Below are 54,472 nucleotides of genomic sequence, written 5' to 3'. Positions count from 1 at the left end.
GCAATTCAGGAAAAACCCCGCTGGCGACAGCGGGGTTTTTTCGTTTTGATGCCTGATCGACGGATTAACAGGTGTTGTAAAAATATCGTTAAACAGGCCCGTCACAGTATTTTGTTCATCTCACGTTCAGAAACCGGTTTGTGATTGGCTCATTTTAGTTCAGACTCCTCTGTGTAGAGAGGAGAGTTCGCATGATTCCAAAGGCCACATTTGTTGCGACGATATTCGCAATGTATGTTTTCACGATGTTTTTCATCGCTGCGATCCCGCAAGAGGTTGTTCAATCGGCCGGCGTGCAGATCGACGAGGTCAGTGTCGTCAAGTGACGGCCCTGCAAATCATCGCCGGATTCGGCGGTGATTGGAAATGAATGATCAGGCGCCGGATGCAGGCGGCCTGATGAGGCGGGGTGAACGCAGGATGCTCGCTTGCTCTTCGCGCGGAAGCGTCTAACTATGCCTCCGAATGACGCGGAGGATATTCCATGAAGAAACGAATCCTGTTCACAGGCGGTTCGGGCAAGGCGGGTCGCCATGCCGTGCCCTGGCTCGTCAAATCAGGTTATGAGGTCCACAACCTCGATCTCGTGCCGCTGGACAGCCCCGGCGTGACCAATCTCATCGCCGACATTACCGATAGCGGTCAGGTCTTCAACGCGCTCTCCATGCATCGCGATTTTCCCGATCTCGACGGGGGCAGGGGCGTCCAGCCCTTCGATGCCGTCGTGCATTTCGCCGCCATCCCGCGCATCCTGATCAAACCCGACAACGAGACCTTCCGCATCAACACGATGGGCACCTACAATGTCATCGAGGCGGCGGTGAAGCTCGGCATCCGGAAGATCATCGTCGCGTCGAGTGAGACGACCTACGGCGTTTGTTTTGCCGAGGGGCATCGTGACTTCCACCAGTTCCCGCTGGAGGAGGATTACGACGTCAATCCGATGGATTCCTACGGCCTTTCCAAGGTGGTCAACGAAAAGACGGCGCGCGCGTTTGCCGAGCGTTCGGGCTTCGACATTTATGCGCTGCGCATCGGCAACGTCATCGAGCCGCACGAATATGAGAAGTTTCCCACCTATTTCGCCCATCCCGAAATGCGCAAGCGCATCGCCTGGAGTTATATCGACGCCCGCGACCTCGGTCAGATCTGCCATCTCTGCATCGAGAAGGACGGCCTCGGCTACCAGGTGTTCAACGCCGCCAATGACACGGTCTCGGCCAACACGCCGTCGAAAGAGCTTGCGAAGCGATTCTTCCCGAATGTCCCCTTTACCCGCGAGATCGGCGAATATGAGGGCCTGCTTTCAAACCGCAAGATTCGCGAAGTGCTGGGCTTCAGGGAGGAGCACGACTGGCGGAAATATGTGAAGATCTAAGTGCTTGCCAGCCAAGCGATTGAAAGGGCCGGTCGCTCGCAAATGAGCAGAACGGCTTTGAAAATCGAAAATCGTGCTTGCCAATCCGCCGCCGCCGTCTTAAAGGGAGCGCCATGCATTTCGGCAGCGATTTGCGGGTCTTGGCCCGAGCGCTGAAGGAGAGGCATGAAGGGGTATAGCTCAGTTGGTAGAGCGGCGGTCTCCAAAACCGCAGGTCGGGGGTTCGAGCCCCTCTGCCCCTGCCATTTTCCTTGATGGGGACAGCGCGACTGTGCTTGCAGCCGTTCCAGCCGGGGATCGATCGGTGGCAAGTAATTTCGTTAAACTTCGGTTTCCCTCTTGTGTATTCGGAAATCGGTGTTTATTTAGGGTTCAACAGACACGCGGTGCGTGGGGCTGATAGTTTCAGCTTTACGCGCCGTAATTGCGTGGGCAGTCGATGGCATCCAAATCCAATCCGTTTGCGTTTCTGCAGCAGGTTCGCTCTGAGACGTCCAAAGTTACATGGCCGTCGCGCCGCGAGACGATGATCTCGACGGTTATGGTGCTTGTGATGGTGGTGTTCGCCGCGTTGTTTTTCTTTGCTGCTGACCAGCTGATCGGCTGGGTTCTGAGCTTCGTGCTCAATACCGGCAACTGATACGGGTGGAGATGAAAATGGCGGCACGTTGGTACATCGTCCACGCGTATTCCAATTTTGAAAAGAAGGTGGCTGAGGACATCGAGAACAAGGCTCGCCAGAAGGGGCTTGAGCATCTGTTCGAGAAGATCCTCGTGCCGACCGAAAAGGTGGTGGAAGTGCGTCGCGGCCGCAAGGTCGACAGCGAGCGCAAGTTCTTCCCGGGTTATGTCCTCGTCCGCGCCAATCTGACGGATGAAGCCTACCATCTGATCAAGAATACGCCGAAGGTCACCGGCTTCCTCGGTTCCGACAATAAGCCCGTTCCGATTCCGGATTATGAAGCCGAGCGCATTCTCGGTCAGGTCCAGGAAGGTGTGGAGCGGCCGAAGGCCTCCATCACCTTCGAGATCGGCGAGCAGGTTCGCGTTTCCGACGGCCCGTTCGCTTCGTTCAACGGCACGGTTCAGGATGTGGACGAGGAACGTTCGCGCCTGAAGGTTGAGGTGTCGATCTTCGGCCGCGCGACGCCGGTCGAGCTGGAATACGCTCAGGTCGAGAAGGTCTGATTGCAAGAGATTGGGAGCTGGCCCTTGCGGCCTGTTTCCCGCGGACCTCGTCCGCATCCGCGTGGAAGGTGAGGGGTCTTAGCCGGACCCTAATGATCCGCACCACGCAACCGCAGCCGCCGGAGAGATCCGGCATCACGGGCCGGGCGACCGGTCGTTCATGAAAGGCAGAGAGATATGGCTAAGAAAGTTGCAGGCCAGCTCAAGCTTCAGGTCAAGGCAGGATCGGCAAACCCGTCCCCGCCGATTGGTCCGGCGCTTGGTCAGCGTGGCATTAACATCATGGAATTCTGCAAGGCGTTCAATGCCGCTACGCAGGAAATGGAAAAGGGTATGCCGATTCCGGTCGTCATCACCTATTACCAGGACAAGTCCTTCACCTTCGCGATGAAGCAGCCGCCGGTCAGCTACTGGCTGAAGAAGGAAGCGAAGATCACGTCCGGTTCCAAGACCCCGGGCAAGGGCGCAAAGGCTGGTACCCTCACCAAGGCTCAGATCAAGACGATCGCCGAAGCCAAGATGAAGGATCTGAATGCAGCGGATATCGAAGGTGCAATGGCGATGATCGAGGGCTCTGCCCGCGCCATGGGCCTGGAAGTGGTGGGTTAAGATCATGGCTGGCAAGCGCACTCGCAAGATCAACGAAGGTGTTGATCCCACCAAGCTCTACGCTCTGACCCAGGCCATCGGCATGGTCAAGGAACGGGCTGTCGCCAAGTTCGACGAAACCATCGAAGTCTCGATGAACCTCGGCGTCGACCCGCGCCATGCGGACCAGATGGTTCGCGGCGTCGTCAATCTGCCGAACGGCACGGGCCGCACGGTTCGCGTCGCCGTCTTCGCTCGTGGCGCCAAGGCTGACGAAGCCAAGGCCGCTGGTGCCGATGTCGTCGGTGCCGAAGACCTCGTCGAAATCGTCCAGGGCGGCAAGATCGAATTCGATCGCTGCATCGCCACTCCCGACATGATGCCGCTCGTCGGTCGTCTCGGTAAGGTTCTCGGCCCGCGCGGCATGATGCCGAACCCGAAGGTCGGCACCGTCACCATGGATGTCGCCGGAGCCGTCAAGGCTTCCAAGGGCGGCGCTGTCGAGTTCCGCGTCGAGAAGGCTGGTATCGTCCACGCCGGTATCGGCAAGGCCTCTTTCGACGCCAAGGCTCTGGAAGAAAACATCCGCGCCTTCGCCGACGCCGTCATCAAGGCGAAGCCGGCCGGTGCCAAGGGCAACTACGTTAAGCGCGTGGCGATTTCCTCGACCATGGGCCCGGGCGTCAAGATCGAAGTCGGCTCGGTCACCGCAGCACCGACTGCATAAGTTGATTGCCGGACCGCGGTCCGGCCACTGAATTTCCGGCCCCGCAAGGGGCCGGAATATTCCGGAGAAATCCGGAATCCTGTCCGAGATTGCAGGTGGTTTTCCCTTAATCACTTTGCCTGCATGAGACGGGTAAGACCCGAATTCATGAAGTTCGCTTCTAGAAACTCGGTTCGAGCCTTGGATGCCTTGTGCCTTCTTAGCCTTGATTGGCGCGGGAGCGCGGGGGGACAGGATCCTCAAGCGTCGCTTGGGATCTCGCATGATCCCGGGAGGCAAAAGGCAACCCGGCGGGCCCGTTCTCGGTCCCGCCAACTGGAGATAGGCAGTGGAAAGAGCGGAAAAACGCGAATTCGTCACGGAACTGAACGAAGTCTTCAAGGCTTCGGGCTCGGTTGTCGTGGCCCACTATGCTGGTGCCACAGTCGCGCAGATGAACGATTTTCGTTCGAAGATGCGTGCAGCTGGCGGTACCGTCAAAGTCGCGAAGAACCGCCTGGCCAAAATTGCCCTTCAGGGTACGGAAGCGGAAGGGATGTCGAATCTCTTCAAGGGTCAGACGCTGATTGCATACAGCACCGATCCGATCACCGCTCCGAAGGTCGTCATGGATTTCGCCAAGACCAACGACAAGATCGTTGTTCTGGGCGGCGCCATGGGAACAACCACGCTCAACGCCGATGCAGTCAAGTCGCTTGCGACCCTGCCTTCGCTCGATGAGCTGCGTGCGAAGCTGCTGGGCATGATCCAGACGCCGGCTACCCGCATCGCTGGGGTTGTTGCAGCACCGGCAAGCCAGCTTGCCCGCGTGTTTGCGGCCTACGCCAAGAAGGACGAAGCCGCTTAAGGCGGTTTTTCGCTGTACAAACTCAACAGTTCGAACCGAACAAAAGGAACTAGAAAATGGCTGATCTCGCAAAGATCGTTGAAGACCTCTCCTCGCTGACCGTCCTGGAAGCCGCTGAGCTGTCCAAGATGCTTGAAGAAAAGTGGGGCGTTTCCGCCGCTGCTCCGGTAGCTGTTGCTGCCGTTGCTGGTGGTGCAGGCGGCGCAGCTGCTCCGGCTGAAGAAGAAAAGACCGAGTTCGACGTCGTCCTCACGGATGCCGGCGCCAACAAGATCAACGTCATCAAGGAAGTCCGCGCCATCACCGGCCTCGGCCTCAAGGAAGCCAAGGACCTCGTCGAAGGCGCTCCGAAGGCTGTCAAGGAAGGCGTTTCCAAGGCTGAAGCCGCTGACATCAAGAAGAAGCTCGAAGACGCCGGCGCCAAGGCCGACGTTAAGTAAGCTTGAACTGCTTTTGGGAGGTGGCATTTGCCGCCTCCCATTTGCCGTTTTTCTGAACGAATTACCCAAAAGCCGCGTCAAAACGGCTTTTGGGTAATGGGTTCTTCAAAAGGATAGTCTCGCACCGAGGGCAGCACAGCAATCCGAGCTGGGCGTTTTTGGGAGTCGGACGAGATTGAACTACCCATTGATTGACGGGGTCGACTGGCCATCGGTTCCCGTCCGTTGCAGGCCCGGGTGCAAGATTTTGAAGGAGCGACGATGGCTCAGACCCTTTCGTTCAACGGTCGCAGGCGCGTACGCAAGTTTTTTGGTAAGATCCCCGAAGTCGCAGAAATGCCGAACCTCATCGAGGTCCAGAAGGCGTCCTACGACCAGTTTCTGATGGTGGAAGAGCCGAAAGGCGGCCGGCCCGACGAGGGTCTTCAGGCCGTCTTCAAGTCGGTTTTCCCGATCACCGATTTCTCCGGCGCCTCGATGCTGGAATTCGTATCCTACGAGTTCGAGCCGCCGAAGTTCGACGTTGACGAATGCCGCCAGCGCGACCTGACCTACGCCGCGCCGCTGAAGGTGACGCTGCGCCTCATCGTGTTCGATATCGACGAGGATACCGGCGCCAAGTCGATCAAGGACATCAAGGAACAGTCGGTCTACATGGGCGACATGCCGCTCATGACCAACAACGGTACGTTCATCGTCAATGGCACCGAGCGCGTCATCGTTTCGCAGATGCACCGTTCGCCGGGCGTCTTCTTCGACCATGACAAGGGCAAGAGCCATTCTTCCGGCAAGCTGCTCTTCGCCGCCCGCGTCATTCCTTATCGCGGCTCCTGGCTCGATATCGAATTCGACGCCAAGGACATCGTCTACGCCCGCATCGACCGCCGCCGCAAGATTCCGGTGACCTCGCTGCTGATGGCGCTCGGCATGGACGGCGAGGAAATCCTCGACACCTTCTACACGAAGTCGCTCTATAAGCGCGACGGCGAAGGCTGGCGCATTCCCTTCAAGCCGGAAACGCTGAAGGGCGCCAAGGCGATCACCGAGATGGTCGACGCCGATACCGGCGAAGTCGTCGTCGAAGCCGGCAAGAAGCTGACGCCGCGCCTGCTGCGCCAGCTGTCCGACAAGGGCCTGAAGGCGCTGAAGGCCGGCGACGACGATCTCTACGGCAACTACCTTGCCGAAGACATCGTCAACTACTCGACCGGCGAAATCTACCTCGAGGCCGGCGACGAGATCGACGAGAAGACGCTCGCCATTATCCTGGCGAACGGTTTCGACGAGATCCCGGTTCTCGGCATCGACCACATCAATGTCGGCGCCTATATCCGCAACACGCTGTCGGCCGACAAGAACGAGAACCGTCAGGACGCTCTGTTCGACATCTACCGCGTCATGCGTCCGGGTGAACCGCCGACCATGGAATCGGCCGAAGCCATGTTCAACTCGCTGTTCTTCGATGCGGAGCGTTACGACCTCTCCGCCGTCGGCCGCGTCAAGATGAACATGCGTCTCGATCTGACCGTCGAAGACACCGTCCGCATCCTGCGCAAGGACGATATCCTGGCCGTGGTCAAGATGCTGGTCGAACTGCGCGACGGCAAGGGCGAGATCGACGACATCGACAACCTCGGCAACCGCCGTGTCCGCTCGGTCGGCGAGCTGATGGAGAACCAGTACCGTCTCGGCCTGCTGCGCATGGAGCGCGCGATCAAGGAACGCATGTCCTCGATCGAAATCGACACGGTCATGCCGCAGGATCTGATCAACGCCAAGCCGGCTGCCGCAGCCGTGCGCGAATTCTTCGGTTCCTCGCAGCTCTCGCAGTTCATGGACCAGGTCAACCCGCTCTCGGAAATCACCCACAAGCGCCGCCTTTCGGCTCTTGGCCCGGGCGGTCTGACCCGCGAGCGCGCCGGCTTCGAAGTCCGCGACGTGCATCCGACCCACTACGGCCGCATCTGCCCGATCGAAACGCCGGAAGGCCCGAACATCGGTCTGATCAACTCGCTTGCGACCTTTGCCCGCGTCAACAAGTACGGCTTTATCGAAAGCCCGTACCGCCGCATCGTCGACGGCAGGGTGACGAATGACGTGCTCTACCTCTCCGCCATGGAAGAGGCCAAGTACTACGTCGCCCAGGCCAACGCCGAGATGAACCCTGACGGTTCCTTCGTTGACGAATTCGTCGTCTGCCGTCATGCCGGCGAAGTTATGCTCGCGCCCCGCGACAGCATGAACCTGATGGACGTTTCGCCGAAGCAGGTCGTTTCGGTGGCTGCGGCACTCATCCCGTTCCTGGAAAACGACGACGCCAACCGCGCCCTCATGGGCTCGAACATGCAGCGTCAGGCCGTGCCTCTGCTGCGCGCCGAAGCCCCGTTCGTCGGCACCGGCATGGAGCCGGTCGTCGCCCGTGACTCGGGCGCCGCCATCGGCGCCCGCCGCGGCGGCGTAGTCGACCAGGTCGACGCGACGCGTATCGTTATCCGCGCCACCGAAGACCTCGAAGCCGGCAAGTCCGGCGTCGACATCTACCGCCTGCAGAAGTTCCAGCGTTCGAACCAGAACACCTGCGTCAACCAGCGTCCGCTGGTCACCGTCGGTGACGTCGTCAACCGCGGCGACATTCTCGCCGACGGTCCGTCGACCGATCTCGGCGACCTGGCGCTCGGCCGCAACGCGCTCGTCGCGTTCATGCCCTGGAATGGCTACAACTACGAAGACTCGATCCTGCTCTCCGAGCGCATCGTTGCCGACGACGTGTTCACCTCCATCCACATCGAAGAATTCGAAGTGATGGCGCGCGACACCAAGCTTGGTCCTGAGGAAATCACCCGCGACATTCCGAACGTTTCGGAAGAAGCGCTGAAGAACCTCGACGAAGCCGGCATCGTCTATATCGGCGCCGAAGTTCAGCCGGGCGATATCCTCGTGGGCAAGATCACGCCGAAGGGCGAAAGCCCGATGACGCCGGAAGAAAAGCTTCTGCGCGCCATCTTCGGCGAAAAGGCCTCCGACGTGCGCGACACCTCCATGCGCATGCCGCCCGGCACCTACGGCACCATCGTCGAAGTTCGCGTCTTCAACCGCCATGGCGTCGAGAAGGACGAGCGCGCGATGGCGATCGAGCGCGAAGAAATCGAACGCCTTGCCAAGGACCGCGACGACGAGCAGGCGATCCTCGACCGTAACGTCTACGGCCGTCTGATCGACATGCTGCGCGGCCAGGTCTCGATTGCCGGCCCGAAGGGCTTCAAGAAGGGCACCGAGCTTTCGAACGCTGTCGTCTCCGAATATCCCCGCTCGCAGTGGTGGATGTTCGCGGTCGAGGACGAGAAGGTCCAGAGCGAGCTCGAAGCACTCCGCGGCCAGTACGACGAATCCAAGTCGCGCCTTGAGCAGCGCTTCATGGACAAGGTCGAGAAGGTCCAGCGCGGCGATGAAATGCCTCCGGGCGTCATGAAGATGGTCAAAGTCTTCGTCGCCGTGAAGCGCAAGATCCAGCCCGGCGACAAGATGGCCGGCCGTCACGGGAACAAGGGCGTGGTCTCGCGCATTGTGCCTGTCGAGGATATGCCGTTCCTTGAAGACGGCACGCATGTCGACGTCGTTCTGAACCCGCTCGGCGTGCCTTCGCGCATGAACGTCGGCCAGATCCTGGAAACGCACCTGGGCTGGGCTTGTGCCGGCATGGGTCGCCAGATCGGCGAATTGATCGAAGCCTACAAGGCGAACGGCAACATCGAGCCGCTGCGCAAGACCATCGGCGATGTCGTGGGTGCCGGCCCGAAGGCCGAGCAGGTCCACGAATTCGACGATGAGTCGGTTCTGCGTCTTGCCGACCAGTGGAAGCGCGGCGTTTCGATTGCAACGCCTGTTTTCGACGGTGCCCACGAAGGCGACGTCAACGACATGCTGCGTCTGGCGGGGCTCAAGGACACCGGCCAGTCGACGCTCTATGACGGTCGTACCGGCGAGCAGTTCGACCGCCAGGTCACGGTGGGCTACATCTACATGCTGAAGCTCAACCACCTGGTCGACGACAAGATCCATGCCCGCTCGATCGGTCCTTACTCGCTCGTTACCCAGCAGCCGCTGGGCGGCAAGGCGCAGTTCGGCGGTCAGCGCTTCGGCGAAATGGAAGTCTGGGCGCTCGAAGCTTACGGTGCGGCCTACACGCTCCAGGAAATGCTGACGGTGAAGTCGGACGACGTCGCCGGCCGCACCAAGGTCTACGAAGCCATCGTCCGCGGAGACGACACGTTCGAAGCCGGTATTCCGGAAAGCTTCAACGTTCTCGTCAAGGAAATGCGCTCGCTGGGCCTCAGCGTCGAGCTTGAGAACACCAAGCTTGACGAAGCACAGGCAAACCAGCTGCCCGACGCGGCCGAGTAAGCATTGATAGGGCGTGCGCTGCCATGCGGCGCACGCCGGTCCCGCCGGACGCCGCATCCATGTCGGCCCGGAAGGGAAGTTTCGCCGCATCTTGCGGTTATTCTCGTTTAAGCGAGGGAGGCGGCTCCCGGGAAATTGCCGCTGACCATCGCATTTTGAGGGCGCTTTCGCCCATGAAGGAGACAGGCATGAACCAAGAGGTCATGAATCTTTTCAATCCGCAGGTGCCTGCACAGAATTTCGATTCCATTCGGATTTCGATCGCGTCTCCGGAGAAGATCCTCTCCTGGTCCTACGGTGAGATCAAGAAGCCGGAAACTATCAACTACCGCACGTTCAAGCCGGAACGCGACGGTCTGTTCTGCGCGCGCATCTTCGGGCCGATCAAGGACTACGAATGCCTGTGCGGCAAGTACAAGCGCATGAAGTACAAGGGCATCATCTGCGAAAAGTGCGGCGTCGAAGTCACGCTGTCGCGCGTTCGCCGTGAGCGCATGGGCCATATCGAGCTCGCCGCTCCCGTTGCCCATATCTGGTTCCTGAAGTCGCTGCCGAGCCGTATTTCGACGCTGCTCGACATGACGCTGAAGGATGTTGAGCGCGTCCTTTATTTCGAAAACTACATTGTCACCGAGCCGGGCCTGACGGCGCTCAAGGAGCACCAGCTCCTCTCGGAAGAAGAGTACATGCTCGCCGTCGACGAATACGGCGAAGACCAGTTCACCGCGATGATCGGCGCCGAGGCGATCTACGAGATGCTGGCCTCGATGAACCTCGAGAAGATTGCCGGTGATCTGCGCTCGGAGCTTGCCGACACGACGTCGGATCTCAAGCAGAAGAAGCTGATGAAGCGCCTGAAGATCGTCGAGAACTTCATGGAGTCGGGCAACCGTCCGGAATGGATGATCATGAAGGTCGTCCCGGTCATTCCGCCGGATCTGCGTCCGCTTGTTCCGCTCGACGGCGGCCGTTTCGCGACGTCGGATCTGAACGATCTCTATCGCCGCGTCATCAACCGTAACAACCGCCTGAAGCGCCTGATCGAGCTTCGCGCGCCGGGCATCATCATCCGCAACGAAAAGCGCATGCTGCAGGAATCGGTTGATGCGTTGTTCGACAACGGCCGCCGCGGCCGCGTCATCACCGGCGCCAACAAGCGTCCGCTGAAGTCGCTCTCCGATATGCTGAAGGGCAAGCAGGGCCGCTTCCGCCAGAACCTGCTCGGCAAGCGCGTCGACTATTCCGGCCGTTCGGTCATCGTCACCGGTCCGGAATTGAAGCTGCACCAGTGCGGCCTGCCGAAGAAGATGGCGCTCGAACTGTTCAAGCCGTTCATCTATGCCCGCCTCGACGCCAAGGGTTACTCCTCGACCGTCAAGCAGGCCAAGAAGCTGGTCGAGAAGGAAAAGCCTGAGGTCTGGGATATTCTCGACGAGGTCATCCGCGAGCATCCGGTTCTGCTGAACCGTGCGCCGACGCTGCACCGCCTGGGCATTCAGGCCTTCGAGCCCACCCTGGTCGAAGGCAAGGCGATCCAGCTGCACCCGCTCGTCTGCACGGCCTTCAACGCCGACTTCGATGGCGACCAGATGGCCGTTCACGTGCCGCTGTCGCTCGAAGCCCAGCTCGAAGCCCGCGTGCTGATGATGTCGACCAACAACATCCTGCATCCGGCCAACGGCGCGCCGATCATCGTCCCCTCGCAGGACATGGTTCTCGGCCTCTATTACCTGTCGATCCTCAACCAGAACGAGCCGGGGGAAGGCATGGCCTTCTCCGATCTCGGCGAGCTGCATCATGCCCTCGAAAGCAAGGTCGTGACGTTGCACACCAAGATCCGCGGCCGTTTCAAGTCGATCGGCGAGGATGGCAAGCCCTACTCGAAGATCTATGAGACGACGCCTGGCCGTCTGCTCATCGGCGAACTGCTGCCGAAGAACGGCAAGGTGCCCTTCGACATCTGCAACCAGGAAATGACCAAGAAGAACATCTCCAAGATGATCGACACGGTCTACCGCCATTGCGGCCAGAAGGACACGGTCATCTTCTGCGACCGCATCATGCAGCTCGGCTTCTCCCATGCCTGCCGCGCCGGCATTTCGTTCGGCAAGGACGACATGGTCATTCCGGATGCCAAGGCGAAGATCGTTGCCGACACCGAAAGCCTGGTGAAGGAATACGAGCAGCAGTACAATGACGGTCTGATCACCCAGGGCGAGAAGTACAACAAGGTTGTCGACGCCTGGGGCAAGGCCACCGAAAAGGTCGCCGAAGAGATGATGGCCCGCATTAAGGCGGTCGAATTCGATGAGAACACCGGCCGTCAGAAGCCGATGAACTCAATCTACATGATGAGCCATTCCGGCGCCCGCGGTTCTCCGAACCAGATGCGCCAGCTGGGCGGCATGCGTGGCCTGATGGCCAAGCCGTCGGGCGAAATCATCGAGACGCCGATCATCTCGAACTTCAAGGAAGGCCTGACTGTCAACGAGTACTTCAACTCGACGCACGGCGCCCGCAAGGGTCTGGCAGACACGGCGCTGAAGACCGCCAACTCCGGTTACCTGACCCGTCGTCTCGTCGACGTCGCGCAGGATTGCATCGTCACGCATGTCGATTGCGGAACCGAAACCGGTCTGACGATGACGGCGATCGTCGACGCCGGCCAGGTCGTCGCCTCGCTCGGCGCCCGTATCCTCGGCCGCACGGCGCTCGACGACATCGATCATCCGGTTACCGGCGAGCGTATCGTCGATGCCGGCAAGATGATCCTCGAGCCCGATGTCATCGAAATCGAGAAGGCCGGTATCCAGTCGATCCGGATCCGCTCGGCGCTGACCTGCGAAATCCAGACGGGTGTCTGCTCGGTCTGCTACGGCCGCGACCTCGCGCGCGGCACGCCTGTCAACATGGGCGAAGCCGTCGGCGTCATCGCCGCTCAGTCGATCGGCGAGCCGGGAACCCAGCTGACCATGCGTACCTTCCACCTTGGCGGTACGGCAACCGTGGTCGACCAGTCGTTCCTGGAAGCCTCCTACGAAGGTACGGTGCAGATCAAGAACCGCAACGTCCTGCGCAACTCCGAAGGCAGCCTCGTTGCCATGGGCCGCAACATGACCGTCCAGATCCTGGACGAGCGTGGTGTCGAGCGCTCCTCGCAGCGTGTCGCCTACGGTTCGAAGCTGCATGTCGACGAAGGCGACAAGGTCAAGCGCGGCCAGCGTCTGGCGGAGTGGGACCCTTATACCCGCCCGATGATGACGGAAGTGGCCGGTACGGTTCAGTTCGAGGATCTCGTCGACGGTCTCTCCGTTCTCGAAGCAACCGACGAATCCACCGGCATCACCAAGCGCCAGGTCATCGACTGGCGTTCGACCCCGCGCGGTTCGGACCTCAAGCCGGCGATCGTCATCAAGGACGCCAGCGGCAATGTCGCCAAGCTGGCGCGTGGCGGTGACGCTCGCTTCCTGCTCTCGGTCGACGCCATTCTGTCGGTCGAGCCGGGCACGAAGGTCTCCCAGGGTGACGTTCTCGCCCGTTCGCCGCTCGAAAGCGCCAAGACCAAGGACATCACCGGTGGTCTGCCGCGTGTTGCCGAACTGTTCGAAGCGCGCCGTCCGAAGGATCACGCCATCATCGCTGAGATCGATGGTACGATCCGCCTCGGCCGCGACTACAAGAACAAGCGTCGCGTCATCATCGAGCCGGCGGAAGACGGTGTCGAGCCTGTCGAATACCTGATCCCGAAGGGCAAGCCCTTCCACCTTCAGGACGGCGACTATATCGAAAAGGGTGACTACATCCTCGACGGTAACCCGGCTCCGCACGACATCCTGGCGATCAAGGGCGTGGAGGCACTTGCTTCCTACCTAGTCAACGAAATCCAGGAAGTCTATCGTCTGCAGGGCGTTGTCATCAACGACAAGCACATCGAGGTGATCGTCCGTCAGATGCTGCAGAAGGTGGAAATCACCGACGCCGGCGACTCGACCTATATCGTCGGCGACAACGTCGACCGGATCGAGCTCGAGGATGTCAACGACCACCTGATCGAGCAGGGCAAGAAGCCCGCCCACGGCGACCCGGTTCTGCTCGGCATCACCAAGGCGTCGCTGCAGACCCCGTCCTTCATCTCGGCCGCATCTTTCCAGGAAACGACCAAGGTGCTGACGGAAGCGGCAATCGCCGGCAAGACCGACGGCCTGCAGGGTCTGAAGGAAAACGTCATCGTCGGCCGGCTCATCCCGGCAGGTACCGGCGGCACCATGACCCAGATCCGCCGTATCGCCACCTCGCGCGACGAGCTGATCCTCGAAGAACGTCGCAAGGGCACCGGTGCAGCCGTTGCCACGCCGATGCTGCAGGACATGGCTGAAAAGGCCCCGGCCGCGGAATAACCGCGGCTGAAGTCCCGGAATTCAAGATACGAATTGAAAAACCGCCCGGAGCGATCCGGGCGGTTTCTCATTTTTCTGTGCTCTGGTCGATCCGGCGGGGAGGGGGAACTACGTGTCTGGCAGGCCCTGCAGGCGGGCGCTGCGCTCGCCCCTGCGGTTTCGCCGCCGGCCGCTCCGGTCAGTTGAACCGGATGATCGCGACCTCGCCGTCGACCGCGCCCTGATAGGCCGAGGCATGCGGCTCTTCGGCCGGAACTTCGGTCAGCATGCCAATCTGGTCGAGATCGGCCTCGATGAAACCTTCCTCGGCAAGGGCATTCAAGGCTTCGCGCACGGCTGTATCGTCGTCGGGCGCCTTCAGCATGATGTGCAGGTCGATGCCGTCGCTGGAGTCAGACTCATAGCCTTTGCCGATGATGATGAAGATCATCGGCCCGTCGAAATTGTTGTCGTTATCCGGTGTCGTAATCATCGCCTGTCCTTCGGCTTAGTGTCGATTCGATCGCTCGAATCCTGCTATGAGGGCTTAACGCCGCAATTGCTGATTCCTTAACTGCTTTTCCTGCGATGCCCAAGTTTTTATCTTGGCGCATGGCCGGGAATTCGTCTAGGAGGACGAAAACAGGGCGTCTGGCCCGCATATCAAGGCGATGCGGCGAGTTTATTTCTTAACCGGCCTTGACGGGAGAGGTGGAAACCAGTAGTACCCCGCCCATCAGATCCCATGTGAGGCTTGGCTGTTCGGGGCGACGCGCCCTGAAGTTCACCTCAAACAAGGTTCTAAACGCACGTTGAAGTCATGATGCTGCACGCATGACGCATAATTTCATGCGTCCTCTGCTCCTTGTGGTCCATCTGCGGAAGCGGATCGGGCCATATTTTGCGCATTGAACCGAAAGCATGCGTCATTGCCGGAGACGGCGCGAGTTCAAGCCCGCAAGGGTACTGAGATAAACGTAAGGGATGGTTGAATGCCTACCGTAAACCAGCTGATCCGCAAGCCTCGCCAGGCGAACGTAAAGCGTAATAAGGTTCCCGCTCTCCAGGAGAACCCGCAGAAGCGCGGCGTTTGCACGCGCGTCTACACGACGACGCCGAAGAAGCCGAACTCGGCTCTGCGTAAGGTCGCCAAGATCCGCCTGACCAACGGCTTCGAAGTCATTGGTTACATCCCCGGTGAAGGTCACAACCTTCAGGAACACTCCGTCGTGATGATCCGCGGCGGCCGCGTCAAGGACCTGCCGGGTGTCCGTTATCACATCATCCGCGGCGTCCTCGATACCCAGGGTGTCAAGAACCGCAAGCAGCGCCGCTCCAAGTATGGCGCGAAGCGTCCGAAGTAATTCGGTTTTGAATAATCCGGCGCTGCGCGAGGTCCTCCGCGTGATGAAGCGCCTTAACGGTTGAAGAGACGAAAAGTATGTCCAGACGTCATAAAGCAGAAAAGCGCGAGATCAATCCGGATCCGAAGTTCGGCGATCTCGTTGTCACCAAGTTCATGAATGCCATCATGCTCGATGGCAAGAAGTCCGTTGCTGAAAACATCGTCTATGGTGCGTTCGACGCCGTTCAGGGCAAGTCCAAGCAGGAGCCGCTTTCGGTTTTCCATTCTGCGCTCGACAATATTGCCCCGCACGTTGAAGTCCGCTCGCGCCGCGTCGGTGGTGCGACCTATCAGGTTCCGGTCGACGTTCGTCCGGAGCGCCGCCAGGCCCTCGCCATTCGCTGGCTGATCGCCGCTGCCCGCAAGCGCAACGAAACGACCATGATCGATCGTCTTTCCGGCGAACTGCTCGATGCGTCCAACAACCGCGGCTCCGCCGTCAAGAAGCGCGAAGATACGCACAAGATGGCTGACGCCAACCGTGCGTTCTCGCACTATCGCTGGTAATTCCGAACGGTATCGAAAGGCAGTCCACAATGGCTCGCGAATATAAGATCGAAGACTACCGCAATTTCGGTATCATGGCGCATATCGACGCCGGCAAGACCACGACCACCGAGCGTATCCTTTACTACACCGGCAAGTCGCACAAGATCGGCGAGGTCCACGACGGCGCAGCCACCATGGACTGGATGGAGCAGGAGCAGGAGCGCGGAATCACGATCACGTCTGCTGCCACCACGACCTTCTGGAAGGGGCGTGACGGCAAGATGCGCCGCTTCAACATCATCGACACTCCCGGCCACGTCGACTTCACCATCGAAGTCGAGCGTTCGCTGCGCGTTCTCGACGGTGCGATCGCTCTTCTCGATGCCAACGCCGGCGTAGAGCCGCAGACGGAAACCGTCTGGCGTCAGGCTGAGAAGTACAACGTTCCGCGCATGATCTTCTGCAACAAGATGGACAAGACGGGCGCTGACTTCTACCGCTCGGTCGAGATGATCAAGACCCGTCTCGGTGCGACCGCTGTCGTCATGCAGCTGCCGATCGGCGCCGAAAGCGATTTCAAGGGCGTTGTCGACCTCGTCGAGATGAACGCTCTGATCTGGCGCGATGAATCGCTCGGCGCCCAGTGGGACGTCGTCGAAATCCCGGAAGACCTGAAGGCCAAGGCTGAAGAATATCGCGAAAAGCTGATCGAGACGGTTGTCGAGATCGACGAAGCAGCGATGGAAGCCTACCTCGAAGGCAACATGCCCGACAACGACAAGATCCGCGAGCTCGTTCGCCGCGGCACGATCGACGTCAAGTTCCATCCGATGTTCTGCGGCACCGCCTTCAAGAACAAGGGCGTTCAGCCGCTGCTTGACGCCGTTGTCGACTACCTGCCGTCGCCGCTCGACATTCCGGCGATCAAGGGCATCGACTTCAAGACCGAAGCCGACATCGAGCGTCACGCAGACGACGCCGAGCCGCTTTCGATGCTGGCGTTCAAGATCATGAACGACCCCTTCGTCGGTTCGCTCACCTTCGCACGCATCTATTCCGGCAAGCTCGAAAAGGGCTCCTCGGTTCTGAACACGGTTAAGGACAAGCGCGAGCGCGTCGGCCGTATGCTGCAGATGCACTCCAACTCGCGTGAAGACATCGAAGAAGCCTTTGCAGGCGACATCGTTGCACTCGCCGGCCTGAAGGAAACCACCACTGGCGATACGCTCTGCGATCCGCTGAAGCCGGTTATCCTTGAGCGCATGGAATTCCCCGAGCCGGTCATCCAGATCGCCATCGAGCCGAAGTCCAAGGGCGACCAGGAAAAGATGGGCCTCGCGCTCAACCGCCTGGCTGCCGAAGATCCGTCCTTCCGCGTGAAGACGGATCAGGAATCCGGTCAGACGATCATTGCCGGCATGGGCGAACTGCACCTCGACATTATCGTCGACCGCATGCGCCGCGAGTTCAAGGTTGAAGCAAACGTGGGCGCGCCGCAGGTTGCTTACCGCGAAACCATCACGCGCCAGACCGAAGAAGACTACACGCACAAGAAGCAGACCGGTGGTACCGGCCAGTTCGCGCGCGTCAAGATCATCTTCGAACCGAATCCGGAAGGCGAAGATTTCAAGTTCGAGTCCAAGATCGTCGGTGGCTCGGTTCCGAAGGAATACATCCCGGGCGTTCAAAAGGGCATCGAAAGCGTTCTGTCTTCGGGTCCGCTCGCTGGCTTCCCGATGCTCGGCGTCAAGGCGACGCTCATCGACGGTGCCTTCCACGACGTCGACTCGTCGGTTCTGGCGTTCGAAATCGCATCCCGCGCCTGCTTCCGTGAAGCAGCCAAGAAGGCCGGCGCTCAGCTCCTCGAGCCGATGATGAAGGTCGAAGTCGTCACCCCGGAAGATTACGTCGGCGACGTTATCGGCGACCTTAACTCCCGCCGTGGCCAGATCCAGGGTCAGGAAAGCCGTGGCATCGCGGTCGTCATCAGCGCCAACGTTCCGCTGGCCAACATGTTCAAGTACGTAGATAACCTGCGCTCCATGTCGCAGGGCCGTGCTCAGTACACGATGACCTTCGATCACTATGCGCCGGTCCCGTCGAACGTCGCAACTGAAATCCAGGCAAAGTATTCCGGTCAGAAGTGACCGGAATACCAATTGACCGATAACAAGAATTAGATCCCCTCGGGACTAGCAAAACGGAGAGCCGAAAATGGCAAAGAGTAAGTTTGAGCGCAATAAGCCGCACGTCAACATTGGCACGATCGGCCACGTTGACCACGGCAAGACGTCTCTGACGGCAGCGATCACGAAGTACTTCGGTGAGTTCAAGGCGTACGACCAGATCGACGCGGCTCCGGAAGAGAAGGCGCGCGGCATCACCATCTCGACGGCGCACGTCGAATATGAGACGCCGAACCGCCACTACGCGCACGTCGACTGCCCCGGCCATGCCGACTACGTGAAGAACATGATCACCGGTGCTGCCCAGATGGACGGCGCGATCCTGGTGTGCTCGGCTGCTGACGGCCCGATGCCGCAGACGCGCGAACACATCCTGCTGGCCCGCCAGGTCGGCGTTCCGGCGATCGTCGTGTTCCTGAACAAGGTCGACCAGGTTGATGACGCCGAGCTGCTCGAACTGGTTGAGCTCGAAGTTCGCGAACTGCTGTCGTCCTACGACTTCCCGGGCGACGACATTCCTGTTGTCAAGGGTTCGGCGCTTGCCGCTCTTGAAGATAGCGACAAGAAGATCGGCGAAGACGCGATCCGCGAGCTGATGGCAGCGGTCGACTCCTATATCCCGACGCCCGAGCGTCCGATCGACCAGCCGTTCCTGATGCCGATCGAAGACGTGTTCTCGATCTCGGGCCGCGGCACGGTCGTGACCGGCCGCGTCGAGCGTGGCATTGTCAAGGTTGGCGAAGAAGTCGAGATCGTCGGCATCCGCCCGACCTCGAAGACGACGGTGACCGGCGTTGAAATGTTCCGCAAGCTGCTCGACCAGGGCCAGGCCGGCGACAACATCGGCGCACTGGTTCGCGGTGTGAACCGTGACGGCGTCGAGCGTGGCCAGATCCTGTGCAAGCCGGGTTCGGTCAAGCCGCACAAGAAGTTCATGGCTGAAGCCTACATCCTGACGAAGGAAGAGGGCGGCCGTCATACGCCGTTCTTCACCAACTACCGTCCGCAGTTCTACTTCCGCACGACCGACGTGACCGGCATCGTCACGCTGCCGGAAGGCACGGAAATGGTCATGCCGGGCGACAATGTCACGGTTGCCGTCGAGCTGATCGTTCCGATCGCGATGGAAGAAAAGCTGCGCTTCGCCATCCGCGAAGGCGGCCGCACCGTCGGCGCCGGTATCGTCGCCTCGATCGTCGAGTAATTCCTTCGGCCGCTCCGGTGGAGTGGCCGATTCGATGACATTATTATGAAGCAGGCGGCGCAAGCCGCTTGCTTATTACACAGAAATATCGCAAATGGCGCGCGAGCGCGATTTGCGTACTGCTTCGGATGACGAAGCGGCGACTAAAAAACCAATTAAGGTGGGCTAGAGGCCCTGAAGACTGGATAGGGTTCCGCTTCGGCACCCTCTCGATCTTTGAAACCGGTGGTCCGCCTTAGGAAGAAAGAACAACCCGTGTCTTGCCCAGAGACATGTGGGAAACAAACACAAGGATAACGTCGAATGAACGGCCAAAATATCCGCATTCGCCTGAAGGCGTTCGATCACCGGATTCTCGATGCTTCTACGCGCGAGATCGTGTCGACGGCGAAGCGCACCGGTGCAAGCGTCCGGGGCCCCGTTCCGCTTCCGACCCGCATCGAGAAGTTTACGGTCAACCGGTCCCCGCACATCGACAAGAAGAGCCGCGAACAGTTCGAGATGCGCACGCACAAGCGCCTTCTCGACATCGTAGACCCGACCCCGCAGACGGTGGACGCGCTGATGAAGCTCGATCTCGCCGCCGGTGTCGATGTTGAGATCAAGCTCTGAGCTTGCTCGAGCTGAGTTGGAAGGATTGAACCGATGCGTTCAGGTGTGATTGCACAGAAGGTGGGAATGACCCGCGTCTACAACGACGCCGGCGAGCATGTCCCGGTAACGGTACTGCGTATGGACGGCTGCCAGGTCGTTGCCACGCGCACTGTCGAAAAGAATGGCTATACCGCAGTTCAGCTTGGTGCAGGCCAGGCGAAGGTGAAGAACACGTCGAAGGCGATGCGCGGCAACTTTGCCGTCGCCAACGTCGAGCCGAAGGCCAAGCTCGCAGAATTCCGCGTCTCGGAAGACAATCTGCTCGAGATCGGCACGGAGCTCAAGGCAGGTCACTTTGCCGCCGGTCAGCTCGTCGACGTAACGGGCACGACGATCGGTAAGGGTTTTGCCGGCGCCATGAAGCGCCACGGTTTCGGCGGTCTGCGTGCCACGCACGGTGTGTCGGTCTCGCACCGCTCGCACGGTTCGACCGGCTCGCGCCAGGATCCGGGCAAGGTTTTCAAGAACAAGAAGATGGCTGGTCACATGGGCCAGACGCGCGTCACGACGCAGAACCTGGAAGTGGTTTCGACCGACGAAGATCGTGGTCTGATCCTGATCAAGGGTGCTGTTCCCGGTTCCAAGGGTGCCTGGATCATCGTGCGCGACGCCGTCAAGTCGGCCGCGAAGTAAGGGAGCCAGATCAATGGAATTGAACGTCAAGACCCTCGAGGGAAAAGACGCCGGGAAGGTTTCCCTTTCGGACGAAATTTTCGGCCTCGAGCCCCGCGAAGACATTCTCGCCCGCGTCATCCGCTGGCAGCTTGCCAAGAAGCAGCAGGGCACGCACAAGGCAAAAGGCCGCGCTGAAGTTTCGCGCACCGGCGCCAAGATGTACAAGCAGAAGGGTACGGGCCGCGCCCGTCACCATTCGGCTCGCGCTCCGCAGTTCCGCGGCGGCGGCAAGGCCCACGGTCCTGTAGTCCGCAGCCACGAGCACGACCTTCCGAAGAAGGTTCGCGCGCTTGGCCTTCGCCACGCCCTTTCGGCCAAGATCAAGGCCGATGACGTCATCGTCATCGATAACCTGGTCGCCGCCGAAGCCAAGACCAAGGCTCTCGCGTCCGTATTCGAGACGCTCGGCCTGACCAACGCCCTCTTCATCGGCGGCGCAGAGCTTGACGGCAACTTCAAGCTTGCAGCTCAGAACATCCCGAACATCGATGTTCTGCCGATCCAGGGCATCAATGTTTACGACATCGTGCGCCGCGGCAAGCTCGTGCTTTCCAAGGCTGCGGTTGAAGCGCTAGAGGAGCGATTCAAGTGACCGATCTCCGCCACTACGATGTGATCGTCTCCCCGGCGATCACCGAAAAGTCCACGCTGGTCTCCGAGAACAACCAGGTTGTTTTCAATGTCGCCAAGCAGGCGACGAAGCCGGAAATCAAGGCTGCGGTCGAGGCGCTGTTCGGCGTCAAGGTCACGGCCGTCAACACTCTGCTGCGCAAAGGCAAGACCAAGCGGTTCCGCGGTTTTGTCGGCAAGCAGAAGGACGTGAAGAAGGCTGTCGTGACGCTGGCTGAAGGCCAGACGATCGACGTCTCCACCGGTCTCTGAGGAATAAGAAAATGGCATTGAAAACATTCAATCCGACGACCCCGAGCCAGCGTCAGCTGGTCATCGTGGACCGCTCCTCGCTCTACAAGGGCAAGCCGGTCAAGGCGCTGACGGAAGGTCTGAGTAAGAGCGGCGGTCGTAACAACCTCGGCCGCATTACTGCCCGCTTCATCGGCGGCGGTCACAAGCGCAGCTACCGTCTGGTCGACTTCAAGCGTCGCAAGTTCGATGTCGAAGGCACGGTCGAGCGTATCGAATACGACCCGAACCGCACGGCTTTCATCGCGCTGGTCAGCTATGCCGACGGCGAACAGGCCTACATCATCGCCCCGCAACGTCTTGCTGCCGGCGACAAGGTCATCGCTTCGGAAAAGGCTGTCGACGTCAAGCCCGGCAACACCATGCCGCTGCAGTACATTCCGGTCGGCTCCATCATCCACAACGTGGAAATGAAGCCGGGCAAGGGCGGTCAGATCGCCCGTTCCGCCGGTTCCTACGCGCAGCTCGTCGGCCGTGACCAGGGCATGGCGATCCTTCGCCTGAACTCCGGTGAACAGCGTCTGGTCAGCGGCATCTGCCTCGCTTCGATCGGTGCCGTGTCGAACCCGGACCACGCCAACATCAACGACGGCAAGGCCGGTCGTACCGTTTGGCGCGGCAAGCGTCCGCATAACCGCGGTGTTGTCATGAACCCGGTCGACCATCCGCACGGCGGTGGTGAAGGCCGCACCTCCGGTGGTCGCCATCCGGTGACACCATGGGGCAAGCCGACCAAGGGCAAGCGCACCCGGTCGAACAAGTCGACCGACAAGATGATCATGCGCTCGCGTCATCAGCGTAAGAAGTAAGAGAGGAAGTCTCCAATGGCTCGTTCAGTATGGAAAGGTCCGTTCGTTGACGGCTATCTTCTCAAGAAGGCTGAGAAGGTTCGTGAAGGCGGACGTGCAGAAGTGATCAAGATCTGGAGCCGTCGCTCCACGATCCTGCCGCAGTTCGTCGGTCTTACCTTCGGCGTCTACAACGGCAGCAAGCATATCCCGGTCAGCGTCAATGAAGACATGGTCGGCCACAAATTCGGTGAATTCTCTCCGACCCGCACCTACTACGGTCACGGCGCGGACAAGAAGGCGAAGAGGAAGTAACAATGGGCAAGGCAAAAGCCGAACGCCGGCTGAAGGACAACGAGGCGCAAGCAGTCGCCCGCACGCTCCGCGTCAGCCCCCAGAAGCTCAACCTGGTTGCTGCGGCCATCCGCGGCAAGAAGGTCGAGCGTGCACTCGCTGAGCTGGAGTTCTCCCGCAAGCGCATCGCGGGCGCCGTCAAAAAGACGCTCGAATCCGCGATCGCCAACGCCGAGAACAACCACGATCTCGACGTCGACGCTCTCGTCGTCGCCGAGGCCTATGTCGGCAAGTCGATCGTCATGAAGCGCTTCCACGCTCGTGGCCGCGGTCGTGCGTCGCGCATCGAAAAGCCCTTCGCGCACCTGACGATCGTCGTTCGTGAAGTGCAGGCAGCAGAGGAGGCCGCATAATGGGTCAGAAAATTAATCCGATCGGTTTCCGTCTCGGCATCAACCGTACCTGGGATAGCCGCTGGTTCGCGGACAATGCCGAGTACGGCCAGCTGCTGCACGAAGATCTGAAAATGCGCAAGTTCGTCATGAGCGAACTGAAGCAGGCCGGGATCTCCAAGGTGGTCATCGAGCGTCCGCACAAGAAGTGCCGCGTCACGATCCACTCAGCCCGTCCGGGCCTGATCATCGGCCGCAAGGGCGCCGATATCGACAAGCTCCGCAAGAAGCTGTCCGATATGACCAACTCGGAAACGCACCTCAACATCGTCGAAGTGCGCAAGCCCGAAATCGACGCAACGCTGGTCGCTCAGTCGATTGCCCAGCAGCTTGAGCGCCGCGTGGCTTTCCGCCGCGCCATGAAGCGCGCCGTTCAGTCCGCGATGCGTCTTGGCGCCGAAGGCATCAAGATCACCTGCGCTGGCCGTCTCGGCGGTGCGGAAATCGCCCGTACGGAATGGTACCGTGAAGGTCGTGTGCCGCTGCACACGCTGCGCGCCGACATCGACTACGGCACGGCAGAAGCAGAAACCGCATTCGGTATCTGCGGCATCAAGGTCTGGATCTTCAAGGGCGAAATCCTTGAGCACGATCCGATGGCTTCCGAACGTCGCGCGCTGGAAGGCGACGCACAGGGTCCGGCAAGCCGCGAACGCGACCGTGGCGATCGTCGCCGCGAACGCGACAACGCGTAATTAGCGCTGGCGAAAGATAAGCTCGGAGAAGTAAGAAAATGTTGCAGCCAAAGCGTACTAAGTACCGCAAGCAGTTCAAGGGCCGCATCAAGGGCGTCGCCAAGGGCGGTTCTGACCTTGCCTTCGGCGAATTCGGCCTGAAGGCTCAGGAGCCCAACCGCGTCAACGCACGCGAGATCGAAGCGGCCCGCCGCGCGATCACGCGTTACATGAAGCGCGCCGGCCGTGTATGGATCCGCGTGTTCCCGGACGTTCCGGTAACCGCAAAGCCGACCGAAGTCCGCATGGGTAAGGGTAAGGGCTCCGTTGAGTACTGGGCATGCAAGGTCAAGCCCGGTCGTATGATGTTCGAGATCGACGGCGTCAGCGAAGAGATCGCCCGTGAGGCGCTTCGTCTCGGCTCTGCCAAGCTCTCGGTCAAGACGCGCTTCGTACAGCGCATTGCAGAGTAAGGATTGAGCTCATGAAAGCCTCAGATGTTCGCGCGTTGACCGCCGACCAACTCAAGGACGAGCTTGCCAAGCTGAAGAAGGAGCAGTTCAACCTGCGCTTCCAGAAGGCGACCGGCCAGCTCGAAAAGTCCTCGCGCATCAACGAAGTCCGCAAGGACATCGCCCGCGTCAAAACCATTGCCCGCCAGAAGGCGGCAGAAGTTAAGGCCTAAAGGAAGAAAAATATGCCGAAGCGCATCCTGCAGGGCGTCGTCGTTGGCGACAAGAACGAGAAGACGGTAGTGGTTCGCGTCGAGCGTCGTTTCGCTCACCCGCTGCTCCAGAAGACCGTTCGTCGTTCCAAGAAGTACAAGGCCCACGACGAAAACAACCAGTACAAGATCGGCGACACCGTATCCATCGAGGAATGCGCGCCGATCTCCAAGGACAAGCGTTGGACGGTGATCGCCGCCCAGGGCAAGTAAACAGAATTTTGCGCGAGGCCTTGCGTCTCGCCGAAATATCTGTATGAAGCAGCGTCAGAACGCTCGAATGCCGGGCGTTCTTTTGCTTTGAGCGCACGGAAGGTCCCGTTCGGGAAACCACCCTGGCACGATCGACCCCGCGCTATTCAGCTATTGCCGCGTTCCTACTTGCCTAACGGCAGGTTGGCCGGCGAACATTTTCATAAGCCGGAGTAGGGGGCCCAGGCCCAACCATTCCGGTAAACCAAGAAGGCGACCTGATATGATTCAGATGCAAACAAACCTCGACGTCGCGGATAATTCCGGCGCACGTCGTGTCATGTGCATCAAGGTGCTGGGCGGCTCGAAGCGCAAGTATGCCTCGATCGGCGACGTCATCGTCGTTTCGATCAAGGAAGCGATCCCGCGCGGCCGCGTGAAGAAGGGTGACGTGATGAAGGCGGTTGTCGTTCGCACCGCCAAGGACATCCGTCGTCCGGATGGCTCGGTCATCCGCTTCGACACCAACGCAGCAGTCCTCATCGACAACAAGAAAGAGCCGATCGGCACCCGTATCTTCGGACCGGTTCCGCGCGAACTTCGCGCCAAGAACCACATGAAGATCATCTCGCTGGCTCCCGAAGTACTGTAAGGAGCGGAAGCGATGCAGAAGATTCGTAAAGGCGACAAGGTCGTCATGCTCGCTGGCAAGGACAAGGGCCGCACCGGCGAGGTCGTTCAGGTCATGCCGAAGGAAGATCGTGCGGTCGTTCGTGGCGTCAACGTCGTAAAGCGCCACCAGCGCCAGACGCAGACCCAGGAAGCCGGCATCATCAACAAGGAAGCCCCGGTTCACCTGTCCAACATTGCAATCGTCGACAAGGACGGCAAGCCGACCCGCGTCGGTTTCAAGGTCGTTGACGGCAAGAAGGTCCGCGTGGCCAAGCGTTCTGGAGAAGTGATCGATGGCTGAGGCAAAGTACGAGCCGCGGCTCAAGAAGGAATATGTCGAGCGCATCCGCAAGGCGATGCAGGAGAAGTTCTCCTACGCCAACGAGATGATGATTCCGAAGCTCGACAAGATCGTAATCAACATGGGCGTCGGTGAAGCGACCGCTGACTCGAAGAAGCCGACGGTTGCTGCCGCCGACCTCGCAGCGATCGCCGGTCAGAAGCCGGTCATCACCCGCGCACGCAACTCTATCGCAGGCTTCAAGGTCCGCGAAAACATGCCGATTGGCGCGAAGGTCACCCTGCGCGGCACCCGCATGTACGAGTTCCTGGATCGTCTGGTCAACATCGCGCTCCCGCGCGTTCGCGACTTCCGCGGCCTGAACCCGAAGAGCTTTGACGGCCGTGGCAACTTCGCCATGGGCATCAAGGAACACATTGTGTTCCCTGAGATCAACTACGACAAGGTTGATCAGATGTGGGGCATGGACATCATCGTTTGCACGACGGCGACGACCGACGACGAAGCACGGACTCTCCTGAAGGAGTTCAGCTTCCCGTTCCGTCAATAACCGTAACGACGAGCGTAGAAAAGGAACCTGACATGGCGAAGACAAGCGCAGTTGAAAAGAACAAGCGCCGCCGTACTACGGTCGCCAACCAGGCCGCTAAGCGGGCTGCGTTGAAGGCGATCATCATGAACCAGGCTCTTCCGATCGAAGAGCGGTTCAAGGCCTCGATCAAGCTGGCATCCCTGCCGCGTGATGGATCGAAGACCCGCATTCGCAACCGTTGCGAAGTGTCGGGGCGTCCGCGCGCATATTACCGCAAACTGCGCATGTCGCGTATTGCGCTGCGTGAACTCGGCAATCTCGGCAAGGTGCCGGGCATCGTCAAGTCGAGCTGGTAAGGAGCAGGTTAGATGACAATGACTGATCCGTTGGGCGATATGCTCACCCGTATCCGCAACGGCGCTTCCCGCCGCAAGTCGTCGGTCTCGACGCCTGCGTCCAAGCTCCGTGCGCGTGTTCTCGATGTCCTGCAGTCCGAAGGCTACATCCGTGGCTATTCCGTTGTCGATTTCGGCAATGGCAAGTCGGAGCTCAACATCGAGCTGAAATACTATGAAGGCGCATCGGTGATCCGCGAGATCGGCCGTGTGTCCAAGCCGGGCCGCCGGGTTTATGTCTCGGTCAAGTCCATTCCGCAGGTCGCGAACGGCCTCGGCATCACCATCCTTTCGACTCCGAAGGGTGTGATGGCCGATCACCAAGCTCGCGAACAGAACGTTGGTGGCGAGGTTCTTTGCTCGGTCTTCTAAGACAGGGCAGGGATCTCCATAGCGAACAGACAGGATTGAAACATGTCTCGTATCGGTAAAAAGCCCGTTCAGGTGCCTGCTGGAATCACGGCTACGGTCGATGGCCAGAAGGTTACTGCAAAGGGCCCGAAGGGCGAGCTGTTCTTCGTCGCGAATGACGAAATCAGCCTCAAGCTCGAAAACAACGCGGTCGTCGTGACGCCGCTGAACCAGTCCAAGAATGCCCGCTCAAAGTGGGGCATGTCCCGCACGATGATCGAAGGCATCTTCAAGGGCGTCAAGGAAGGTTTCGAGCGCAAGCTTGAAATCAACGGCGTCGGTTACCGCGCCGCCATGCAGGGCAAGAACCTGCAACTGGCCCTCGGTTTCAGCCACGACGTGGTCTACGAACCGCCGGTCGGTATCTCGATCGCTGTGCCGAAGCCGACGGAGATCGTCGTCAGCGGCATCAACAAGCAGCAGGTCGGCCAGGTTGCCGCCGAAATCCGCGAATACCGCGGTCCCGAGCCCTACAAGGGCAAGGGCGTCAAGTATGCCGACGAGCGGATCGTCCGCAAAGAAGGCAAGAAGAAGTAAGGATCACGCGAAATGGCTAGCAGGAAAGAAGCACTTGCACGTCGTGCCAACCGCGTGCGCCGTCATATCAAGTCGGTGGCCAACGGCCGTCCGCGCCTGTCGGTTCATCGCTCCTCGAAGAACATCTATGCCCAGATCATCGATGATGTGGCCGGCAAGACGCTTGCGTCCGCCTCCACGCTCGACAAGGATCTGCGCGGTTCTCTGAAGACCGGTGCCGATACCGCCGCCGCTGCTGCAGTGGGCAAGCTCGTCGCCGAGCGCGCCTCCAAGGCCGGCGTGTCGGAAGTCGTGTTCGACCGTGGCGCCTTCATCTATCACGGCCGCATCAAGGCTCTCGCCGAAGCGGCCCGCGAAGGCGGTCTCACCTTCTGATCAGTTTCCGGCCGGACGCTTTTGCGCCGGCCGGATTTTCGCCGGATCGCCAGGCACCCATCAAGAAAGGGGAGGCTGATGCGGTCCTCATTTTTTTGCCGATTGCACCCGGAAAAGAAAAAGGAAGAGGACAATGGCACAGGAAAGAAGGCCGCAGCGGGAAGACCGCCAGAGCCGTGAAGAGCGCGATAGCGAATTCGTCGACAAGCTTGTCGCGATCAACCGCGTCGCCAAGGTCGTCAAGGGCGGCCGTCGTTTTGGTTTCGCAGCACTCGTCGTCGTCGGCGACCAGAAGGGCCGAGTCGGCTTCGGCCATGGCAAGGCGCGCGAAGTGCCGGAAGCCATCCGCAAGGCCACCGAAGCCGCCAAGCGCGAGCTGATCTTCGTACCGCTGCGTGACGGCCGTACGCTGCATCACGACGTTCATGGCCGCCACGGCGCCGGCAAGGTTCTGCTGCGCTCGGCCAAGGTCGGTACCGGCATCATCGCCGGCGGTCCGATGCGCGCCGTTTTCGAAACGCTCGGCATGCACGACGTCGTCGCCAAGTCGACCGGTTCGTCGAACCCCTACAACATGGTTCGCGCCACCTTCGACGCTCTGAAGCACCAGGTTCACCCGAAGGACATCGCAGCTCAGCGCGGCATCAAGTATGCAACGCTGCAGGCTCGTCGTAGCGCCTCCGGCAACGCCTCTGAAGAATAAGAGGAGCTGACCAATGGCCAAGGCTACCAAGAAGGCTGAAGCGAAGACTGTCACGATCGAACAGATCGGCAGCCCGATTCGCCGTCCGGACGTCCAGCAGCGCACGCTGATCGGTCTCGGACTGAACAAGATGCACCGTCGCCGCACGCTGGAGGATACTCCTTCGGTTCGTGGCATGATCCGTGCTGTCCAGCATCTCGTTCGCGTCGTCGACGAGAAGTGAGACGGAGGAAACGCTCATGAAACTCAATGAAATCAAGGACAACGAAGGCTCGACCCACAGCCGCAAGCGCCTCGGCCGCGGTATCGGCTCGGGCTCGGGCAAGACCGGTGGTCGCGGTGTGAAGGGTCAGAAGTCCCGTTCCGGCGTCGCTATCAACGGCTTCGAAGGCGGCCAGATGCCCATCTATCGTCGCCTGCCGAAGCGCGGCTTCAACAATATCTTCGCTTCCGACTTCGTCGTCGTGTCGCTCGCCCGCATCCAGGCCGCGATCGACGCCGGCAAGCTCGATGCGAAGGCCACCGTTGACGCAGCCTCCCTCAAGGCTGCCGGCGTCATCCGCCGCGCCAAGGACGGCGTTCGCGTTCTCGCCGACGGCGAACTCAAGGCCAAGATCACCATCGTCGTCGCAGGCGCTTCCAAGCCTGCCGTCGAGAAGATCGAAAAGGCCGGCGGCAGCGTGACGCTGCTTTCGGCTCCTGTTGCAGCCGAATAATAATCTGATGATATGTCGCCCGGGGTGCTTCACACCGGGCGATTTTGCTCCCATATGTGGGCCTCACAAAATATCGGCTGGCGCGCTCGCGTCACGCCGGTAAGACTGGAAAACAAGGGTGAGGCATGGGGTTGCGCTGCAATCCGTTCCAAGCCCGGTTTTGAATAATTTTCATACTGATTCCGGGGCCGGCCTATCCCCCAGAGACGGCCGGAATTGGTAGCGCGGAGAATCGCATGGCTTCTGCAGCGGAACAATTGGCATCCAACCTCAATTTTTCGACCTTTGCCAAAGCCGAGGATTTGAAGAAGCGCTTGTGGTTCACACTGGCAGCTCTCCTCGTCTACAGGCTCGGCACGCATATTCCGCTTCCGGGCCTCAATCCCGAAGCCTATGCCCAGGCTTTCCGCGGCCAGGCAGGCGGCATTCTTGGCCTTTTCAACATGTTCTCGGGCGGCGCCGTTCAGCGTATGGCGATCTTCGCGCTGGGAATCATGCCCTATATCTCCGCCTCGATCATCGTGCAGCTCATGACCTCGGTCGTGCCGACGCTCGAAAACCTGAAGAAGGAAGGCGAGCAGGGCCGCAAGATCATCAACCAGTATACCCGCTATGGCACCGTCATTCTCGGCGCACTGCAGGCCTATGGCATTGCCGCCGGCCTTGAGAGCGGCCAGGGCCTCGTCGTCGACCCGGGCTGGTTCTTCCGTCTATCCACCGTCCTGACGCTGCTCGGCGGCACGATGTTCCTGATGTGGCTCGGCGAGCAGATCACCTCGCGCGGCATCGGCAACGGCATTTCGCTGATCATCTTCGCCGGCATCGCCGCCGGTCTTCCCACGGCTCTGGCGGGCACGCTCGAACTCGGCCGAACCGGCGCGCTGTCGACGCCGGTGATCCTGCTCGTCATTCTCGTCGCAATCGGCGTCATCGGCGTTATCGTCTTCGTCGAACGTGCGCAGCGCCGGCTGCTAATCCAGTATCCGAAGCGCCAGGTCGGCAACCGCATGTTCCAGGGCGATACGTCGCATCTGCCGCTGAAGCTCAACACCTCGGGCGTCATCCCGGCGATTTTCGCGTCATCGCTGCTGCTGCTGCCGGCAACGGTCGCCGGCTTTGCCAGCACCACCGCAATGCCGGCCTGGGCAACGTCGATCGTTGCGGCGCTCGGTCATGGTCAGCCGCTCTATATGGTGCTCTATGCGGCGCTGATCGCCTTCTTCGCCTTCTTCTACACGGCCATCGTCTTCAATCCGAAGGATACGGCCGACAATCTGAAGAAGCACGGCGGCTTCATTCCCGGCATCCGTCCGGGTGAGCGCACAGCCGAATATATCGACTACGTGCTGACCCGCATTACGGTGATCGGCGCGATCTATCTCGTCTTCGTCTGCATCCTTCCGGAGATATTGGTGTCGCAAACCGGCATTCCATTATCCCTTGGTGGGACTTCGCTTTTGATCGTGGTTAGCGTAACTCTTGATACGGTTGCACAGATCCAGGGTCACCTGATCGCGCAGCAATACGAAGGCCTGATCAAGAAATCGAAGTTGCGTGGAGGAAAGAGGGGGCGATGAGACTTATCCTTTTGGGGCCGCCGGGCGCGGGTAAGGGAACCCAAGCCCAGCGGATCGTGGAAAAGCACGGCATTCCGCAGCTTTCCACGGGCGATATGCTGCGTGCGGCGGTCAATGCCGGTACGGAAGTGGGGAAGCGGGCGAAGGCCGTCATGGACGCCGGCAAGCTTGTCTCGGATGATATCGTCATCGCCATAGTTTCCGAGCGAATCGATCAGCCCGATTGCGCCAACGGCTTCATTCTCGATGGCTTTCCGAGGACGTTGGTCCAGGCGGACGCCACCGAGGCGATGCTCAAAGCTAAGGGACTCGACCTTTCGGTGGTTATCGAGTTTCGCGTCGACGACCAGGAACTCGTCCGCCGCGTTGATGGCCGTTACACCTGCGCTCAGTGCGGCACTGTCTATCATGACACGGACAAGGTTCCGGTTGAGGAAGGCGTGTGTGACAAGTGCGGTTCGACTCACTTCAAGCGTCGTCCTGACGACAACGCCGAGACGATGATCAAGCGTCTCGAGGTCTACTACAAGGAAACCTCGCCGCTGATCGGCTACTACTATGCCAAGGGCAAACTCAAGTCCGTCGACGGCATGGCGGAGATCGACCATGTGACAGCCGAGGTCGAATCCATTCTTTCCAAGCTTTAAGGCTTTGAAAATAAACTTGGCGGAGCGGTTGCTTTTCAGCACTGATTCCGCTAAACACCGCGCCAACTCGCGACATTCCATGCGATCGGCGCGGATTTCCCAGGGAAGTCCGGGTGCGGTCGTTTTGACATGTTGCGGACGTAAATCTGAACGAGCGGTTCCAAAGACCGCATAACGAAGCCCACTTGCCGGATGGCAACTGGAATGCAAGGAGAACAGGCGTGGCACGTATCGCTGGCGTCAACATCCCGACTGCAAAGCGCGTTGTTATCGCGCTGACCTACATTCACGGGATCGGTCCGAAATTCGCACAGGAAATCGTCGAGAAGGTCGGTATCCCGGCGGAACGTCGTGTGCATCAGCTGACGGACGCCGAAGTCCTTCAGATCCGCGAAGCCATCGACCGCGACTATCAGGTCGAGGGTGATCTTCGTCGCGATACCGCGATGAACATCAAGCGCCTGATGGACCTCGGCTGCTATCGCGGCCTGCGTCATCGCCGCGGCCTTCCGGTCCGCGGTCAGCGCACGCACACCAATGCCCGCACCCGCAAGGGTCCGGCAAAGGCAATCGCTGGCAAGAAGAAGTAATTTCCGGGAAACCGGGATGAGGGGGCTGGCGGTCTGCGCCGGCCTCTTTTGAGTTTGGAGCGGGACCATATAGGCGCCGTTCCGGTGTAGCCGCTGGTATTACGGCGGTGAAGAGATCAACGAAAGGAATAGCATGGCTAAGGAAGCCGTCCGCGTTCGCCGTCGCGAGCGCAAGAATATCTCGTCGGGTGTCGCTCACGTCAACTCGACCTTCAACAACACGATGATCACCATCACCGATGCGCAGGGCAATGCAATCGCCTGGTCGTCGGCTGGCGCCAAGGGCTTCAAGGGCTCGCGCAAGTCGACCCCGTTCGCCGCCCAGATCGCTGCCGAAGATTGCGCCAAGAAGGCCCAGGAGCACGGCATGAAGTCGCTGGAAGTCGAAGTCTGCGGTCCGGGTTCGGGTCGTGAATCGGCTCTGCGCGCGCTCCAGGCCGCGGGTTTCATGATCACGTCCATCCGTGACGTGACACCGATCCCGCACAATGGCTGCCGTCCGCGCAAGAAGCGCCGCGTCTGATCATCGCTATCGTCACCGGTGAGCGCCTTCGCGCTCCCGGTGGTTTTCAAGCTCGGTTGCCACGATTGGATGGTGGCAACGAACGGAAGGCAAACTCATGATTCAGAAGAACTGGCAGGAACTGATCAAGCCGAATAAGGTGGAGTTCTCCTCGAGCTCGCGCACCAGGGCGACGCTCGTTGCCGAACCGCTGGAGCGCGGCTTCGGCCTCACCCTAGGCAACGCGCTGCGCCGCGTTCTGCTCTCGTCGCTGCGCGGTGCCGCCGTCACGGCGGTGCAGATCGACGGCGTGCTGCATGAATTCTCCTCGATTCCGGGCGTCCGCGAAGACGTCACGGACATCGTGCTCAACATCAAGGAAATCGCCATCAAGATGGATGGCGACGACGCAAAGCGCATGGTCGTGCGCAAGCAGGGCCCGGGCGTTGTTACGGCTGGTGACATCCAGACGGTCGGCGATATCGAAATCCTCAACCCCGAGCATGTGATCTGCACGCTCGACGAGGGCGCCGAAATCCGCATGGAATTCACCGTCAACAACGGCAAGGGCTACGTTCCGGCCGAACGCAATCGTGCGGAAGATGCTCCGATCGGTCTCATCCCGGTCGACAGCCTTTATTCGCCGGTCAAGAAGGTGTCCTACAAGGTTGAAAACACCCGTGAAGGACAGGTTCTCGACTACGACAAGCTGAACATGACCATCGAAACCGATGGCTCGATCTCCGGCGAAGACGCCGTCGCTTTCGCGGCGCGCATCCTCCAGGATCAGCTTGGCGTCTTCGTCAACTTCGACGAGCCGCAGAAGGAAACCGAAGAGGAAGCAGTCGCCGAACTCGCTTTCAACCCGGCTCTCCTGAAGAAGGTGGACGAACTCGAACTGTCGGTCCGTTCGGCAAACTGCCTGAAGAACGACAACATCGTCTACATCGGCGACCTCATTCAGAAGACCGAAGCAGAAATGCTCCGCACACCGAATTTTGGTCGCAAGTCGCTGAACGAAATCAAGGAAGTTCTCGCTTCCATGGGCCTGCACCTCGGCATGGAAGTGCCGGCATGGCCGCCCGAGAACATCGAAGATCTCGCCAAGCGTTACGAAGACCAATATTGAGAAAACAAAAGGCAGGCTCTTTCGACTGCCTTTCCCCGTCAAACAGCAGGCCGATCGCCTGCATGTGCCAGGAAACGGCAGGCCCACTTAGTGTAAGGGCACCTGCATTAAAGGAGAATAGCAATGCGCCATGGTAAAGCCGGCCGCAAGCTGAATAGAACTGCAAGCCACCGCAAGGCGATGTTCGCCAACATGGCGGCTTCGCTGATTACCCACGAGCAGATCGTCACGACCCTGCCGAAGGCCAAGGAAATCCGCCCGATCGTCGAGAAGCTCGTCACGCTCGGCAAGCGCGGCGACCTGCACGCTCGCCGTCAGGCGATTTCGCAGATCCGTGACGCCGCCGTCGTTTCGAAGCTGTTCGACACGATCGCAACGCGTTACGCCACCCGCAACGGCGGTTACCTGCGCATCATGAAGGCCGGCTTCCGCCAGGGCGACAATGCCGCCATGGCCGTGGTCGAATTCGTTGATCGCGACACCTTTGCCAAGGGCGCGGCCGACAAGGCCCGCGTCGCTGCCGAAGAGCAGGCCGTCGCTGCCTAAGATTTTCCACTTTCGGAAAGCTGGAAAGCCGGGCCTTGTGCCCGGCTTTTTCGTTTGTGCCGGCATTTTTGATGAATGAGCAGCGCCATGATCGACCACATAACCGTCGCGGTGGGTGATTTGTCGAAGAGCAAGCTCTTCTACGAAAAGGCGTTCTTACCCCTGGGTTACCGGCTTACCTTCGGCAACGAGAACGTCATCTGGGCCTTCGATATCGGCAATGGCTGCCTGTTCGAGATCCAGCAGGCGGATAGCCCGCCGCATCTGACTCGGATTCACGTCGCTTTCAGGGCGCGCAGCAAGGCCGAGGTCGATGCCTTCCATCACGCCGCACTCGAAGCCGGCACCAGGGATAACGGCGCTCCCGGCCCACGCCCGGAATACGCCCCCGATCATTACGCCTGCTTCGTACTGGATCCCGACGGTTACAATATCGAGGCGATGATCAATCAGCCGACAGTCGCAGCGTGAAAGGCGTCGTTCGACATATGCTCGGTCGCATTCAAGCCAGACGCTTCGCAGCCCTGCTGCTCATCATTGTTTTTGGTTTGACGCTGAGACGCTTCGGCTATGCAGCCGGTCTACCCTTCTTCCTCGTCAAATATGGTGGATCGCTGCTTTGGGGATCCATGGTTTATGTCCTGCTGGCGCTTGCCGTTACAGCTCTCACAGCAAGAATGCCGCCCGCAGGAATTGCAGCGTTAGCGCTGGCGGTTGCCATCTGCGTGGAATTCTTCCGGCTCTACCACACACCCGGGCTCGATGCATTTCGACTGACGACCGCCGGAGCCTTACTGCTTGGGCGCGTCTTCTCGCCCTGGAATATCTTGGCCTACGCGATCGGGATAGCTGCGGCCTATGCTTTTGATCCCGCACACAGGCCATCTTCGCCTGAGCGGCGTTAAACCGATTGGCGCGAAGCTGGTGAGCCCACGGGCCGTCCGCGCGACCCTCCTTGTGCTTTCTTCCGGCTGCGGGCGATCGGCCGCCAGGAGCGGTAAAGGATAAGGGCAATCATCAGCCCGACATAGATATATTGTTCGAGGTCGAGGATCTTGGTCGAAAGCGCGAAGTGCAGCGCTCCGCAGGCGGCGATGATGTAGGCCAGGCGATGCAGCCGGTTCCAGTTCACACCGAGACGGCGGATCGAGAAGTTATTGGATGTCACCGCCAGGGGAACGAGCATGGCAAGCGCTGCCATGCCGAACATGATGAAAGGGCGCTTCAGCACGTCGTTGATGACTGCCTGGACATCCATCGCCTGGTCGAGCACCATATAGACGGCAAAGTGCATCAGCGCGTAGTAGAAGGTCAAAAGGCCGAGCGCGCGACGGTAGCGCAGATAATTCCAGCCGAACAGCTCGCGGGCAGGCGAGACGGCAAGTGTCGCGATCAGGAAGCGGATCGTCCAGATGCCGAGGAAGAGCTCGAAGGTCTTGACAGGGTCGGCGCCGAGCTGATCGGTCGCGCCGAGATAGAAGGTCCAGGCGGCCGGCAGGAGGCCCGCGACATAAAGCAGCCAGACGGAGGCGGGTTGCCAACGTTTCGGGATGGCGAGCGACAATTCTGCCATCAGAAATTCGCCTTCAGGTCCATACCGGCATAAAGGCTCGCCACCTCGTCGGCATAACCGTTGAAGGGCAGGGTGGGGCGGCGGCTCGCGCCGAAGAAGCCGCTTTCGCCAATGCGCCTCTCGCTCGCCTGGCTCCAGCGCGGATGGTCGACGGCTGGATTGACGTTGGCGTAGAAGCCGTATTCCTGCGGATTGGTCACCTGCCAGGTGTTCTTCGGCTGCTGGTCGGTAAGGGTGATCCTGACGATCGACTTGATGCCCTTGAAGCCGTATTTCCACGGCACGACCAGGCGGATCGGCGCGCCGTTCTGGTTCGGCAGCGTTTCGCCATAGAGGCCGACGGCAAGCAGCGTCAGCGGATGGCGCGCTTCGTCGAGCCGCAGGCCTTCGACATAGGGCCAGTCGAGCGACTGGAAGAAACCCTTCTGTCCCGCCATCTCGTCCGGCCGCACGACGGTTTCGAAGGCGACGTATTTGGCGCTGCCGAGCGGCTCCACCTTGCCGAGCAGCGATGCCAGCGGAAAGCCGTCCCAGGGAATGACCATCGACCAGGCTTCGACGCAGCGCATCCGATAGGTGCGCTCCTCGATCGGGAATTCCTTCATCAGCGCTTCGAGGTCGAAGGTGCCGGGTTTGTTGACCATGCCGTCGACCTTGACCGTCCAGGGCCGCGGCTTGAAGTCGCCGGAATTCGCTGCGGGATCGCCCTTGTCGAGGCCGAACTCATAAAAATTGTTGTAGGTGGTGACGTCCTTGAGCGGCGTCGGCTTCTCGTCGACCTTATACTTGCTCTCGACGGCCGAAAGGGCGGCCGCGCTCGCCTTGCCGGCGCCATAAAGCGCCATGGCGCCGAGCGTTGCAGCACCGAGGAATTCCCGGCGGCGCATATAGATCTGGCGTGGCGTGATCTCCGACGAGGCGATCTTCGGGGGGCGGTAGCTTGGCATGTCGAAACCTCCAGGGCGGATTTCTTGAATATAGTTCTTAAACGCACCGCCCGCATGTTCGGATTAATGTCTATGCCTTGAATCTCGCCGACGAGAAGCCAATTTTTTGTGTTCGGCTGTGATGGAATAGGCTGTAACCAAACCGCGCGCCGAACCGTATATCATCGATGGCGCCCAAGGCGCTCCTTCCGCAGCGTACCGGATTTGACCTTGCCGGTAGTGACAGCCCCTGTCGATTGGATTAGGACAATTGCAAAAGGCAGCGTTCGCCCGGCCCGCAGGCTTCATGCCGCTTCGCTTCGCCTGATCATTTCCGACACGTCGAGGAAGACACCGATGCCAGCTTACCGTTCCAGAACCACGACCCACGGCCGCAACATGGCAGGCGCGCGCGGCCTTTGGCGCGCCACGGGCATGAAGGATTCGGATTTCGGCAAGCCGATCATCGCGGTGGTGAATTCTTTCACGCAGTTCGTGCCCGGCCACGTGCACCTCAAGGATCTCGGCCAGCTCGTCGCCCGCGAAATCGAGGCGGCCGGCGGTGTCGCCAAGGAATTCAACACGATCGCCGTCGACGACGGCATCGCCATGGGCCATGACGGCATGCTCTATTCGCTGCCGTCGCGCGAGCTCATCGCCGACAGCGTCGAATACATGGTCAATGCCCATTGCGCCGATGCCATGGTTTGCATTTCTAACTGCGACAAGATAACCCCCGGCATGCTGATGGCGTCGCTGCGCCTCAATATCCCGACCGTGTTTGTCTCGGGCGGCCCGATGGAAGCCGGCAAGGTTGTCCTGCACGGCAAAACCCATGCGCTCGATCTCGTCGACGCCATGGTCGCCGCGGCCGACGACAAGATCTCCGACGAAGACGTCAAGGTCATCGAGCGTTCCGCCTGTCCGACCTGCGGTTCCTGCTCCGGCATGTTCACCGCCAATTCCATGAACTGCCTGACCGAAGCGCTCGGCCTGTCGCTGCCCGGCAACGGTTCGACGCTTGCCACCCATGCCGACCGAAAGCGGCTCTTCGTCGAAGCTGGCCACTTGGTCGTCGATCTCGCCCGCCGCTATTACGAGCAGGACGACATCACGGCGCTGCCGCGCACCATCGCTTCCAAGCAGGCCTTCGAGAACGCCATGGCCCTCGACATCGCCATGGGCGGTTCGACCAACACCGTCCTGCATATCCTGGCCGCCGCCCATGAAGGCGAGGTCGATTTCACCATGGCCGATATCGATGCGCTATCGCGCCGCGTGCCGTGCCTTTCGAAGGTCGCACCCGCCAAGAGCGACGTGCATATGGAAGACGTCCACCGCGCCGGCGGCATAATGTCGATTCTCGGCGAACTCGAAAAGGGCGGTCTGTTGAACCGCGATTGCCCGACCGTCCATGCCGAGACGCTGGGCGACGCCATCGACCGCTGGGATATCACCCGCACCGACAGCGACACTGTCCGCAATTTCTATCGCGCAGCTCCCGGCGGCATCCCCACCCAGGTCGCCTTCAGCCAGGAAGCCCGCTGGGACGATCTCGACACGGATCGCCAGAACGGCGTCATCCGTTCGGTCGAGCACCCCTTCTCGAAAGACGGCGGCCTTGCCGTGCTCAAGGGCAACCTCGCGGTCGACGGCTGTATCGTCAAGACGGCCGGCGTCGATGAATCGATCCTTAAATTCTCCGGTCCGGCAAGGGTCTTCGAAAGCCAGGATGCATCCGTGAAGGCGATCCTCGCCAACGAAGTCAAGGCCGGCGACGTCGTCGTCATCCGCTATGAAGGCCCGAAGGGCGGCCCCGGCATGCAGGAAATGCTCTATCCGACGAGCTATCTGAAATCGAAGGGCCTCGGCAAGGCCTGTGCGCTGATCACCGATGGCCGCTTCTCCGGCGGCACATCGGGCCTCTCGATCGGCCATGTCTCGCCGGAAGCGGCCAATGGCGGCACGATCGGCTTGGTGCGCGAAGGTGACATGATCGACATTGACATCCCGAACCGCACCATCAGCCTGCGCGTCAGCGAAGCCGAGCTTGCCGCCCGCCGCGCCGAGCAGGATGGCAAAGGCTGGCATCCCGCAGAAGTCCGCAAGCGCAACGTCACCACGGCGCTGAAGGCCTACGCCGCTTTCGCGACGAGCGCCGATCGCGGTGCTGTGCGCGATCTGAACGCCCGTTAACTGCCCGAATCCATCAACTGCTCTGTCGACCGGTCGCTTTCAAAGCGGCCGGTTGATGTTTTTATAGGTCTCGCCGAACTGCTTCAGCCGCTCCTCATAGGCGGCCTTGAGGCAGGCGGCATCAGCCCCGCATTCCTGCCGCTTCTTCAGCCAGGCCGTCTGCTCGTCCTGCAATGTCCCACGTGAGCCCATGGCCAGCAGGCCGGAGAGCAGCTCGAAGGTCGTCGCCATCTTCACGTCGGCATCGTTGAGGGCGCGGTTGTCGCAGATTGTCTCTTCGTCCGGCTTCAATTCTTTCGCATCGCAGTCGAAGCTTGCCGCCTGCGCCATGACCGACGCGAAGATTGCAGCTGCAAAACCAAGGGCTCCCGTCATTGCTCTCATTATCATCATTCAAAGTCTCCTTGCCGCCGATCAGACCAGCTTGCGCACTGCCAGAGCCAGGAAGATGATGCAGGCAAGCCAGACGACAAGGATGAAGATCAGGCCGCTCCGGCCGGAAGGGCGTTCGATGCGTCTTGCGGCTTCTTCGCGAAGCTCGCGCATCAAGTCGGGCGGAACAAGCCACGTCGCCAGCAGGATGCCGAGCGGCACGAGGACGAGATCATCGAGATAGCCGAGCACGGGAATGAAATCCGGGATGAGATCGACCGGCGACAGGGCATAGGCCGCGACGGCGCCCGCCACTGCTTTTGCATACCAAGGCACCCTGGCATCGCGCGCAGCAAGCCACAGGGCGACAATGTCACGCTTCAGTGACTTCGCCCAGATTTTGGTTTTTGATATCAGCTGCATGGCCAATCTTCCTGGATCGAATTCGTAAGGCCTTCAAGCAAAATCTCTTGAGCTCTTCGGTTGCCTTATTCTTCCATGCTTCCGCCCTCTTTCCTTTCTAGCGTCGGACGCTAAAACAATTTTTCTAGAGGATTCAAAAGGGATATCCATGCAAGGCCTGTTCAAACACGCCTCCCTCTCGCTGCTCGCTCTGACGCTCCTTCTGCCGGCCGCAGCGCAGGCGGAGACTGCAAAGACGGTACCCGAGAGCCAGATGCAGATGCAGCTCTCCTTCGCGCCGCTGGTCAAGCAGACATCGGGCGCTGTCGTCAATGTCTATGCGGAAAAGACCATCCAGCGCCAGTCGCCCTTTGCCGGCGATCCCTTCTTCGAGCAGTTTTTCGGCCAGCAGATGCCGAACCGCTCGGAAAAGCAGTCCTCGCTCGGCTCGGGCGTCATTGTCGAGGCGAACGGCACTGTCGTGACCAACAATCACGTCGTCGAGGGCGCTGACGATATAAAGGTGGCGTTGTCTGATGGCCGTGAATTCCCCTGCAAGGTGGTGCTGCGCGACGACCGCGTCGACCTCGCCGTGCTGAAAATCGATAGCAAAGCGATCTTCCCGACACTGCCGATCGGCAACTCCGATGCGGTCGAGGTCGGCGATCTCGTGCTGGCGATCGGTAATCCTTTCGGTGTCGGCCAGACGGTGACGAGCGGCATCGTTTCGGCGCTTGCGCGTAACCAAGTCGTCAGGAACGAGTTCGGATTCTTCATCCAGACCGATGCCTCGATCAACCCCGGCAATTCCGGTGGCGCGCTGATGAACATGAAAGGCGAGCTGATCGGTATCAACACTGCGATCTTCTCGCGCGGCGGCGGCTCGAACGGCATCGGCTTTGCCATCCCCGCCAACCTCGTCAAGGTCTTCCTTGCTTCCGCTGATGCGGGTGTCAAATCCTTCGAGCGGCCCTATGTCGGCGCGAGCTTCGATGCCGTAACCTCCGAAGTCGCAGAGGCACTCGGGCTCGATAAGGTCCGCGGCGCGTTGGTGGTGAAGGTCTCCGAGGGCGGGCCGGCCGCAAAGGCTGGACTCAAGGCGGGCCAGATCGTCACATCAGTCAACGGCATCTCCGTCGAGCACCCGGATGCATTGCTCTATCGCCTGACGACGGCTGGCCTCGGCAGGTCGGTCAATCTGACAGTCATCGAAAACGGGCGCGAGGAGCAGCTGTCGCTGGCGCTCGACCGTGCGCCGGAAAGCTCGCCGCGCGACCAGCGCCTCATCGGCGGACGCACGCCCTTTAGCGGCGCCGTTGTCGAAAACCTGTCGCCGCGTGTCGCCGACGAGCTTCGCATGCCCTCGGAATCGGCCGGCGTCGTCGTCGCGGACGTCAAGGAGGACTCGCCGGCCGCCCGCCTCGGCTTCGAGCCCAAGGACATCATCGTCTCGATCAACGGCACGGAAGTGAAATCCACCAAAGAACTGGCCGAAATCGCCAGCAGCGACCCCGGCCTCTGGCGGGTTGAGATCGAGCGCGACGGTCAGCGCATCCGGCAATTCTTCCGATGAGCAACGATCTCTTCGCGCCGCGTGTTCCGGAAGAGGTGGCCGCCAAACGGCCGCTTGCCGACCGGTTGCGGCCGAAGACGCTTGCCGACGTCACCGGTCAGGAACATCTGACCGGTGAGGATGGCGTGCTGAAGCGGATGATCGAGAGCGGTTCGCTCGGCTCGATGATCTTCTGGGGTCCGCCCGGCACCGGCAAGACGACAGTGGCGCGACTGCTGTCCGGCGAGGCGGGGCTGGCCTTCGAGCAGATATCGGCGATCTTTTCCGGCGTCGCCGATCTGAAGAAGGTGTTTGAGACTGCCCGCCTGCGCCGCATGGACGGGCGTCAGACGCTGCTCTTCGTCGACGAGATCCATCGTTTCAACCGCGCCCAGCAGGACAGCTTCCTGCCTGTTATGGAGGATGGCACCGTCATCCTCGTCGGCGCCACCACCGAAAACCCGTCCTTCGAGCTCAATGCCGCTCTTTTGTCGCGCGCCCGCGTGCTGACCTTCAAATCGCATGACGAAGAAAGCCTGGAGGAATTGCTGAAGCGCGCCGAGGCGATCGAGCAGAAGCCGCTGCCGCTGACGGAGGAAGCGCGCGCCAGCCTGATCCGCATGGCCGACGGCGACGGCCGCGCGGTGCTGACGCTCGCAGAGGAGGTCTGGCGCGCGACGCGCGAAGGCGAGACCTTCGATACCGAAGGCCTGACGCGCATCGTTCAACGCCGCGCTCCGGTCTATGACAAGGCGCAGGACGGCCACTACAACCTGATCTCGGCACTGCATAAATCCGTGCGCGGCTCGGACCCCGACGCCGCCCTCTATTATCTCGCCCGCATGTTCGATGCCGGCGAGGATCCGCTCTATCTCGGCCGGCGGCTGGTGCGCATGGCGGTGGAGGATATCGGTCTTGCCGATCCGCAGGCGCTGGTGATCTGCAACGCCGCCAAGGATGCCTATGACTATCTCGGCTCGCCGGAAGGGGAGCTGGCGCTGGCCCAAGCCTGCGTCTATCTCGCCACCGCGCCGAAATCGAACGCCGTCTACACCGCCTTCAAGGCGGCAAGCCAGGCCGCAAAGCAGAACGGCTCGCTGCTGCCGCCGAAGCACATCCTCAACGCGCCGACCAAGCTGATGAAAGGCGAGGGGTATGGCGAAGGTTATCGCTACGACCATGACGAGCCCGACGCCTTTTCCGGCCAGGACTATTTCCCGGAGAAAATGGGCCGGCAGACCTTCTACGATCCGCCGGAGCGCGGCTTCGAGCGTGAGATCCGCAAGCGGCTGGAATGGTGGGCGAAGCTTCGCAAGGAGCGCAATCCGCGCTGAGCCGTCTGAACGTCAGGAGGACCGCGGCGTCTTCTGATTGGCTGGCGCGGCGATCACCTTGACGGTGGATTCCGCCAGCCCGTGATGACCTTCCATATCGACGACGACATGCCAATGACCGCTTTCCGGAACGGCAAGCTTGACCGGCGATTTGCGCGCCACGCCGCCGATATATTTGAAATCGAGAACCTCGGTGAAGCGCTGGAAGTTCGGCGCCGTCATCAGCCGCACATTGTTCACCGCATTCAACGACACCTCGACGATCGTCCCGGCGCGTTGTTCCCTAAGATCGTAATGGGTGAAGCGGAAATTCGGTTTCGGCATCGGTCTCGCGCTGTCTGAAGTCTCTGCGCCGAGATTTTACCAGCAAGCCGGTTAAAGAAAAGTTTGACTTCGGCCGTTCGGCCGGTCTGCGTTTTGCCGGCGCAATGCGCTTTTCAAGCATCTGCCGGCCGCCGCGCCTGACACTGCGTGGGCGGAGAGGGTGGAAGGCGGATATTTCGCACGGCTTTGACCTTTGCAGTGATGGCGAGAGTCTACTGCCGGCCGCGATAGGAAATCCATTCGGGGCGAGGGGAGAAATATAGAAATGGCATAAAGGCGGTTGGCAGAAATTTCGAAACAGTGTCGGAAAATGATTGCCACTGCCGTCCTTGCGGTATCGTTGCAAACATGGAGCAAGAAACATGTCGAAGATGAGGCTGATATCGATGATCGCAACCGCGGCCGCCCTCCTGGCCGCGCCCGATATGGCAGGCGCCGCGCCTTCTATTGAGGACAAGGCAGCCGCACCGATCATCAGGAAGGGAAGCGTGCCGGTCAACGGCGTCGATTATTATTATGAGATCCGCGGCGAGGGTGAACCGATGCTGCTGCTGCACGGCGGTCTCGGGCAGATCGAGATGTTCACTCCTGTCATGCCTGTCTTCACCGATCACCGGCAGGTGATCGCCGTCGATCTCCAGGGCCATGGTCGCACGCCGCTCGGCAATCGGCCGATCGAGCTTCCGGATATCGGCGCCGATCTCGCGATCCTGGTGAAGCAACTCGGCTACGATAAGGTCGACGTCTTCGGCTATTCCTTCGGTGGCGGGGTGGCGTTGAATATGGCAGCGAATGCGCCCGACCGCGTCCGCCGGCTGGTGATCCTCTCGGCGCCCTATGCTCAGAACGGCTTCTTCCCGGAGATGCTGCCGCAGCAGGCGGCCGTCGGCTCCGGTATGGCCGAGATGATGAAGGACACGCCGATGTTCCTCTCCTACAAGGCGGTGGCGCCTGACGTTTCCGAATTTCCGAAGCTGCTCGACGCCATGGGGGTGTTGATGCGCAAACCCGTCAATTATAGCGATGCTGTCGCCAAGCTCACCATGCCGGTCATGCTGATCTACGGCGATGCCGACATGATCCGCCCAGAGCACATGATCGACTTCTATCACAAGCTCGGTGGCGGTCTGCGCGACGCGGGCTGGATGCGGGAGAACATGTCGAAGAACCGGCTGGCGATCCTGCCCGATCTCACCCACTACGAGACCTTCGCCTCGCCCCTCGTGGCGACCGTGGCGATGACCTTCCTCGACGGAGGCGGCAAGGCGCCGAACTGGGCCGAGCAGGTCGGAAAGTAAAAGAAGGCGGCCGGGCCATGGCCACCTTTTTACTTGCCATCAGCTGTCGCGCCGGTTTTTCCCGATCCAACTGCGTCACCACAGGATCGTTTCCGAGACCGCCGGCACGCGACGAGAGGCGAACGCCAATTTGCCGCAAGGCGTTCCTTCCTGCGTTAAGAGCTGCCGCCGCCGCATCCGGAAATGTGGATGCATCGGCGGCATCGGTTTTGCCTCTTCAGGCCACAGCCGTCGTTTCGCTTGCAAAATCCGTAGAGAGAGCGAGCTCCCGCCAGGCGGCCAGTTCCTTTTCGACGCTCGCATGCTGCGCCTCGATCATAGCCACCGTATCGCTGCCGAACGGCATGCGCAGCGGCGGGTTGACCGAGTCGACCATCGTCATGATGCCGGCAGCGAGCTTGGCAGGATTGCCGGGCTGCGCATGGTTGGCGTCGGCGGCGAAATTGCGCATGTTGCCGGCCGGCGTGCCTTCGTAGTCGGCAATGGAGGCCGGGCTGACCGCCAGCGACGTGTCGGAAAGAAAGTCCGTGCGGAAGAAGCCGGGTTCGATGATCGTCACCTTGATGCCGAAGGGTTCGAGTTCGGCGGCCATCGATTCCGACAGGCCCTCGACGGCGAATTTCGTCGAGCCGTAGACACCCCAGCCGGGATAGCCGAAATAACCGCCGATCGAGGAGAAGTTCAAGACATGGCCGGAGCGCTGGCGGCGCATATAGGGCAGTACCGCACGTGTCACCTTCAGGAGACCAAAGACGTTCGTGGCATATAGCCTTTCGATCTCTTCGGCCGTGGCCTCCTCGACGGCGCCGAGCAGCCCGTAGCCGGCATTGTTGGCGAGAACATCGATGCGGCCGAAGCGGGCGATGCCGGCAGCCGCAGCCTCTTTCGCCTGCGCCTCATTGGTAACGTCGAGGGCGACGGCAATAAGGTTCGGATGATCGCCGAACTGCTCCGTCACTGTCTTTGGATTGCGGGCGGTGGCGATGACGGCATCGCCGGCTGCCAGCGCTTCCTTGGTCATCAGCGCGCCGAAGCCGCGGGATGCACCAGTGATGAACCAGATTTTCATGACGAATTCCTCTTGGATTGTTCGAGTGTATGGGCGCCAGCATCTCTGTGCTGACGGGGTAAGTTTGACCGGAAGTTTGCTGATGTATAAGATTTGTTATTCTCGAAACTATGATGAGTGAAATTCAGCAATGCGCGCGACCGAACTCTCCGAACTTGCGGCCTTCGCGGCAGTGGCGCGGCACAAGAGCTTCCGCAAGGCGGGGGAGGAGCGGGGCGTCACTGCCTCTGCCGTCAGCCATGCCGTGCTCAATCTCGAGGACCGGATCGGCATCCGTCTGCTCAACCGAACGACCCGCAGCGTGTCGTTGACCGAAGCCGGCGAACTCCTGATTTCCCATCTCTCTCCGGCCTTCGGGGAAATGGCGGCGGCGCTCGATGCGCTGAACCGTTACCGCGACACGCCCTTCGGCAAGGTGAGGATCAACGTGCCGAATTCGATCGGTCCCTTCGTCATCGGCCGCATCATTGCCCCTTTGCTCCAGCACAATCCGAATTTGCAGCTGGAGATCAACGCGACCGACAGGCTGGTCGATATCGTCGAGGAGGGTTTCGATGCCGGCATCCGTTTCGGCGAGCGCGTCACCGAGGGCATGGTCGCGCTACGCATCAAGCCCCGGATCCGCTTGGTCGTGGTCGGTTCGCCCGCCTATTTCGAGACCCGGCCGAAGCCGGCGACGCCCCACGAGCTCAAGCGCCATCTTTGCATCCAGAACATGTTTCCATCAGGTGCGCGTTATGCCTGGGAATTCGAGAAGGACGGCCAGACGGTGAGCTTTCAGCCAAACGGACCGTTGTCGCTCGACGATCACGAACTGATGATGCAGGCAGCGCTCGGCGGCGTCGGTCTTGCCTATATCTGGGAGCCCCGTGCCGAAAAGGCCGTTGCCGGCGGCGAGCTGATCCAGGTGCTCGACGACTGGTGCCAGCCGGAGGAACCGCTCTATCTCTACTATCCGAGCCGCCGCCACATGTCGGCGGGATTCAGGGCGGTCATCGACGCGATCAGGGCGGAGTAAAGACGCTCAATTCCTATCCGCGCATGCCGGCGATCGTCTGAAGAGCGTCGAAATAAATTGTCAGGTCGCGGGCAGGATCCTCCGGCAGCTCTGCCGCACGGAATACCTTGCCTCCCGTTGCCTCGATGCCCCCGTCGATCATCAGGTTATCGGCCATGCCGTGATTTTCGATTGCAATGCCATCCGGCCCGCGTGGGCGTCCGCTCGCGACATCGATCTCCAGCCCCGCATACCAGATCGAACGAACACGCAGGCCATAGTCGTCGGGGTGGTTGGTATAGGCGAATACCGATTTTCCGAGCGCGATCATGAAGCCGATTTCATAGACCGTGCCCGGGTCGGCGCTGACGCCCCGAAAGGGCGTGATGTTGGCAAGGCAGATATCGGCCCGGCGCATGGCGTCGTCGTTGCGTGCGTAGATCTCTGCGGCCGTCAGCTTCACCGGCGTCTGGTTTTCGTCGCTGCCGGGACCGGTCGGTTCGAAACCGAACTGGCGCGCCAATCTGCGTTTTTCGGCCATGATGGGCGTGGCATCGGGAAGAAAGACCTCCGGGCCGGCAAGGTAAATGGTGGTCATCCGTATCCTTCATTCTTGTGCGAGCCGAAGCGTCGGGGCTGGGGACCCATTTCTGACGGAAGCCCGACGCATGGCAAGCCGTACCGGTAGCGATTGTCGTTTTTTTTGACACGATAGCCCGATGAGCGCGCACGAGGTGGGCCACCGCGGTTGCACCGCGCGTTGTATCGGCCTGGCGCGGGCGGGCTCAGGCTGGACATCAGCGGCGTGAAAAAGCCGAAGGTTGCGCTTCTCCCCCTTTTGACTCCGCTGGACGAAGCGGCCAAAGATACCGCCATCACCAGCATCATCGGGAGAGGTTGATGAAGGGTCGGATTGTGCCAAATCGAAGAACGCCAAAGCGGCTCAAATATCTGTGTTCCGCTTTAGCCGCGCTGACGCTGTCGGCTTCGGCAGCGTTCGGGCAGGAGGTCGGACCGCAAAGCCAAGCCTCGCGCGAGCAGGTCGAAAAACTCGTCGACCTCTGGAAGAATCACTTTGCCGGCGCCGATAGCCTGCAGCAGCGCCGCACCGCCTTCAAGTCGCTGATGGAGACAACGCCGGGGCCGACACGCATCCAGGTTCGGCAGGTCGATGCCGACGGCGTCGATGCAGAACTGATGTGGCCCGCCCGCCTTCATCACCCGATCGGTGAAAGGGTGATCCTCTATATTCATGGCGGCGGCTTCTCCAGCGGCTCCATCCGCACGCACAGCCTGCTTGCCGGCTCGCTCGCCAAGGCCGCATCCAGCGATGTTCTTCTCATCGATTATCGGCTGATGCCCGAATATACCTATCCCGCGCAGATCAACGACGCGCTGACGGCCTATCGCTGGCTTCTCGACAATGGCTATCGCAACGACAACGTCGTCGTGGCGGGAGACGGCGCCGGCGGCAATATCGCGATCGAGACCGTGCTGCGGCAGATGCAGGTCGGAAAGGCGCTGCCGGCGGCCGTCATTGCGCTCAGCCCCATCACCGATCTTGCCGCGACGGGCGGATCGATGACATCGAATGCCGAAAGCGATCCGCTGGTCGGCAAAGACTGGATCGAGACTTTGCGTAAGGCCTATCTCGGCCGAAAGTCTCCGTCCGATCCCCAGGCATCGCCGCTTTATGCCGACCTGACGGGCTTTCCGCCGCTGCTGCTGCAGGTTGGTTCCGGCGAAGTCCTGCTTGATGATACGCTGCGGCTCGGCGACAAGGCGCGCCAGGCGGGCGTCGACGTCACGACCGAGGTCTGGCCGGGCATGCCGCATCAGTGGCAGTTGTTTCCTTCGCTGCTCGACGATGCCGATCGGGCGAGCCAGAATATCGCCGATTTCGCGATCCGGCACTTTGCCGACAAGCCGCAGGAATAGGCCCCTACGCCCTCATTGCGATGTGCCGCGCGATGGGGAAGGCGCAAGAGGCCTCTCGACCTCCCGGCCAACGCTGAGCGCCTTGCGCACTTTCGGCTCCAGCCGCTCGAGATAGGCGTGGTCGGGTGCGGCACCCAGCGCATCCAGCATTTTCGAGAAGAAGCACCGGGCCGCCGCCGCGGCCGTGACGTCGAAGACCTCGGCATCGCTCAGCCCGTGCTTCTTCAGCCCGTCTATATCCTGCTGCGTCACCGACGTCGCGTCGTGCGCCACCTTGGCGGCGAAGGCCATGATCGCGCGTTCGCCGGCATCGATCGGCGCTTTCTCGGTTTCGTTGACGACAGCCGTCAGCCCGTCGCTGGTAAACCCCTCGCGCAGCAGCACGGAACCGTGCGCCAGCATGCAATAAGAGGATTTCAGTTCCTTGGCCGCCGCCAGCGTCACCAGTTCATAGCGCCTGAGGCTCATATGGCCGCGAATGCTCGCAAGCAGTGCCGCCCAGCACTCCATCACCTCCGGCCTGTGGCCGAAGGCACGATACATGTTCGGCAGATAACCATAATTGGCCTCGGCCGACGCATACATCGACGTCGTCTTCTCGCTGGCGGATGCATTGGGGGTGTGAATGAAAGCCATTGCATGGTCCTCCTCTATTGCGAGAAGGATAGGGTAGATATGCCGGACAGCAATCCTGCGCCGTCAGTTCAAGCGCGAGCCGTTAGCCCTGCTTAAGAGGCCTAGATGTTTGACAAGAAGATCAAGTCTGTCCTCGGCATCGGCTCGCCCGTCTCTTGATAAGCAAGCCAAGGGGACGAGCCTCGATTCTTCCACGACCCTGCCGGCCGGGGAGGTCCATAGGCGCTGGTCAACCGTGACTGGAATTTAGATCGTTCCAATTTAATAGCTGAGATTTCGATGGCGAATAAAACTGAATTCCTGATAGGAATAAAATAAAATTATAGCGGATCACTAAATTTTTCTTGACAGAATTGGAACGTTCCAAATATTTATACCATTAGTCGACGTCACGGTCGGAGAGGGAAATGACAAAGGCGCGGGTAACCGTCATTGACATCGCGAAGGCCGCCGGCGTCTCCAAGTCGACGGTTTCGTTGGTGCTGCAGGGGTCCTCCCTGGTCAATGAGGCGACGCGCGCCAAGGTCAATACCGTGATGCGGGATCTCGGCTACGTCTACAATCGCGGCGCAGCCAATCTTCGGCAGGCCGGTGCCAAATCGCGGATCATCGGAGTTGTTGTGAACGACCTGACCAACAGCTTCTTTGCGGAGCTGGCGGTCGGCGTCGATATGGTCGTCCAGTCGGCCGGCTTCGTGCAATTCCTGTCGAACACCGGCGAGAGCATCGACAGGCAGCGTGAGGTTGTCGCATCGATGCGTGAGCATGGTATCTCCGGACTCATCGTCTCGCCGGCGCGCGCCACCGATGCCGCCGACTTCAAGCCGCTTGTCGCCGCCGGGATTCCTGTCGTGGTCGTCGTTCGAAACCTCCCCGGCGCCAAAGTCTCGTCGATCGTCTCCGACAACCGGGCGGGCATGGTCTCCGCGGTCAAGCATCTGGCCGGGCTTGGTCACAAGCGCATCGCCTTTCTCGGCGGCTTTCCCGACACCGCCGTCTTCGACGACAGGCTTGCCGGTTACCGAAATGGCGTGGAGGCGGCCGGGCTCGGCTATCACGAAGAACTCGTCATCTCGTCGGCGCCGTCGCGGGCCGGCGGGGTGGAGGCAATCGGAAAGGCGATCGCGCTCGGCCTTCGGCCGACCGCGGCCGTCTGTTTCAACGATGCCGTTGCCTTCGGTGTTTGCGACGGATTGCGCTCGCGTCGTCTGGAGCCAGGCGTCGACTTCGCCGTCGTCGGTTTCGACGACGTCATCGAGGCTCAGGCGGCGGTACCGGCGCTGACGACGGTCTCGGTCGATCCGCAGGGCATCGGGCGCCGCGGCGCGCAGATGCTGCTCAAGCAGATCAACGCCGGCAAGGCCGAGGCCGAGACGATGACGACAGCCGTTCGGCTGGTCGTTCGCGAGAGCTGCGGCGCCGGCAAGACCGCACCGGCAAAGGCTGGCAAGAGCGTAAAATCGAAACAGGACGCTGAGTAATGCCCATGAAGAAGCATCTCACCCCAGCCGAAGCGGCCGCGCTCATCCCGGACGGCGCCGTCGTCACGGTATCGTCTTCGAGCGGTCTCGGTTGCCCGGACCTCATGCTGAAGGCGATTGGCGAGCGTTTCGAGGCGACCGGCCATCCCCTGGGAATCACGACCCTTCATCCGATCGCCGCCGGCGATATGAGCGGCATCAAGGGCGTCGATTACATCGCCAGGAAAGGCCTGCTCAAGTGCATCATCGGCGGCTCCTATCCATCCGGGCCGTCATCATCCGAGCCGCCGCTGATCTGGCAGATGATCACCAACAATGAGATCCCGGCCTATAACATTCCCTCCGGCATCCTGTTCGACATCCATCGCGAAGCCGCCGCCAAGCGGCCGGGTGTGCTGACCAAGGTCGGCGTCGACACTTTCGTCGATCCCCGGCGTCAGGGCTGTGCGATGAACGAGCTTGCTTCGGAACAGCAGGTGGTCAAGCGCGTCAGCTTCGAGGGCGACGACTGGCTGTTCTTCCCCTCGATCGTCCCTCAGGTCGCCATCATCCGTGCCACCACCGCCGATGAGCGCGGCAACCTGACATACGAGCATGAAGGTGCCTATCTCGGCGGTCTCGATCAGGCGCTTGCCGCCCGTAACAATGGCGGCATCGTCATCGCCCAGGTCAAGCGGATCACCAAGGAAGGCTCGCTGAAGCCGCATGACGTCCGCGTGCCGGGAATGCTGGTCGACTATATCGTCATCGATCCTGATCAGAAGCAGACGACTCAGACGGCCTACGATCCCGCGATATCAGGCGAGATCTTCCGCCCGCTTGATAGCTTCAGCGTTCCGGAATTCAATGTTCAGAAGGTCATTGCGCGCCGCGTCGCCCAAGAGTTGCAGGCGGGAAGCTGCGTCAATTTGGGCTTCGGCATCTCGGCCAACGTGCCGCGCATTCTGCTGGAAGAAGGGCTCCACGGCGCCGTCACCTGGGTTATCGAGCAAGGCGCGGTCGGTGGGGTGCCGCTGCTCGACTTCGCCTTCGGCTGCGCCTCCAATGCCGACGCCTACATGCCGTCTCCCTATCAGTTCACCTATTTCCAGGGCGCGGGCTTCGACGCGTCGCTGCTGTCCTTCCTCGAGATCGGCAAGGACGGGTCGGTCAACGTCTCCAAGCTCTCCTTCCGGCCGCATGTGACGGCCGGCGCCGGCGGCTTCGTCGACATCACGGCGCGGGCGAAGAAAATCGTCTTCTCCGGCATGTTCAACGCCGGGGCGAAGCTGTCGATCGCCGATGGGGCTCTCGTCATCGAGAGGGAGGGCAAGCTGAAGAAGCTGGTCAACGAGGTCGAACACGTCACCTTCAGCGGCAGGCGGGCGATCGAACAGGGGCAGGATATCACCTATGTCACCGAGCGGTGCGTGATGAAGCTGACGCCTGAAGGCATCGTCATTACCGAGATCGCGCCCGGCGTCGATCTTCAGTCTCAGATCCTCGATCAGTCCGAATTTCCGCTGACGGTCGCGCCCGACCTGAAGGTGATGGATACGGCCCTCTTCCGCGAGGCAGGCATCGGCTTGTCGCTTCCTGCCAAACGGGCACGGACACTGGAGGGCGCCATCCATGGCTAGCGGAACAGTCAGGATCGATATCGACGGACATGTCGCGACGCTGACGATTTCTCGTCCGGAGAAGTTGAACGCGCTCGATCTCGACATGCTGAAAGCGCTGGCAGAGGCGGCCGACGCGGTGGAAGCGAACCCGGATGTGCGCGCTGCCATTCTCACCGGTGAGGGTAAGGGCTTTTCCGCCGGCGGCGATATCAAAGCTTGGGGCGGAATGCTACCTCAAGAGTTCGGTCATCTCTGGGTCCGGCATGGCCATCGTGTCTTCGAAAGATTGGCGACACTCCGGGTGCCGTTGATCGCAGCATTGAACGGCCACGCCCTCGGAGGCGGGCTCGAACTGGCCGGCGTTGCCGACATTCGCATCGCCGAGGAACACATCAAGATCGGCCTGCCGGAGACCGGCCTCGGAATGGTGCCGGGCTGGTCCGGCACCCAGCGTCTCGTGCGCCGGTTCGGCGCCCAGGCCGTCCGCCGCATGGCGCTGGGCGGCGAGATCTTCACCGCCGAGGAAGCCCGCCTGCTCGGTATCGTCGACGCGGTGGTTCCGACAGGAAACTCGGTCGCCGCTGCCAGGCAATATGCCGGTCGGATTGCGGCGCGGGGACCGGCGGCCCTCGAGATCGCCAAGCTGATGATCGCATCGGCGAACGGCGAAGATAACGGAACCGCGGTCGAAGCCCTTGGCTCGATCCTCGCGGCGAAAACCGGCGATCTGAAGGAGGGCGTCGCATCTTTCAGCGAGAAGCGCCCGGCAACGTTCAAGGGAGAATGGTAATGACGGTCATCGTCAACCCGACTGCGCTCAGCGACCACAAGGCACGCGATTTCAAGATGCTGATCGACGGCAGATGGGAGGCGGGCGCCTCCGATCCGATCGAGCGCGTCGCGCCAAGCCATGGTGTCGTGGTCAGCCGCTTCCCGGCCGGCAGCAGGACCGACGCCGAGCACGCCATCGCTGCCGCGCGCAGGGCGTTCGACGAGGGGCCGTGGCCGCGCATGACCGCGTCCGAACGCTCCGCCATCCTGCTCAAGGCGGCCGATCTGATCGCCGCACGGGCTGAGGAACTGGCATTTCTCGATGCCATCGAGGCAGGCAAGCCGATCACCCAGGTGCGAGGAGAAATTGCCGGCTCGGTCGACATCTGGCGCTATGCGGCGGCTCTCGCACGCGATCTCCATGGTGAAAGCTACAACACGCTCGGCGACGGCACGCTCGGCGTCGTCCTGCGCGAGGCGATCGGCGTTGTCTCGATCATCACGCCGTGGAACTTTCCGTTCCTGATCGTCGGCCAGAAGCTGCCCTTCGCGCTCGCCGCCGGCTGCACCACCGTCGTCAAGCCCTCGGAGCTGACATCCGGATCGACGCTCGTGCTCGGAGAGATCCTGCAGCAAGCGGGCGTTCCCGATGGCGTCGTCAACATTGTCACCGGCACGGGACCTCAAGTCGGCGCGATCATGACCTCCCACCCTGATGTCGACATGGTGTCCTTCACCGGCTCGACGGGTGTCGGAAAACTGACGATGACGAATGCGGCGCAGACACTGAAGAAGGTCTCGCTGGAACTCGGCGGCAAGAACCCGCAAATCGTTTTCCCCGATGCCGACCTCGACGCGTTCGTCGATGCCGCGGTCTTCGGCGCCTATTTCAATGCCGGCGAGTGCTGCAATGCCGGCTCGCGGCTGATCCTGCATAAGTCGATCGCTTCCGACGTCGTCAGGCGCGTCGCCGAACTGGCGAAGGACGTGAAGGTCGGCGATCCCCTTGATCCGTCAACGCAGGTCGGCGCGATCATCACGCCGCAGCATCTGGAGAAGATCTCAGGCTATGTCACCGGCGCCAGAAGCAGCGGCGCCCGCGTCGCCCATGGCGGCGAGACGCTTGACCTCGGCATGGGGCAGTTCATGTCGCCGACGATCCTCGAAGCGGTCATGCCTGATATGGCGGTGGCCCGTGAGGAAGTCTTCGGTCCTGTTCTGTCGGTTCTGACGTTCGAAACAACAGCCGAAGCGATCAGGATCGCGAATTCGATCGATTACGGCCTGTCGGCCGGTGTCTGGAGCCGCGATTTCGACACCTGCCTGACGATCGGCCGGTCGGTGAGGGCAGGCACGGTGTGGATGAACACCTTCATGGACGGCGCCTCGGAACTGCCCTTCGGCGGCTACAAGCAGAGCGGCCTCGGCCGTGAGCTCGGCCGCCATGCGGTCGAAGACTACACGGAGACCAAGACGCTCAACATGCATATCGGCAAGCGCACCGGCTGGTGGATGCCGCAGACGGAAAAGCTGGTCTAGCCGGCAAAGCAACTACGCCCGGCGAGGGCGGGCAATTGATGCGGGAATGGTCCCGCATCTTTCAAGAAGGAACTGGGAGGTTCTTCGATGAATAGGTTTTTGACCACGACGGCCGTGATCGCATTGGCTCTGGCCGGCACGCATGTCGCGGCCCGCGCCGCCGACGTCAAGGAAGTGCAGATGCTGCACTGGTGGACGTCAGGCGGCGAGGCGGCGGCGTTGAACGT

At 60.8% G+C, this 54,472-nt stretch carries 61 protein-coding genes, 1 tRNA gene and 1 pseudogene; 54 read left to right on the top strand and 9 right to left on the bottom strand.

Annotated features, from left to right (window positions below; translation table 11 throughout):
* Positions 1-484: 484 nt before the first annotated feature.
* The 10 genes from PYR71_RS20905 to rpoC all read left to right on the top strand — a co-directional run bounded on the left by PYR71_RS20905 (position 485) and on the right by rpoC (position 13,966).
* Positions 485-1,378 carry an NAD-dependent epimerase/dehydratase family protein gene (locus PYR71_RS20905; protein ID WP_275620697.1) on the top strand — a complete coding sequence of 298 codons (894 nt, stop codon included), beginning with the start codon at positions 485-487 and terminating at the stop codon, positions 1,376-1,378.
* Between the two features lie 169 nt (positions 1,379-1,547).
* Positions 1,548-1,623, top strand: a tRNA-Trp gene (locus PYR71_RS20900).
* A gap of 194 nt (positions 1,624-1,817) precedes the next feature.
* A complete protein-coding gene (secE, locus tag PYR71_RS20895) occupies positions 1,818-2,018 on the top strand; it encodes a preprotein translocase subunit SecE (RefSeq protein WP_003573826.1) in 201 nt (66 codons plus the stop codon).
* Positions 2,019-2,035: 17 nt separating this feature from the next.
* Positions 2,036-2,566 carry a transcription termination/antitermination protein NusG gene (gene nusG, locus PYR71_RS20890; protein WP_004669067.1) on the top strand — a complete coding sequence of 177 codons (531 nt, stop codon included), beginning with the start codon at positions 2,036-2,038 and terminating at the stop codon, positions 2,564-2,566.
* A gap of 177 nt (positions 2,567-2,743) precedes the next feature.
* Positions 2,744-3,175, top strand: coding sequence for a 50S ribosomal protein L11 (rplK, locus tag PYR71_RS20885; RefSeq protein ID WP_009985507.1), 432 nt, complete (start codon positions 2,744-2,746; stop codon positions 3,173-3,175).
* Positions 3,176-3,179: 4 nt separating this feature from the next.
* Positions 3,180-3,881: a 50S ribosomal protein L1 gene (gene rplA, locus PYR71_RS20880; RefSeq protein WP_004669072.1), complete on the top strand. Its 702-nt coding sequence runs from the start codon at positions 3,180-3,182 to the stop codon at positions 3,879-3,881.
* 328 nt (positions 3,882-4,209) lie between these two features.
* Positions 4,210-4,728: a 50S ribosomal protein L10 gene (gene rplJ / locus PYR71_RS20875; RefSeq protein ID WP_009994537.1), complete on the top strand. Its 519-nt coding sequence runs from the start codon at positions 4,210-4,212 to the stop codon at positions 4,726-4,728.
* Between the two features lie 56 nt (positions 4,729-4,784).
* Complete coding sequence (gene rplL / locus PYR71_RS20870) at positions 4,785-5,168, top strand: 50S ribosomal protein L7/L12 (protein WP_183914760.1); 384 nt, start codon at positions 4,785-4,787, stop codon at positions 5,166-5,168.
* 261 nt (positions 5,169-5,429) lie between these two features.
* Positions 5,430-9,569 carry a DNA-directed RNA polymerase subunit beta gene (gene rpoB / locus PYR71_RS20865; RefSeq protein WP_275620696.1) on the top strand — a complete coding sequence of 1,380 codons (4,140 nt, stop codon included), beginning with the start codon at positions 5,430-5,432 and terminating at the stop codon, positions 9,567-9,569.
* A gap of 188 nt (positions 9,570-9,757) precedes the next feature.
* Positions 9,758-13,966 carry a DNA-directed RNA polymerase subunit beta' gene (gene rpoC, locus PYR71_RS20860; RefSeq protein WP_275620695.1) on the top strand — a complete coding sequence of 1,403 codons (4,209 nt, stop codon included), beginning with the start codon at positions 9,758-9,760 and terminating at the stop codon, positions 13,964-13,966.
* 178 nt (positions 13,967-14,144) lie between these two features.
* Here rpoC and PYR71_RS20855 read toward each other — a convergent pair whose 3' ends face one another.
* Positions 14,145-14,438 carry a transcriptional regulator gene (locus tag PYR71_RS20855; RefSeq protein ID WP_183914754.1) on the bottom strand — a complete coding sequence of 98 codons (294 nt, stop codon included), beginning with the start codon at positions 14,436-14,438 and terminating at the stop codon, positions 14,145-14,147.
* Positions 14,439-14,937: 499 nt separating this feature from the next.
* Between PYR71_RS20855 and rpsL the strand changes: the two genes are divergently transcribed.
* From rpsL to PYR71_RS20690, 33 genes are all read left to right on the top strand, one after another.
* A complete protein-coding gene (gene rpsL, locus PYR71_RS20850) occupies positions 14,938-15,309 on the top strand; it encodes a 30S ribosomal protein S12 (RefSeq protein WP_003547537.1) in 372 nt (123 codons plus the stop codon).
* A gap of 77 nt (positions 15,310-15,386) precedes the next feature.
* Positions 15,387-15,857 (top strand): 30S ribosomal protein S7, encoded by a 471-nt coding sequence (gene rpsG / locus PYR71_RS20845; RefSeq protein WP_004669085.1) that lies wholly within the window; start codon positions 15,387-15,389, stop codon positions 15,855-15,857.
* Between the two features lie 29 nt (positions 15,858-15,886).
* Positions 15,887-17,986, top strand: coding sequence for an elongation factor G (fusA, locus tag PYR71_RS20840; RefSeq protein ID WP_064682261.1), 2,100 nt, complete (start codon positions 15,887-15,889; stop codon positions 17,984-17,986).
* A 67-nt stretch (positions 17,987-18,053) separates the two neighbouring features.
* Positions 18,054-19,229 (top strand): elongation factor Tu, encoded by a 1,176-nt coding sequence (gene tuf, locus PYR71_RS20835; RefSeq protein ID WP_004669088.1) that lies wholly within the window; start codon positions 18,054-18,056, stop codon positions 19,227-19,229.
* 303 nt (positions 19,230-19,532) lie between these two features.
* Positions 19,533-19,841: a 30S ribosomal protein S10 gene (gene rpsJ / locus PYR71_RS20830; protein ID WP_003547547.1), complete on the top strand. Its 309-nt coding sequence runs from the start codon at positions 19,533-19,535 to the stop codon at positions 19,839-19,841.
* Positions 19,842-19,874: 33 nt separating this feature from the next.
* Complete coding sequence (gene rplC, locus PYR71_RS20825) at positions 19,875-20,516, top strand: 50S ribosomal protein L3 (protein ID WP_004674916.1); 642 nt, start codon at positions 19,875-19,877, stop codon at positions 20,514-20,516.
* Between the two features lie 13 nt (positions 20,517-20,529).
* Positions 20,530-21,150 carry a 50S ribosomal protein L4 gene (gene rplD / locus PYR71_RS20820; RefSeq protein WP_010028977.1) on the top strand — a complete coding sequence of 207 codons (621 nt, stop codon included), beginning with the start codon at positions 20,530-20,532 and terminating at the stop codon, positions 21,148-21,150.
* Positions 21,147-21,440: a 50S ribosomal protein L23 gene (locus PYR71_RS20815; protein WP_003547550.1), complete on the top strand. Its 294-nt coding sequence runs from the start codon at positions 21,147-21,149 to the stop codon at positions 21,438-21,440. The genes rplD and PYR71_RS20815 overlap by 4 nt, the downstream gene beginning before the upstream one ends.
* 11 nt (positions 21,441-21,451) lie before the next feature.
* A complete protein-coding gene (gene rplB, locus PYR71_RS20810) occupies positions 21,452-22,288 on the top strand; it encodes a 50S ribosomal protein L2 (RefSeq protein WP_009986456.1) in 837 nt (278 codons plus the stop codon).
* A gap of 15 nt (positions 22,289-22,303) precedes the next feature.
* Positions 22,304-22,582 (top strand): 30S ribosomal protein S19, encoded by a 279-nt coding sequence (gene rpsS / locus PYR71_RS20805; protein WP_003573797.1) that lies wholly within the window; start codon positions 22,304-22,306, stop codon positions 22,580-22,582.
* A 2-nt stretch (positions 22,583-22,584) separates the two neighbouring features.
* Positions 22,585-22,974 (top strand): 50S ribosomal protein L22, encoded by a 390-nt coding sequence (rplV, locus tag PYR71_RS20800; RefSeq protein ID WP_004674922.1) that lies wholly within the window; start codon positions 22,585-22,587, stop codon positions 22,972-22,974.
* Entirely contained in the window at positions 22,974-23,708 is a 735-nt protein-coding gene (rpsC, locus tag PYR71_RS20795) for a 30S ribosomal protein S3 (RefSeq protein ID WP_112572305.1), read from the top strand. Before rplV ends, rpsC begins: the two co-directional genes overlap by 1 nt.
* Before the next feature lie 38 nt (positions 23,709-23,746).
* Positions 23,747-24,160 carry a 50S ribosomal protein L16 gene (rplP, locus tag PYR71_RS20790; protein ID WP_003573792.1) on the top strand — a complete coding sequence of 138 codons (414 nt, stop codon included), beginning with the start codon at positions 23,747-23,749 and terminating at the stop codon, positions 24,158-24,160.
* 11 nt (positions 24,161-24,171) lie between these two features.
* Positions 24,172-24,372, top strand: coding sequence for a 50S ribosomal protein L29 (gene rpmC / locus PYR71_RS20785; protein ID WP_004674925.1), 201 nt, complete (start codon positions 24,172-24,174; stop codon positions 24,370-24,372).
* A gap of 12 nt (positions 24,373-24,384) precedes the next feature.
* On the top strand, positions 24,385-24,624 hold the full coding sequence (gene rpsQ / locus PYR71_RS20780) for a 30S ribosomal protein S17 (RefSeq protein ID WP_004674926.1): 240 nt from the start codon (positions 24,385-24,387) through the stop codon (positions 24,622-24,624).
* 262 nt (positions 24,625-24,886) lie between these two features.
* Complete coding sequence (gene rplN / locus PYR71_RS20775) at positions 24,887-25,255, top strand: 50S ribosomal protein L14 (protein ID WP_003573790.1); 369 nt, start codon at positions 24,887-24,889, stop codon at positions 25,253-25,255.
* 12 nt (positions 25,256-25,267) lie between these two features.
* Positions 25,268-25,576, top strand: a complete 309-nt coding sequence (gene rplX / locus PYR71_RS20770; RefSeq protein WP_004674929.1) for a 50S ribosomal protein L24 — start codon at positions 25,268-25,270, stop codon at positions 25,574-25,576.
* On the top strand, positions 25,569-26,126 hold the full coding sequence (rplE, locus tag PYR71_RS20765; RefSeq protein WP_064682263.1) for a 50S ribosomal protein L5: 558 nt from the start codon (positions 25,569-25,571) through the stop codon (positions 26,124-26,126). Before rplX ends, rplE begins: the two co-directional genes overlap by 8 nt.
* 32 nt (positions 26,127-26,158) lie before the next feature.
* The gene (gene rpsN, locus PYR71_RS20760; RefSeq protein WP_003573787.1) at positions 26,159-26,464 is read left to right on the top strand and encodes a 30S ribosomal protein S14; all 306 of its coding nucleotides are present in this window, start codon (positions 26,159-26,161) and stop codon (positions 26,462-26,464) included.
* A gap of 12 nt (positions 26,465-26,476) precedes the next feature.
* A complete protein-coding gene (gene rpsH / locus PYR71_RS20755; RefSeq protein WP_004674934.1) occupies positions 26,477-26,875 on the top strand; it encodes a 30S ribosomal protein S8 in 399 nt (132 codons plus the stop codon).
* A 42-nt stretch (positions 26,876-26,917) separates the two neighbouring features.
* The gene (rplF, locus tag PYR71_RS20750; protein ID WP_183914752.1) at positions 26,918-27,451 is read left to right on the top strand and encodes a 50S ribosomal protein L6; all 534 of its coding nucleotides are present in this window, start codon (positions 26,918-26,920) and stop codon (positions 27,449-27,451) included.
* Between the two features lie 12 nt (positions 27,452-27,463).
* Positions 27,464-27,826, top strand: coding sequence for a 50S ribosomal protein L18 (rplR, locus tag PYR71_RS20745; RefSeq protein WP_064682265.1), 363 nt, complete (start codon positions 27,464-27,466; stop codon positions 27,824-27,826).
* A gap of 133 nt (positions 27,827-27,959) precedes the next feature.
* Positions 27,960-28,529, top strand: coding sequence for a 30S ribosomal protein S5 (gene rpsE, locus PYR71_RS20740; protein ID WP_003573784.1), 570 nt, complete (start codon positions 27,960-27,962; stop codon positions 28,527-28,529).
* Between the two features lie 13 nt (positions 28,530-28,542).
* Positions 28,543-28,752: a 50S ribosomal protein L30 gene (gene rpmD, locus PYR71_RS20735; protein WP_003547566.1), complete on the top strand. Its 210-nt coding sequence runs from the start codon at positions 28,543-28,545 to the stop codon at positions 28,750-28,752.
* Between the two features lie 16 nt (positions 28,753-28,768).
* Complete coding sequence (rplO, locus tag PYR71_RS20730) at positions 28,769-29,245, top strand: 50S ribosomal protein L15 (protein ID WP_168301514.1); 477 nt, start codon at positions 28,769-28,771, stop codon at positions 29,243-29,245.
* Between the two features lie 236 nt (positions 29,246-29,481).
* Entirely contained in the window at positions 29,482-30,822 is a 1,341-nt protein-coding gene (secY, locus tag PYR71_RS20725) for a preprotein translocase subunit SecY (protein WP_275620694.1), read from the top strand.
* On the top strand, positions 30,819-31,469 hold the full coding sequence (locus PYR71_RS20720) for an adenylate kinase (RefSeq protein ID WP_275620693.1): 651 nt from the start codon (positions 30,819-30,821) through the stop codon (positions 31,467-31,469). Before secY ends, PYR71_RS20720 begins: the two co-directional genes overlap by 4 nt.
* A gap of 221 nt (positions 31,470-31,690) precedes the next feature.
* The gene (rpsM, locus tag PYR71_RS20715; RefSeq protein ID WP_003573772.1) at positions 31,691-32,059 is read left to right on the top strand and encodes a 30S ribosomal protein S13; all 369 of its coding nucleotides are present in this window, start codon (positions 31,691-31,693) and stop codon (positions 32,057-32,059) included.
* A 133-nt stretch (positions 32,060-32,192) separates the two neighbouring features.
* Positions 32,193-32,582 (top strand): 30S ribosomal protein S11, encoded by a 390-nt coding sequence (gene rpsK, locus PYR71_RS20710; RefSeq protein ID WP_003547577.1) that lies wholly within the window; start codon positions 32,193-32,195, stop codon positions 32,580-32,582.
* 97 nt (positions 32,583-32,679) lie between these two features.
* A complete protein-coding gene (locus PYR71_RS20705; protein WP_275620692.1) occupies positions 32,680-33,690 on the top strand; it encodes a DNA-directed RNA polymerase subunit alpha in 1,011 nt (336 codons plus the stop codon).
* Positions 33,691-33,813: 123 nt separating this feature from the next.
* Positions 33,814-34,236 (top strand): 50S ribosomal protein L17, encoded by a 423-nt coding sequence (gene rplQ, locus PYR71_RS20700; protein ID WP_003573769.1) that lies wholly within the window; start codon positions 33,814-33,816, stop codon positions 34,234-34,236.
* 87 nt (positions 34,237-34,323) lie between these two features.
* Complete coding sequence (locus tag PYR71_RS20695) at positions 34,324-34,707, top strand: VOC family protein (RefSeq protein ID WP_275620691.1); 384 nt, start codon at positions 34,324-34,326, stop codon at positions 34,705-34,707.
* Positions 34,708-34,724: 17 nt separating this feature from the next.
* The gene (locus PYR71_RS20690; RefSeq protein ID WP_275620690.1) at positions 34,725-35,141 is read left to right on the top strand and encodes a ribosomal maturation YjgA family protein; all 417 of its coding nucleotides are present in this window, start codon (positions 34,725-34,727) and stop codon (positions 35,139-35,141) included.
* Here the strand turns inward: PYR71_RS20690 and msrQ are convergent.
* Both msrQ and msrP read right to left on the bottom strand, forming a co-directional pair.
* Positions 35,138-35,809, bottom strand: a complete 672-nt coding sequence (gene msrQ / locus PYR71_RS20685) for a protein-methionine-sulfoxide reductase heme-binding subunit MsrQ (RefSeq protein ID WP_275620689.1) — start codon at positions 35,807-35,809, stop codon at positions 35,138-35,140. The two genes, PYR71_RS20690 and msrQ, sit on opposite strands and share 4 nt — an antisense overlap.
* Positions 35,809-36,756: a protein-methionine-sulfoxide reductase catalytic subunit MsrP gene (gene msrP, locus PYR71_RS20680; RefSeq protein ID WP_275620688.1), complete on the bottom strand. Its 948-nt coding sequence runs from the start codon at positions 36,754-36,756 to the stop codon at positions 35,809-35,811. The genes msrQ and msrP overlap by 1 nt, the downstream gene beginning before the upstream one ends.
* A gap of 336 nt (positions 36,757-37,092) precedes the next feature.
* On the opposite strand from msrP, the gene ilvD reads away from it, so the two are divergent.
* Positions 37,093-38,931 (top strand): dihydroxy-acid dehydratase, encoded by a 1,839-nt coding sequence (gene ilvD / locus PYR71_RS20675; protein ID WP_275620687.1) that lies wholly within the window; start codon positions 37,093-37,095, stop codon positions 38,929-38,931.
* A gap of 39 nt (positions 38,932-38,970) precedes the next feature.
* On the opposite strand, the gene PYR71_RS20670 is transcribed toward ilvD, so the two are convergent.
* Positions 38,971-39,324, bottom strand: a complete 354-nt coding sequence (locus PYR71_RS20670; protein ID WP_275620686.1) for a lysozyme inhibitor LprI family protein — start codon at positions 39,322-39,324, stop codon at positions 38,971-38,973.
* A 21-nt stretch (positions 39,325-39,345) separates the two neighbouring features.
* Positions 39,346-39,726 (bottom strand): YkvA family protein, encoded by a 381-nt coding sequence (locus PYR71_RS20665; protein WP_275620685.1) that lies wholly within the window; start codon positions 39,724-39,726, stop codon positions 39,346-39,348.
* Between the two features lie 148 nt (positions 39,727-39,874).
* Here PYR71_RS20665 and PYR71_RS20660 point away from each other — a divergent pair, with 148 nt between their 5' ends.
* Entirely contained in the window at positions 39,875-41,278 is a 1,404-nt protein-coding gene (locus PYR71_RS20660) for a DegQ family serine endoprotease (protein WP_275620684.1), read from the top strand.
* Positions 41,275-42,591 carry a replication-associated recombination protein A gene (locus tag PYR71_RS20655; protein ID WP_275620683.1) on the top strand — a complete coding sequence of 439 codons (1,317 nt, stop codon included), beginning with the start codon at positions 41,275-41,277 and terminating at the stop codon, positions 42,589-42,591. Before PYR71_RS20660 ends, PYR71_RS20655 begins: the two co-directional genes overlap by 4 nt.
* A 12-nt stretch (positions 42,592-42,603) precedes the next feature.
* On the opposite strand, the gene PYR71_RS20650 is transcribed toward PYR71_RS20655, so the two are convergent.
* A complete protein-coding gene (locus tag PYR71_RS20650; RefSeq protein WP_275620682.1) occupies positions 42,604-42,915 on the bottom strand; it encodes a DUF1883 domain-containing protein in 312 nt (103 codons plus the stop codon).
* A 362-nt stretch (positions 42,916-43,277) separates the two neighbouring features.
* On the opposite strand from PYR71_RS20650, the gene PYR71_RS20645 reads away from it, so the two are divergent.
* A complete protein-coding gene (locus PYR71_RS20645) occupies positions 43,278-44,213 on the top strand; it encodes an alpha/beta fold hydrolase (protein WP_275620681.1) in 936 nt (311 codons plus the stop codon).
* A 217-nt stretch (positions 44,214-44,430) separates the two neighbouring features.
* On the opposite strand, the gene PYR71_RS20640 is transcribed toward PYR71_RS20645, so the two are convergent.
* A complete protein-coding gene (locus PYR71_RS20640) occupies positions 44,431-45,282 on the bottom strand; it encodes an oxidoreductase (protein WP_275620680.1) in 852 nt (283 codons plus the stop codon).
* A gap of 130 nt (positions 45,283-45,412) precedes the next feature.
* On the opposite strand from PYR71_RS20640, the gene PYR71_RS20635 reads away from it, so the two are divergent.
* A complete protein-coding gene (locus PYR71_RS20635; protein WP_183914722.1) occupies positions 45,413-46,300 on the top strand; it encodes a LysR family transcriptional regulator in 888 nt (295 codons plus the stop codon).
* Positions 46,301-46,313: 13 nt separating this feature from the next.
* On the opposite strand, the gene PYR71_RS20630 is transcribed toward PYR71_RS20635, so the two are convergent.
* Positions 46,314-46,877 carry a nucleoside 2-deoxyribosyltransferase gene (locus tag PYR71_RS20630; protein WP_275620679.1) on the bottom strand — a complete coding sequence of 188 codons (564 nt, stop codon included), beginning with the start codon at positions 46,875-46,877 and terminating at the stop codon, positions 46,314-46,316.
* Between the two features lie 302 nt (positions 46,878-47,179).
* On the opposite strand from PYR71_RS20630, the gene PYR71_RS20625 reads away from it, so the two are divergent.
* Positions 47,180-48,217 (top strand): alpha/beta hydrolase, encoded by a 1,038-nt coding sequence (locus PYR71_RS20625; RefSeq protein ID WP_275620678.1) that lies wholly within the window; start codon positions 47,180-47,182, stop codon positions 48,215-48,217.
* Between the two features lie 12 nt (positions 48,218-48,229).
* Here PYR71_RS20625 and PYR71_RS20620 read toward each other — a convergent pair whose 3' ends face one another.
* Positions 48,230-48,853, bottom strand: coding sequence for a carboxymuconolactone decarboxylase family protein (locus tag PYR71_RS20620; protein ID WP_275620677.1), 624 nt, complete (start codon positions 48,851-48,853; stop codon positions 48,230-48,232).
* A gap of 407 nt (positions 48,854-49,260) precedes the next feature.
* Between PYR71_RS20620 and PYR71_RS20615 the strand changes: the two genes are divergently transcribed.
* The 5 genes and pseudogenes from PYR71_RS20615 to PYR71_RS20595 all read left to right on the top strand — a co-directional run.
* The gene (locus PYR71_RS20615) at positions 49,261-50,334 is read left to right on the top strand and encodes a LacI family DNA-binding transcriptional regulator (protein WP_275620676.1); all 1,074 of its coding nucleotides are present in this window, start codon (positions 49,261-49,263) and stop codon (positions 50,332-50,334) included.
* 5 nt (positions 50,335-50,339) lie between these two features.
* On the top strand, positions 50,340-51,953 hold the full coding sequence (locus PYR71_RS20610; protein ID WP_275620723.1) for an acyl CoA:acetate/3-ketoacid CoA transferase: 1,614 nt from the start codon (positions 50,340-50,342) through the stop codon (positions 51,951-51,953).
* Positions 51,946-52,725: an enoyl-CoA hydratase/isomerase family protein gene (locus PYR71_RS20605; RefSeq protein ID WP_275620675.1), complete on the top strand. Its 780-nt coding sequence runs from the start codon at positions 51,946-51,948 to the stop codon at positions 52,723-52,725. The genes PYR71_RS20610 and PYR71_RS20605 overlap by 8 nt, the downstream gene beginning before the upstream one ends.
* Positions 52,725-54,245, top strand: coding sequence for an aldehyde dehydrogenase family protein (locus tag PYR71_RS20600; RefSeq protein ID WP_275620674.1), 1,521 nt, complete (start codon positions 52,725-52,727; stop codon positions 54,243-54,245). The genes PYR71_RS20605 and PYR71_RS20600 overlap by 1 nt, the downstream gene beginning before the upstream one ends.
* A gap of 87 nt (positions 54,246-54,332) precedes the next feature.
* Positions 54,333-54,472 (top strand): annotated as a pseudogene (locus PYR71_RS20595) (sugar ABC transporter substrate-binding protein); the annotation flags it as partial.

The sequence above is a fragment of the Rhizobium mulingense genome, assembly GCF_029194105.1.
GTDB classification, from domain to species: Bacteria; Pseudomonadota; Alphaproteobacteria; order Rhizobiales; family Rhizobiaceae; genus Rhizobium; species Rhizobium mulingense.
The sequence above is the reverse complement of the archived record's forward strand: the minus strand, read 5'-3'. Positions and strand labels throughout refer to the sequence as shown.

Bases quoted from the DNA above. Each gene is read 5' to 3' on its own strand.
- PYR71_RS20905 (WP_275620697.1), top strand. From the start codon at position 485: ATGAAGAAACGAATCCTGTTCACAGGCGGTTCGGGCAAGGCGGGTCGC.
- secE (WP_003573826.1), top strand. From the start codon at position 1,818: ATGGCATCCAAATCCAATCCGTTTGCGTTTCTGCAGCAGGTTCGCTCT.
- nusG (WP_004669067.1), top strand. From the start codon at position 2,036: ATGGCGGCACGTTGGTACATCGTCCACGCGTATTCCAATTTTGAAAAG.
- rplK (WP_009985507.1), top strand. From the start codon at position 2,744: ATGGCTAAGAAAGTTGCAGGCCAGCTCAAGCTTCAGGTCAAGGCAGGA.
- rplA (WP_004669072.1), top strand. From the start codon at position 3,180: ATGGCTGGCAAGCGCACTCGCAAGATCAACGAAGGTGTTGATCCCACC.
- rplL (WP_183914760.1), top strand. From the start codon at position 4,785: ATGGCTGATCTCGCAAAGATCGTTGAAGACCTCTCCTCGCTGACCGTC.
- rpoB (WP_275620696.1), top strand. From the start codon at position 5,430: ATGGCTCAGACCCTTTCGTTCAACGGTCGCAGGCGCGTACGCAAGTTT.
- rpoC (WP_275620695.1), top strand. From the start codon at position 9,758: ATGAACCAAGAGGTCATGAATCTTTTCAATCCGCAGGTGCCTGCACAG.
- PYR71_RS20855 (WP_183914754.1), bottom strand. From the start codon at position 14,438: ATGATTACGACACCGGATAACGACAACAATTTCGACGGGCCGATGATC.
- rpsL (WP_003547537.1), top strand. From the start codon at position 14,938: ATGCCTACCGTAAACCAGCTGATCCGCAAGCCTCGCCAGGCGAACGTA.
- rpsG (WP_004669085.1), top strand. From the start codon at position 15,387: ATGTCCAGACGTCATAAAGCAGAAAAGCGCGAGATCAATCCGGATCCG.
- fusA (WP_064682261.1), top strand. From the start codon at position 15,887: ATGGCTCGCGAATATAAGATCGAAGACTACCGCAATTTCGGTATCATG.
- tuf (WP_004669088.1), top strand. From the start codon at position 18,054: ATGGCAAAGAGTAAGTTTGAGCGCAATAAGCCGCACGTCAACATTGGC.
- rpsJ (WP_003547547.1), top strand. From the start codon at position 19,533: ATGAACGGCCAAAATATCCGCATTCGCCTGAAGGCGTTCGATCACCGG.
- rplC (WP_004674916.1), top strand. From the start codon at position 19,875: ATGCGTTCAGGTGTGATTGCACAGAAGGTGGGAATGACCCGCGTCTAC.
- rplD (WP_010028977.1), top strand. From the start codon at position 20,530: ATGGAATTGAACGTCAAGACCCTCGAGGGAAAAGACGCCGGGAAGGTT.
- rplB (WP_009986456.1), top strand. From the start codon at position 21,452: ATGGCATTGAAAACATTCAATCCGACGACCCCGAGCCAGCGTCAGCTG.
- rpsS (WP_003573797.1), top strand. From the start codon at position 22,304: ATGGCTCGTTCAGTATGGAAAGGTCCGTTCGTTGACGGCTATCTTCTC.
- rplV (WP_004674922.1), top strand. From the start codon at position 22,585: ATGGGCAAGGCAAAAGCCGAACGCCGGCTGAAGGACAACGAGGCGCAA.
- rpsC (WP_112572305.1), top strand. From the start codon at position 22,974: ATGGGTCAGAAAATTAATCCGATCGGTTTCCGTCTCGGCATCAACCGT.
- rplP (WP_003573792.1), top strand. From the start codon at position 23,747: ATGTTGCAGCCAAAGCGTACTAAGTACCGCAAGCAGTTCAAGGGCCGC.
- rpmC (WP_004674925.1), top strand. From the start codon at position 24,172: ATGAAAGCCTCAGATGTTCGCGCGTTGACCGCCGACCAACTCAAGGAC.
- rpsQ (WP_004674926.1), top strand. From the start codon at position 24,385: ATGCCGAAGCGCATCCTGCAGGGCGTCGTCGTTGGCGACAAGAACGAG.
- rplN (WP_003573790.1), top strand. From the start codon at position 24,887: ATGATTCAGATGCAAACAAACCTCGACGTCGCGGATAATTCCGGCGCA.
- rplX (WP_004674929.1), top strand. From the start codon at position 25,268: ATGCAGAAGATTCGTAAAGGCGACAAGGTCGTCATGCTCGCTGGCAAG.
- rplE (WP_064682263.1), top strand. From the start codon at position 25,569: ATGGCTGAGGCAAAGTACGAGCCGCGGCTCAAGAAGGAATATGTCGAG.
- rpsN (WP_003573787.1), top strand. From the start codon at position 26,159: ATGGCGAAGACAAGCGCAGTTGAAAAGAACAAGCGCCGCCGTACTACG.
- rpsH (WP_004674934.1), top strand. From the start codon at position 26,477: ATGACAATGACTGATCCGTTGGGCGATATGCTCACCCGTATCCGCAAC.
- rplF (WP_183914752.1), top strand. From the start codon at position 26,918: ATGTCTCGTATCGGTAAAAAGCCCGTTCAGGTGCCTGCTGGAATCACG.
- rplR (WP_064682265.1), top strand. From the start codon at position 27,464: ATGGCTAGCAGGAAAGAAGCACTTGCACGTCGTGCCAACCGCGTGCGC.
- rpsE (WP_003573784.1), top strand. From the start codon at position 27,960: ATGGCACAGGAAAGAAGGCCGCAGCGGGAAGACCGCCAGAGCCGTGAA.
- rpmD (WP_003547566.1), top strand. From the start codon at position 28,543: ATGGCCAAGGCTACCAAGAAGGCTGAAGCGAAGACTGTCACGATCGAA.
- rplO (WP_168301514.1), top strand. From the start codon at position 28,769: ATGAAACTCAATGAAATCAAGGACAACGAAGGCTCGACCCACAGCCGC.
- secY (WP_275620694.1), top strand. From the start codon at position 29,482: ATGGCTTCTGCAGCGGAACAATTGGCATCCAACCTCAATTTTTCGACC.
- PYR71_RS20720 (WP_275620693.1), top strand. From the start codon at position 30,819: ATGAGACTTATCCTTTTGGGGCCGCCGGGCGCGGGTAAGGGAACCCAA.
- rpsK (WP_003547577.1), top strand. From the start codon at position 32,193: ATGGCTAAGGAAGCCGTCCGCGTTCGCCGTCGCGAGCGCAAGAATATC.
- PYR71_RS20705 (WP_275620692.1), top strand. From the start codon at position 32,680: ATGATTCAGAAGAACTGGCAGGAACTGATCAAGCCGAATAAGGTGGAG.
- rplQ (WP_003573769.1), top strand. From the start codon at position 33,814: ATGCGCCATGGTAAAGCCGGCCGCAAGCTGAATAGAACTGCAAGCCAC.
- PYR71_RS20695 (WP_275620691.1), top strand. From the start codon at position 34,324: ATGATCGACCACATAACCGTCGCGGTGGGTGATTTGTCGAAGAGCAAG.
- PYR71_RS20690 (WP_275620690.1), top strand. From the start codon at position 34,725: ATGCTCGGTCGCATTCAAGCCAGACGCTTCGCAGCCCTGCTGCTCATC.
- msrQ (WP_275620689.1), bottom strand. From the start codon at position 35,809: ATGGCAGAATTGTCGCTCGCCATCCCGAAACGTTGGCAACCCGCCTCC.
- msrP (WP_275620688.1), bottom strand. From the start codon at position 36,756: ATGCCAAGCTACCGCCCCCCGAAGATCGCCTCGTCGGAGATCACGCCA.
- ilvD (WP_275620687.1), top strand. From the start codon at position 37,093: ATGCCAGCTTACCGTTCCAGAACCACGACCCACGGCCGCAACATGGCA.
- PYR71_RS20670 (WP_275620686.1), bottom strand. From the start codon at position 39,324: ATGATGATAATGAGAGCAATGACGGGAGCCCTTGGTTTTGCAGCTGCA.
- PYR71_RS20665 (WP_275620685.1), bottom strand. From the start codon at position 39,726: ATGCAGCTGATATCAAAAACCAAAATCTGGGCGAAGTCACTGAAGCGT.
- PYR71_RS20660 (WP_275620684.1), top strand. From the start codon at position 39,875: ATGCAAGGCCTGTTCAAACACGCCTCCCTCTCGCTGCTCGCTCTGACG.
- PYR71_RS20655 (WP_275620683.1), top strand. From the start codon at position 41,275: ATGAGCAACGATCTCTTCGCGCCGCGTGTTCCGGAAGAGGTGGCCGCC.
- PYR71_RS20650 (WP_275620682.1), bottom strand. From the start codon at position 42,915: ATGCCGAAACCGAATTTCCGCTTCACCCATTACGATCTTAGGGAACAA.
- PYR71_RS20645 (WP_275620681.1), top strand. From the start codon at position 43,278: ATGTCGAAGATGAGGCTGATATCGATGATCGCAACCGCGGCCGCCCTC.
- PYR71_RS20640 (WP_275620680.1), bottom strand. From the start codon at position 45,282: ATGAAAATCTGGTTCATCACTGGTGCATCCCGCGGCTTCGGCGCGCTG.
- PYR71_RS20635 (WP_183914722.1), top strand. From the start codon at position 45,413: ATGCGCGCGACCGAACTCTCCGAACTTGCGGCCTTCGCGGCAGTGGCG.
- PYR71_RS20630 (WP_275620679.1), bottom strand. From the start codon at position 46,877: ATGACCACCATTTACCTTGCCGGCCCGGAGGTCTTTCTTCCCGATGCC.
- PYR71_RS20625 (WP_275620678.1), top strand. From the start codon at position 47,180: ATGAAGGGTCGGATTGTGCCAAATCGAAGAACGCCAAAGCGGCTCAAA.
- PYR71_RS20620 (WP_275620677.1), bottom strand. From the start codon at position 48,853: ATGGCTTTCATTCACACCCCCAATGCATCCGCCAGCGAGAAGACGACG.
- PYR71_RS20615 (WP_275620676.1), top strand. From the start codon at position 49,261: ATGACAAAGGCGCGGGTAACCGTCATTGACATCGCGAAGGCCGCCGGC.
- PYR71_RS20610 (WP_275620723.1), top strand. From the start codon at position 50,340: ATGAAGAAGCATCTCACCCCAGCCGAAGCGGCCGCGCTCATCCCGGAC.
- PYR71_RS20605 (WP_275620675.1), top strand. From the start codon at position 51,946: ATGGCTAGCGGAACAGTCAGGATCGATATCGACGGACATGTCGCGACG.
- PYR71_RS20600 (WP_275620674.1), top strand. From the start codon at position 52,725: ATGACGGTCATCGTCAACCCGACTGCGCTCAGCGACCACAAGGCACGC.